Origin of the sequence: Streptomyces olivaceoviridis, from assembly GCF_014650115.1 — a bacterium.
Classification (GTDB): Bacteria; Actinomycetota; Actinomycetes; order Streptomycetales; family Streptomycetaceae; genus Streptomyces; species Streptomyces olivaceoviridis.
This window is the reverse complement of record NZ_BMUI01000007.1, coordinates 114,587-172,257: the sequence shown is the minus strand read 5'-3', so window position 1 is coordinate 172,257 and position 57,671 is coordinate 114,587. Positions and strand designations below refer to the sequence as shown.

At 69.8% G+C, this 57,671-nt stretch carries 49 protein-coding genes, 1 tRNA gene and 4 pseudogenes (2 of these 54 running past the window's edge); 31 read left to right on the top strand and 23 right to left on the bottom strand.

What is annotated here, in order from left to right; genetic code table 11:
* The 5 genes and pseudogenes from IE273_RS16035 to IE273_RS16015 form a co-directional block, all read right to left on the bottom strand.
* Positions 1-1,090 carry the 5' portion of an OFA family MFS transporter gene (locus tag IE273_RS16035; protein ID WP_189815849.1) on the bottom strand. The gene continues 308 nt to the left of window position 1, outside the view, so only the first 1,090 of its 1,398 coding nucleotides appear in the window; the start codon lies at positions 1,088-1,090; its stop codon lies beyond the left edge, outside the window.
* A 2-nt stretch (positions 1,091-1,092) separates the two neighbouring features.
* Positions 1,093-2,056 (bottom strand): annotated as a pseudogene (locus tag IE273_RS16030) (MFS transporter).
* 115 nt (positions 2,057-2,171) lie between these two features.
* Complete coding sequence (locus IE273_RS16025) at positions 2,172-4,316, bottom strand: acetate--CoA ligase family protein (RefSeq protein WP_189815848.1); 2,145 nt, start codon at positions 4,314-4,316, stop codon at positions 2,172-2,174.
* Between the two features lie 4 nt (positions 4,317-4,320).
* The gene (gene frc / locus IE273_RS16020) at positions 4,321-5,562 is read right to left on the bottom strand and encodes a formyl-CoA transferase (RefSeq protein WP_189815847.1); all 1,242 of its coding nucleotides are present in this window, start codon (positions 5,560-5,562) and stop codon (positions 4,321-4,323) included.
* 10 nt (positions 5,563-5,572) lie between these two features.
* Positions 5,573-7,255 (bottom strand): thiamine pyrophosphate-binding protein, encoded by a 1,683-nt coding sequence (locus IE273_RS16015; RefSeq protein ID WP_189815846.1) that lies wholly within the window; start codon positions 7,253-7,255, stop codon positions 5,573-5,575.
* A gap of 243 nt (positions 7,256-7,498) precedes the next feature.
* Here IE273_RS16015 and sucC point away from each other — a divergent pair, with 243 nt between their 5' ends.
* The 4 genes from sucC to IE273_RS15995 all read left to right on the top strand — a co-directional run bounded on the left by sucC (position 7,499) and on the right by IE273_RS15995 (position 11,440).
* Positions 7,499-8,629, top strand: coding sequence for an ADP-forming succinate--CoA ligase subunit beta (sucC, locus tag IE273_RS16010; protein ID WP_189815845.1), 1,131 nt, complete (start codon positions 7,499-7,501; stop codon positions 8,627-8,629).
* Positions 8,630-8,640: 11 nt separating this feature from the next.
* Positions 8,641-9,522 carry a succinate--CoA ligase subunit alpha gene (sucD, locus tag IE273_RS16005; protein ID WP_189815844.1) on the top strand — a complete coding sequence of 294 codons (882 nt, stop codon included), beginning with the start codon at positions 8,641-8,643 and terminating at the stop codon, positions 9,520-9,522.
* 95 nt (positions 9,523-9,617) lie between these two features.
* Positions 9,618-11,192 (top strand): aldehyde dehydrogenase family protein, encoded by a 1,575-nt coding sequence (locus IE273_RS16000; protein WP_189815843.1) that lies wholly within the window; start codon positions 9,618-9,620, stop codon positions 11,190-11,192.
* A gap of 163 nt (positions 11,193-11,355) precedes the next feature.
* A tRNA-Leu gene (locus IE273_RS15995) sits at positions 11,356-11,440 on the top strand.
* A gap of 79 nt (positions 11,441-11,519) precedes the next feature.
* Here the strand turns inward: IE273_RS15995 and IE273_RS15990 are convergent.
* Positions 11,520-12,755, bottom strand: coding sequence for a tyrosine-type recombinase/integrase (locus IE273_RS15990; protein ID WP_189815842.1), 1,236 nt, complete (start codon positions 12,753-12,755; stop codon positions 11,520-11,522).
* Between the two features lie 40 nt (positions 12,756-12,795).
* The gene (locus tag IE273_RS15985) at positions 12,796-13,362 is read right to left on the bottom strand and encodes a helix-turn-helix domain-containing protein (protein WP_189815841.1); all 567 of its coding nucleotides are present in this window, start codon (positions 13,360-13,362) and stop codon (positions 12,796-12,798) included.
* Positions 13,363-13,526: 164 nt separating this feature from the next.
* Here IE273_RS15985 and IE273_RS15980 point away from each other — a divergent pair, with 164 nt between their 5' ends.
* The 11 genes and pseudogenes from IE273_RS15980 to IE273_RS15935 all read left to right on the top strand — a co-directional run bounded on the left by IE273_RS15980 (position 13,527) and on the right by IE273_RS15935 (position 20,080).
* The gene (locus IE273_RS15980; protein ID WP_229887247.1) at positions 13,527-13,697 is read left to right on the top strand and encodes a helix-turn-helix domain-containing protein; all 171 of its coding nucleotides are present in this window, start codon (positions 13,527-13,529) and stop codon (positions 13,695-13,697) included.
* A 40-nt stretch (positions 13,698-13,737) separates the two neighbouring features.
* Entirely contained in the window at positions 13,738-14,247 is a 510-nt protein-coding gene (locus IE273_RS15975) for a hypothetical protein (RefSeq protein ID WP_189815840.1), read from the top strand.
* A gap of 420 nt (positions 14,248-14,667) precedes the next feature.
* Positions 14,668-14,934, top strand: coding sequence for a helix-turn-helix domain-containing protein (locus IE273_RS45140; RefSeq protein ID WP_189816025.1), 267 nt, complete (start codon positions 14,668-14,670; stop codon positions 14,932-14,934).
* Positions 14,931-15,101, top strand: a complete 171-nt coding sequence (locus IE273_RS15965) for a hypothetical protein (RefSeq protein WP_189815839.1) — start codon at positions 14,931-14,933, stop codon at positions 15,099-15,101. Before IE273_RS45140 ends, IE273_RS15965 begins: the two co-directional genes overlap by 4 nt.
* Before the next feature lie 18 nt (positions 15,102-15,119).
* Complete coding sequence (locus IE273_RS15960) at positions 15,120-15,830, top strand: hypothetical protein (protein ID WP_189815838.1); 711 nt, start codon at positions 15,120-15,122, stop codon at positions 15,828-15,830.
* Positions 15,831-15,896: 66 nt separating this feature from the next.
* Positions 15,897-16,241 (top strand): phage terminase small subunit, encoded by a 345-nt coding sequence (locus tag IE273_RS15955; protein ID WP_229887246.1) that lies wholly within the window; start codon positions 15,897-15,899, stop codon positions 16,239-16,241.
* 174 nt (positions 16,242-16,415) lie between these two features.
* Positions 16,416-16,712 (top strand): annotated as a pseudogene (locus IE273_RS45135) (HNH endonuclease); the annotation flags it as partial.
* Positions 16,713-16,733: 21 nt separating this feature from the next.
* Positions 16,734-17,180: a hypothetical protein gene (locus IE273_RS15950; protein ID WP_229887245.1), complete on the top strand. Its 447-nt coding sequence runs from the start codon at positions 16,734-16,736 to the stop codon at positions 17,178-17,180.
* Positions 17,181-17,460: 280 nt separating this feature from the next.
* Positions 17,461-18,240, top strand: coding sequence for an Lsr2 family DNA-binding protein (locus IE273_RS15945; RefSeq protein ID WP_189815836.1), 780 nt, complete (start codon positions 17,461-17,463; stop codon positions 18,238-18,240).
* Between the two features lie 62 nt (positions 18,241-18,302).
* Positions 18,303-18,644 (top strand): hypothetical protein, encoded by a 342-nt coding sequence (locus IE273_RS15940; RefSeq protein WP_229887244.1) that lies wholly within the window; start codon positions 18,303-18,305, stop codon positions 18,642-18,644.
* Positions 18,641-20,080, top strand: coding sequence for a DUF3987 domain-containing protein (locus IE273_RS15935; RefSeq protein ID WP_189815835.1), 1,440 nt, complete (start codon positions 18,641-18,643; stop codon positions 20,078-20,080). Before IE273_RS15940 ends, IE273_RS15935 begins: the two co-directional genes overlap by 4 nt.
* Before the next feature lie 336 nt (positions 20,081-20,416).
* On the opposite strand, the gene IE273_RS43515 is transcribed toward IE273_RS15935, so the two are convergent.
* The 4 genes from IE273_RS43515 to IE273_RS15915 form a co-directional block, all read right to left on the bottom strand.
* Positions 20,417-20,653 (bottom strand): hypothetical protein, encoded by a 237-nt coding sequence (locus IE273_RS43515; RefSeq protein WP_229887243.1) that lies wholly within the window; start codon positions 20,651-20,653, stop codon positions 20,417-20,419.
* A 268-nt stretch (positions 20,654-20,921) separates the two neighbouring features.
* Positions 20,922-21,359: a glycine-rich domain-containing protein gene (locus tag IE273_RS15925; RefSeq protein ID WP_189815833.1), complete on the bottom strand. Its 438-nt coding sequence runs from the start codon at positions 21,357-21,359 to the stop codon at positions 20,922-20,924.
* A 326-nt stretch (positions 21,360-21,685) separates the two neighbouring features.
* On the bottom strand, positions 21,686-21,925 hold the full coding sequence (locus IE273_RS15920; protein WP_189815832.1) for a DUF7848 domain-containing protein: 240 nt from the start codon (positions 21,923-21,925) through the stop codon (positions 21,686-21,688).
* Positions 21,922-22,284 carry a hypothetical protein gene (locus IE273_RS15915; RefSeq protein ID WP_189815831.1) on the bottom strand — a complete coding sequence of 121 codons (363 nt, stop codon included), beginning with the start codon at positions 22,282-22,284 and terminating at the stop codon, positions 21,922-21,924. The genes IE273_RS15920 and IE273_RS15915 overlap by 4 nt, the downstream gene beginning before the upstream one ends.
* A 182-nt stretch (positions 22,285-22,466) precedes the next feature.
* Between IE273_RS15915 and IE273_RS15910 the strand changes: the two genes are divergently transcribed.
* From IE273_RS15910 to IE273_RS15895, 4 genes are read left to right on the top strand one after another with little or no spacing between them, the layout of a single operon-like run.
* A complete protein-coding gene (locus IE273_RS15910; RefSeq protein ID WP_189815830.1) occupies positions 22,467-22,874 on the top strand; it encodes a hypothetical protein in 408 nt (135 codons plus the stop codon).
* Positions 22,846-23,370, top strand: coding sequence for a DUF6879 family protein (locus tag IE273_RS15905; RefSeq protein WP_189815829.1), 525 nt, complete (start codon positions 22,846-22,848; stop codon positions 23,368-23,370). The genes IE273_RS15910 and IE273_RS15905 overlap by 29 nt, the downstream gene beginning before the upstream one ends.
* Before the next feature lie 7 nt (positions 23,371-23,377).
* Positions 23,378-24,223: a helix-turn-helix domain-containing protein gene (locus tag IE273_RS15900; protein WP_189815828.1), complete on the top strand. Its 846-nt coding sequence runs from the start codon at positions 23,378-23,380 to the stop codon at positions 24,221-24,223.
* A 17-nt stretch (positions 24,224-24,240) separates the two neighbouring features.
* On the top strand, positions 24,241-24,420 hold the full coding sequence (locus IE273_RS15895; protein WP_189816022.1) for a DUF397 domain-containing protein: 180 nt from the start codon (positions 24,241-24,243) through the stop codon (positions 24,418-24,420).
* Between the two features lie 171 nt (positions 24,421-24,591).
* Here IE273_RS15895 and IE273_RS15890 read toward each other — a convergent pair whose 3' ends face one another.
* Both IE273_RS15890 and IE273_RS15885 read right to left on the bottom strand, forming a co-directional pair.
* Positions 24,592-24,930, bottom strand: a complete 339-nt coding sequence (locus IE273_RS15890) for a hypothetical protein (protein ID WP_189815827.1) — start codon at positions 24,928-24,930, stop codon at positions 24,592-24,594.
* Between the two features lie 314 nt (positions 24,931-25,244).
* Positions 25,245-26,438, bottom strand: a complete 1,194-nt coding sequence (locus tag IE273_RS15885) for a phospholipase D-like domain-containing protein (protein WP_229887242.1) — start codon at positions 26,436-26,438, stop codon at positions 25,245-25,247.
* Between the two features lie 332 nt (positions 26,439-26,770).
* Between IE273_RS15885 and IE273_RS15880 the strand changes: the two genes are divergently transcribed.
* The 5 genes from IE273_RS15880 to IE273_RS15860 all read left to right on the top strand — a co-directional run bounded on the left by IE273_RS15880 (position 26,771) and on the right by IE273_RS15860 (position 33,346).
* Positions 26,771-28,087: an ABC transporter substrate-binding protein gene (locus IE273_RS15880; protein ID WP_189815825.1), complete on the top strand. Its 1,317-nt coding sequence runs from the start codon at positions 26,771-26,773 to the stop codon at positions 28,085-28,087.
* A 5-nt stretch (positions 28,088-28,092) separates the two neighbouring features.
* A complete protein-coding gene (locus tag IE273_RS15875; protein WP_189815824.1) occupies positions 28,093-29,079 on the top strand; it encodes a carbohydrate ABC transporter permease in 987 nt (328 codons plus the stop codon).
* A gap of 31 nt (positions 29,080-29,110) precedes the next feature.
* The gene (locus IE273_RS15870) at positions 29,111-29,950 is read left to right on the top strand and encodes a carbohydrate ABC transporter permease (protein ID WP_189816021.1); all 840 of its coding nucleotides are present in this window, start codon (positions 29,111-29,113) and stop codon (positions 29,948-29,950) included.
* Between the two features lie 29 nt (positions 29,951-29,979).
* Positions 29,980-31,344, top strand: coding sequence for a GH1 family beta-glucosidase (locus IE273_RS15865; RefSeq protein ID WP_189815823.1), 1,365 nt, complete (start codon positions 29,980-29,982; stop codon positions 31,342-31,344).
* Between the two features lie 127 nt (positions 31,345-31,471).
* Positions 31,472-33,346: a discoidin domain-containing protein gene (locus tag IE273_RS15860; protein ID WP_189815822.1), complete on the top strand. Its 1,875-nt coding sequence runs from the start codon at positions 31,472-31,474 to the stop codon at positions 33,344-33,346.
* A gap of 57 nt (positions 33,347-33,403) precedes the next feature.
* Here the strand turns inward: IE273_RS15860 and IE273_RS15855 are convergent, their stop codons facing one another.
* From IE273_RS15855 to IE273_RS15815, 9 genes and pseudogenes are all read right to left on the bottom strand, one after another.
* On the bottom strand, positions 33,404-35,551 hold the full coding sequence (locus tag IE273_RS15855; protein WP_189815821.1) for a UvrD-helicase domain-containing protein: 2,148 nt from the start codon (positions 35,549-35,551) through the stop codon (positions 33,404-33,406).
* A gap of 48 nt (positions 35,552-35,599) precedes the next feature.
* A complete protein-coding gene (locus tag IE273_RS15850) occupies positions 35,600-37,201 on the bottom strand; it encodes a serine/threonine-protein kinase (RefSeq protein ID WP_189815820.1) in 1,602 nt (533 codons plus the stop codon).
* A gap of 90 nt (positions 37,202-37,291) precedes the next feature.
* Positions 37,292-40,473, bottom strand: a pseudogene (locus tag IE273_RS15845) (type I restriction endonuclease subunit R).
* Positions 40,470-41,783: a restriction endonuclease subunit S gene (locus IE273_RS15840; RefSeq protein ID WP_189815819.1), complete on the bottom strand. Its 1,314-nt coding sequence runs from the start codon at positions 41,781-41,783 to the stop codon at positions 40,470-40,472. The pseudogene IE273_RS15845 and the gene IE273_RS15840 overlap by 4 nt, the downstream one beginning before the upstream one ends.
* Positions 41,780-43,771 (bottom strand): type I restriction-modification system subunit M, encoded by a 1,992-nt coding sequence (locus IE273_RS15835; protein ID WP_189815818.1) that lies wholly within the window; start codon positions 43,769-43,771, stop codon positions 41,780-41,782. The genes IE273_RS15840 and IE273_RS15835 overlap by 4 nt, the downstream gene beginning before the upstream one ends.
* A gap of 112 nt (positions 43,772-43,883) precedes the next feature.
* On the bottom strand, positions 43,884-46,082 hold the full coding sequence (locus tag IE273_RS15830; RefSeq protein WP_189815817.1) for an N-6 DNA methylase: 2,199 nt from the start codon (positions 46,080-46,082) through the stop codon (positions 43,884-43,886).
* A gap of 93 nt (positions 46,083-46,175) precedes the next feature.
* Positions 46,176-46,799 carry an HD domain-containing protein gene (locus tag IE273_RS15825; RefSeq protein WP_189815816.1) on the bottom strand — a complete coding sequence of 208 codons (624 nt, stop codon included), beginning with the start codon at positions 46,797-46,799 and terminating at the stop codon, positions 46,176-46,178.
* A gap of 95 nt (positions 46,800-46,894) precedes the next feature.
* The gene (locus tag IE273_RS15820; protein WP_189815815.1) at positions 46,895-49,741 is read right to left on the bottom strand and encodes a type 1 periplasmic-binding domain-containing protein; all 2,847 of its coding nucleotides are present in this window, start codon (positions 49,739-49,741) and stop codon (positions 46,895-46,897) included.
* Between the two features lie 230 nt (positions 49,742-49,971).
* Complete coding sequence (locus tag IE273_RS15815) at positions 49,972-50,736, bottom strand: CDP-alcohol phosphatidyltransferase family protein (RefSeq protein ID WP_189815814.1); 765 nt, start codon at positions 50,734-50,736, stop codon at positions 49,972-49,974.
* 107 nt (positions 50,737-50,843) lie between these two features.
* On the opposite strand from IE273_RS15815, the gene IE273_RS15810 reads away from it, so the two are divergent.
* From IE273_RS15810 to IE273_RS43510, 5 genes and pseudogenes are all read left to right on the top strand, one after another.
* Entirely contained in the window at positions 50,844-51,833 is a 990-nt protein-coding gene (locus IE273_RS15810; protein WP_189815813.1) for a zinc-dependent alcohol dehydrogenase, read from the top strand.
* A gap of 109 nt (positions 51,834-51,942) precedes the next feature.
* The gene (locus IE273_RS15805) at positions 51,943-52,341 is read left to right on the top strand and encodes a 6-pyruvoyl trahydropterin synthase family protein (protein ID WP_189815812.1); all 399 of its coding nucleotides are present in this window, start codon (positions 51,943-51,945) and stop codon (positions 52,339-52,341) included.
* Positions 52,338-53,519 carry a glycosyltransferase family 4 protein gene (locus tag IE273_RS15800; protein ID WP_189815811.1) on the top strand — a complete coding sequence of 394 codons (1,182 nt, stop codon included), beginning with the start codon at positions 52,338-52,340 and terminating at the stop codon, positions 53,517-53,519. Before IE273_RS15805 ends, IE273_RS15800 begins: the two co-directional genes overlap by 4 nt.
* Positions 53,520-53,698: 179 nt before the next feature.
* Positions 53,699-54,703 carry a methyltransferase domain-containing protein gene (locus IE273_RS15795; RefSeq protein WP_189815810.1) on the top strand — a complete coding sequence of 335 codons (1,005 nt, stop codon included), beginning with the start codon at positions 53,699-53,701 and terminating at the stop codon, positions 54,701-54,703.
* Positions 54,700-55,749: pseudogene (locus IE273_RS43510) on the top strand (lysylphosphatidylglycerol synthase transmembrane domain-containing protein); the annotation flags it as partial. The gene IE273_RS15795 and the pseudogene IE273_RS43510, both read left to right, overlap by 4 nt.
* Before the next feature lie 200 nt (positions 55,750-55,949).
* Here the strand turns inward: IE273_RS43510 and IE273_RS15790 are convergent.
* A complete protein-coding gene (locus IE273_RS15790) occupies positions 55,950-56,723 on the bottom strand; it encodes a creatininase family protein (protein WP_189815809.1) in 774 nt (257 codons plus the stop codon).
* A 38-nt stretch (positions 56,724-56,761) separates the two neighbouring features.
* On the opposite strand from IE273_RS15790, the gene ribA reads away from it, so the two are divergent.
* On the top strand, positions 56,762-57,433 hold the full coding sequence (ribA, locus tag IE273_RS15785) for a GTP cyclohydrolase II (protein WP_189815808.1): 672 nt from the start codon (positions 56,762-56,764) through the stop codon (positions 57,431-57,433).
* Between the two features lie 78 nt (positions 57,434-57,511).
* Positions 57,512-57,671 carry the 5' portion of an NAD(P)/FAD-dependent oxidoreductase gene (locus IE273_RS15780; protein ID WP_189815807.1) on the top strand. The gene runs 986 nt beyond the window's last position, so 160 of the gene's 1,146 nt are visible here — the first part of the coding sequence; its start codon is at positions 57,512-57,514; its stop codon lies beyond the right edge, outside the window.

Sequence of the window (57,671 nt, the reverse complement as noted above, 5' to 3'; positions counted from 1 at the left end):
AGAACAGGAACAGCCACTCGCTGCGGACGTCACCGGCCCAGATGACTCCGAACTGGGCGAGTCCGAGGACCACGATGACGAAGACGAGGGTCGTCCTGCGCCCCCAGCGGTCCGACAGCCAGCCCACGACACCCCGGCCGATGCCGTTGATGACCGCCATCACGCCCATCGAGGACGCCGCCACCAGCGGGCCGAAGCCCACTTCCTTGGCGAAGTCGACCTGGAAGGAGATCCCGAAGATCGACACGCCCGCGGTCATCACGATGGAGATCCACATCAGGGGCAGCATCCCGGTGCGGATGGCCTCCTTGGGCGTGAACTGCCGTACGGCGGGCGGGTTCTTCGCCAGCGACCGGGCGTTCTTGCTGTCGCCGGCGAAGGTGAGCGGGTCGATGTCCGCCGGCCACCAGTTCTTCGGCGGGTCCTTGAAGAAGAACGCCGAGGCGAACACGACGATCATCACGTAGACGCCGATGAGGTCCAGGACCCGGTGGTAGTTCTCCGTGTCGAAGGCGTAGTTGAAGATGAAGATGAACGGCAGCGAGCCGTACGCGAAGCCGCCGTTGACGAAGCCCGTGCGGGCGCCGCGCCGTTCGGGGAACCATTTGCCGACCATGTTGATGCACGTCGCGTACACCAGTCCGGCGCCGATGCCGCCGACCACGCCGAAGCCTAGGATCGCCAGCCACACGTCGTCCAGGTGCGACAGGGCCAGGAACCCGACCAGGCACAGTCCGGACCCCGTGTACATCGCACGGCGGGCGGTCAGGACGCCCCTCTCGCGCAGCCAGCCCGCCGGGAAGGCGATGCCGGCCTGGAAGAACACCCAGACGCTGAGGATCCAGAAGGTGTTGGACTGGGTCCAGCCGTGCGCGTGCGAGAGGGTGTCCTCCGCGGAGCCGTACGCGTACTCGAAGACGCTGATCGCCATCATGGCGATCCACGGCAGGTAGACCATGAGCTTGCGGGAGTGGCCGAGGATGTCCCGGTCGGTCTCGCCCACGCGGTAGACGCGGCCGTGCGAGTCGGTCACCTCGCGATAGGGACGTGGTGCGGCGTGCAGGTCGGCCGAGAGTGGATCTGCCGTCATGCTTATGCCATCTCCTCACCAAGGGGATGCGGGTTGGGGACGATGCGCCGGGCCTTCGGCCTGCCCGGGGCCTTCAGGAAGAGCGCCGGCACCGCGGAGGCCGGCCCGATCGAGCCCGCGAGGACGAACGCGCCGTGGTAGTCCCACGCGTCGACGACGACCGCGCCCAGGCCCGAACCGACGAGCCCGGAGACGAGCTTGGAGCTGTGGACCATCCCGTGGTTGGAGGCGTTGTTGTTCTCGCCGAAGTAGTCCGCCGTCATGGCCGCGAACAGCGGGAAGATCGCCCCGCCGCCGAAACCGGAGACCATCGAGCACAGCAGGAAGAAGGGCATGCCGCCCATCCGGCCGGACACCAGCACACCGAACTGCGCCGAGCCGAGCACGACGCACACGACGATCAACGTGCGGCGGCGCCCGTACCGGTCGGATATCCAGCCGGCGGACGCCACCACCAGGCACAGTCCGACGCCGACCGTGACCAGCACGCCCCGGTATGCCGACCATGTTCACGCAGGTCGCGTAGACCAGGCCGGCGCCGATGCCGCTGCACATGCCGAAGCCGAGGTAGGCGACGGCGACATGCGGCGCGTACGCCAGCGACAGATAGCCCAGCAGCGTGCCGACCGCGCCGAGCAGCATCGCCGTACGGGCGGGCAGCCGGCCGCTCTCCCGCAGCCGCCCCGCCGGGAAGGCCACGGCCGCCTGGAAGAACACCCAGACGCCCATCAGCCAGAAGATGTGCCCGCTGCCCCACAGATGCGCCTCGTGGAGCGCGTCCTCCGCCGATGTGAACGCGTACTCGGCGGAGCTGATGCCCATCATGCCCACCCAGGGCAGGATGACCATCCAGGTACGCCTACGGCCCATGATGTCGATGTCGGACTCGCCGACCCGGTACACGCGTCCGCTCCGGTCCGTCACTTCCCGGTACGGCACGGACGTCGAGTAATCGGTCGTTCTCATCGCTCACCCCTTGCGTCGAAAGTTCTGGCCGGCGCCCCCGTCCCATGCCTTTCGTGCGCAGACGGGTCCCGGGGCCGGCCGGCGCGCACCGCCGGCCGGCCCCGCTTCGCTCAGCTCATGAACCGCCCCCCAGCAGGCCCGCCGCCCGTGCCCACCGGTACTTCGCGCCGAGCACCGCCACCGGCTTCTCGGTCGTGTACGGATACGCCACGACGCCCCGCTCGAACAGGTACTGGCACGCCTCCTCGACCTCGACGTCACCGGCGAGCGACGCCACGACCGGCTTCTGGACGCCCCGCTCGCGGAACTCCGCGACCACCCGCGCGGTGAGTTCGGCGAACACCATCGGCGGGGTGACGATCGTGTGCCAGTAGCCGAGCACCAGCGCGTGGACGCGCGGGTCCTCCAGGCCCAGCCGGATCGTCGCCTCGTACGTCGACGGCGGCTCGCCCCCCGTGATGTCGACCGGGTTGCCGGCCGCGCCGAACGGCGGGATGAACCGGCGGAACGCCTCGTCCAGGTCGGGCGGGATCTCCATCAGGGACAGCCCGTTGTCCGTCACCGCGTCCGACAGCAGCACACCGCTGCCGCCCGCGCCGGTGATGATCACGACGTTGTCCCCCCGCGGGGTGGGCAGCACCGGCAACGCGCGCGCGTACTCCAGCATGTCGTTCAGGCCCGGCGCCCGGATCACCCCGGCCTGCCGGAGGATGTCGTCGTACACCGCGTCGTCGCCCGCGAGCGCGCCGGTGTGCGAACCGGCCGCCTTCGCGCCCGCCGCCGTACGGCCCGCCTTCAGGACCACGACCGGCTTCTTCGGCACGGTCGCGCGGGCCGCCGCCACGAACGCCCGCCCGTCCTTGAGGTCTTCGAGGTGCATCGCGATGCAGTCGGTGTGCGGGTCCTCGCCGAACCAGGTCAGCAGGTCGTCCTCGTCCAGGTCCGACTTGTTGCCGAGGCCGACGATCGCCGACACGCCCGTCTTCGTGGTACGGGCGAAGCCGAGGATGGCCATGCCGATGCCACCGGACTGCGAGGTCAGCGCCACCCCGCCCTTGACGTCGTACGGTGTGCAGAACGTGGCGCACAGGTCCTGCCAGGTGGAGTAGTAGCCGTAGATGTTCGGTCCGAGCAGGCGGACGCCGTGCCGCTCGGCGATCTCCACGATCTCCGCCTGGAGCGCGTGCTCACCGGTCTCCGCGAAGCCGGAGGGGATCAGGACGGCGTTGGGGACGCCCTTGCGCCCCACCTCCTCCAGGGCCGCGGCCACGAAGCGGGCCGGAATGGCGAAGACGGCCACGTCCACCTCGCCGGGCACGTCCGTGACGCTCTTGTACGCCTTGCGGCCCAGGATGTCGTCGGCCTTGGGGTTCACCGGGTGGATGTCCCCGGCGAAACCGCCGTCGACCAGGTTGCGCATCACCGAGTTGCCGATCTTGCCGGGCTCGTTGGAGGCGCCGATCACGGCGACGGAGGAGGGCTGCATCAGCCGCCGCATGGACGCGAGGATCTCCTCGCGCGAGTACGTCCTGCGCGCTACCGGCTGCCGCTCGGCGAGGAGGATGCGGATGTCGGCGGCGACCGCTCCCGTCGCCGTCGCGATCACCGGGTTGAGGTCCACCTCGGCGATCTCGGGGAAGTCCGCGACGAGTCGGGAGACCCGCCGGATCTGCTCGGCCACCGCCCACCGGTCCACACCGGCCTGGCCGCGCACGCCCCGCAGGATCTCCGCCGACCGGATGGAGTCGAGCATCGACAGCGCCTCGTCGGCGGAGACCGGCGCGAGGCGGAACGTCACGTCCTTCAGCACCTCGACCAGCACCCCGCCGAGCCCGAACGCCACCACCTTCCCGAAGGTCGGATCGGTGACCGCGCCGACGATGACCTCCTGGCCCGCCGGCAGCAACTCCTGCACCAGCACGCCCTCGATGCGGGCCCCGGCGTCGTAGGCGCGCGCGTTGTCCACGATCCGGTGGAACGCGGCCCGTACGCCGGCCGCGCCCTCCACCCCCACGACGACCCCGCCGGCCTCGGTCTTGTGCAGGATGTCCGGCGAGACGATCTTCAGGACGACCGGCCCGCCGAGACGCGCCGCCGCGGCCACCGCCTCGTCCACGTCCGCCGCCAGTTCCTCGCCCGGTACGGCGATCCCGTACGCGTCGGCGACCACGCGGCCCTCGGGCGCGGTCAGCGCCGTACGGCCCTCGGCCCGCACCGACTCCAGCAGGGACCGCACCCGCAGTACCCGGTCCTCGGCCATCACGTCAGATCACCCCGTTCGACTTCAGCAGGCGCAGCTCCTCGTCGCCGAGGCCCAGTTCGCCGACGTAGACCTCTTCGTTGTGCTCGCCGAGCAGGGGTGAGCCGGTCACCTCCACGGGGGAGTCGGAGAGCTTGAGCGGGCTGCCGACGGTCACGAACTCGCCGCGCTCGGGGTGCGGGACGCGGACCACCATCTCGTTGGCGGCGAGCGAGGCGTCCTCGATGATCTCCTTCGTGGACAGGATCGGGCCGCACGGGATGTTGTGCGTGTTCAGCCGCTCCAGCACCTCCCACTTGGGGAGCGTCGCCGACCACTCCTCGATCAGCTGGAACATCTTGTTCAGCTTCGGCAGCCGGGCCTCCGGGGTCGCCCACTCGGGGTCCTCGGCGAGTTCGGGCCGGCCGATGAGCTCGGTGATCGGCTTCCAGCCGACGGGCTGGACGATGACGTACACGTAGTCGTTCGGACCGCCCGGCGCGCACCGCACCGCCCAGCCCGGCTGACCGCCGCCGGACGCGTTCCCCGAGCGGGGGACCTCCTCGCCGAAGTCCTCGTTGGGGTATTCGGCGAGCGGCCCGTGCGCCAGGCGCTGCTGGTCCCGCAGCTTCACCCGGCACAGGTTGAGGACCGCGTGCTGCATGGCCACGTTGACCCGCTGCCCGCGCCCGGTCCGCTCGCGCTGGAAGAGCGCCGCGAGAATGCCCGCCACGGCGTGCACACCCGTCCCCGAGTCCCCGATCTGGGCCCCCGTCGCCAGCGGCGGCCCGTCCTCGAAACCGGTGGTCGACATCGACCCGCCCATGGCCTGCGCGACGACCTCGTACGCCTTGAAGCCGGTGTACGGGCCGTCCCCGAACCCCTTGATGGAGGCGTAGACGATCCGGGGGTTGATCTCCTTGATGCGGTCCCAGGTGAACCCCATCCGGTCGACCGCGCCCGGCCCGAAGTTCTCGACCATGACGTCCGAGCGCCGGATCAGCTCGGTGAGGATCTCCTTGCCGCGCTCGGTCTTGGTGTTCAGCGTGATGCTCCGCTTGTTGCAGTTGAGCATCGTGAAGTACAGGGAGTCGACGTCCGGCAGGTCCCGCAGCTGCTTGCGGGTGATGTCGCCGGTCGGTGCCTCCAGCTTGACGACGTCGGCGCCGAGCCAGGCGAGCAACTGGGTGGCGGACGGCCCGGACTGGACGTGGGTCATGTCCAGGACGCGGATGCCGGCCAGGGCCTTGGTGGGCGTTCCAGTCATGCGGGCCACCTCACTTGTACATGGTCTGGTTCATGGTTCCGGGGGCGTACGCGTCCGGGTCGACCCAGACGTTGATCAGCGACGGCTTGCCGGACTCGCGGGCCCGGCGCAGGGCGGGGCCGATGTCGGCGGGGTCGCGGACCTCCTCGCCGTAGCCGCCGAGGATCTGCGCGAACTTGTCGTACGGGACGTCGCCGAGGGTGTTGCCGACCCGTTCGCGGTCCTTGCCGTACTTGGCGGCCTGGCCGTAACGGATCTGGTTCATCGAGGAGTTGTTGCCGACGATCCCGACGAACGGGAGGTCGTAGCGGACCAGGGTCTCGAAGTCCCAGCCGGTGAGGGAGAAGGCGCCGTCCCCGAACAGGGCGACCACCTCCTTGTCGGGGCGGGCCTGCTTGGCGGCGAGCACGAAGGGGATGCCGACGCCGAGGGTGCCGAGGGGGCCCGGGTCCATCCAGTGGCCGGGCGACTTGGGCTGGACGACCTGCCCGGAGAAGGTGACGATGTCGCCGCCGTCGCCGATGTAGACCGAGTCCTCGGTCAGGAAGTCGTTGATCTCGCTGACCAGCCGGTACGGGTGGATCGGGGAGGCGTCGGACCGCAGTTGCGGCAGCCGCTTCTCGATCGCCGACTGCTCGGCCGCGCGCAGTTCGTCCAGCCACTCCTTGCGCTTGGCCGCACCGCCGCCAGGCCGCCCGGACGCGGCCTCCGTCACCGACTTCAGGACCAGGCCCGCGTCGCCGACGATGCCCAGTCCGATGTCGCGGTTCTTGCCGACGGTGCGGTAGTCGAGGTCGATCTGCACGACCGTGGCGTCGGGGGAGAGGCGCTTGCCGTACCCCATGCGGAAGTCGAACGGGGTGCCGACGATGACGATGACGTCGGCGTTGGAGAAGGCGTACCGGCGGGAGAGCTGGAAGTGGTGGGGGTCGCCCGGCGGGAGCGTGCCGCGTCCGGCGCCGTTCATGTACGCCGGGACGTTCAGCGTGCGCACCAGCTCGACGGCGGCCTCGGTGCCCCGGGTCGTCCACACCTGGCTGCCCAGCAGGATCGCCGGTTTCTCGGCGTGGACGAGCAGGTCGGCGAGCTTCTCGACGGCCTCCGGGTCGCCGGCCGAGCGGGTCGAGGCCCGGTAGGCACCGGCCCGCGGGACACGGGCCTTGGCGACCGGCACCTTCGCGTCGAGGACGTCCCGGGGGATCTCCAGGAAGGAGGGGCCGGGTGCGCCGTGGTAGCACTCGCGGAAGGCCATCGACACCATGTCCGCCGCGCGTGCCGTGTCCGGCACCGCCGCCGCGAACTTGGTGATCGGCGCCATCATGTCGACGTGCGGCAGGTCCTGGAGGGACCCCATCTTGTGCTGGGTGAGCGCGCCCTGGCCGCCGATCAGCAGCATCGGGGACTCGGCGCGGAAGGCGTTGGCGACCCCGGTGACGGCGTCGGTCGTCCCGGGCCCCGCGGTGACCACCGCGCAGCCCGGCTTGCCGGTGATGCGGGCGTAGCCGTCGGCGGCGTGCGCGGCGACCTGCTCGTGGCGGACGTCGACGACTTCTATCCCCTCGTCCACGCAGCCGTCGTAGATGTCGATGATGTGGCCGCCGCACAGGGTGTAGATGCGGTCGACGCCTTCGGCCTTCAGCGCCTTGGCAACGAGATGGCCACCGGAGATCACGTCCTGGGTGTCGTCGGGCATGGCGAAGTCCCGTCCCTTTCATAGGAGTTTGCGCGGCTCGCGGGGCATGGGAGTGCAGGGGGTGCGTACAGTGGGAGGTGCTGTATGCAGTAGATTGCATACAGTCGACGAATACTGTATGAAGCTTGTTATCCCGCATCCCGTGGGTGGTGTCCAGGGGGCGTACACAGTTTTCGGTCATCGGTGTCCGGGCGATTCCAGTCACCGGAGCGCGCGCGATGATTCCCGCAGACAGGAGCCGGCATGGACCTGTACGAACACCAGGCACGACAGCTCTTCCAGGACCATGGCATCCCGGTGCCGCGGGCCGAGGTCACCCGGTCGCCCAAGGAGGCGCGGGAGATCGCCCGGCGGCTCGGCGGCCGGGCCGTGGTCAAGGCACAGGTGAAGACGGGCGGGCGCGGCAAGGCGGGCGGGGTCCGGCTCGTCGCCGACCCGGCCGCCGCCGAACTGACGGCCCGCCAGATGCTCGGCACGGCCATCAACGGCCATCGCGTCCGCACCCTGATGTTGGCCGAACCGGTCGACATCGCCGAGGAGTTCTACGTCTCCTACGTCCTGGACCGCGCGGCCGGCGGCTTCGTCGCCATCGCCTGTGCGCAGGGCGGGGTGGACATCGAGGAGGTGGCCGCGCACCACCCGGAGGCCGTGGCGCGCGTCCCGGTCGACCGGGCCGAGGGCGTCACCTCCGCCAAGGCCGGCGAGATCGCGAGCGCCGCCGGGCTGCCGCCGCGGACCGCCGACGTCCTCGTCCGGCTGTGGCAGGTGCTGGTCGCCGAGGACGCCCTGCTGGTCGAGGTCAACCCGCTGGTGCGCACCGCCCAGGGGCACGTCCTCGCCCTCGACGGCAAGGTCACCCTGGACGACAACGCCCGCTTCCGGCAGACCCGTTGGGGAGAGGAGGACACGGAGGAGCTCGATCCGCTGGAGGCCGAGGCCGCCGCCCGCGGGCTCCACTACGTCAAGCTCGACGGCGAGGTCGGGATCATCGGCAACGGTGCCGGCCTCGTCATGTCGACCCTGGACGTGGTCGCCGGCTGCGGCGCCCGCCCCGCCGACTTCCTCGACATCGGCGGCGGGGCCTCGGCGGAGGTCATGGCCGACGCGCTCTCCGTGGTGCTCGCCGACCCCGCCGTGCGGAGCGTCCTCGTCAACGTCTTCGGCGGGATCACCGCGTGCGACACCGTCGCCGACGGCATCCTGGCGGCGGTCGACCGGGTCCGGCCCACCAAGCCGCTCGTCGTGCGCCTCGACGGCAACAACGCCGCGCGCGGCCGGGCGATCCTCGACGCACGGGCGCATCCACTGGTCGAACAGGTCGCCACCATGGACGGCGCCGCCCGCCGGGCCGCCGAACTCGCCCACACCGCCTGAGGAGCCGGGACATGGCCATCCACCTCACCACGGAGAGCAGGATCCTCGTCCAGGGCATGACCGGCGCCGAGGGGATGAAGCACACCCGCCGGATGCTCGCGGCCGGCACGAACGTCGTCGGCGGGGTCAACCCGCGCAAGGCCGGCCGTACCGTCGACGTCGACGGGCACCCGCTGCCCGTCTTCGGCTCGGTCGCCGACGGCTTGCGCGCGACCGGCGCCGACGTCAGCGTCGTCTTCGTCCCGCCGGCCTTCGCCAAGGCGGCCGTCACCGAGGCCGCCGACGCCCGGATCCCGCTGGCCGTCGTCATCACCGAGGGCATCCCGGTCCACGACACCGTCGCCTTCACCGCGTACGCGCGGCAGCGGGGCACGCGGATCATCGGACCCAACTGCCCCGGCCTGATCTCCCCGGGCCGGTCGAACGCGGGCATCATCCCCGCCGACATCGCCAAGCCCGGCCGTATCGGCCTGGTCTCCAAATCGGGCACCCTCACCTACCAGCTCATGTACGAACTGCGCGACACCGGCTTCTCCACCTGCGTCGGCATCGGCGGTGACCCCGTCGTCGGCACCAGCCACATCGACTGCCTGGCCGCGTTCCAGGACGACCCCGACACCGAACTGATCGTCCTGATCGGGGAGATCGGCGGCGACGCGGAGGAACGGGCCGCCGCCTACGTCCGCGACCACGTCACCAAGCCCGTCGTCGGCTACATCGCCGGGTTCACCGCGCCCGAGGGCCGGACCATGGGCCACGCCGGCGCCATCGTCTCCGGCTCCACCGGCACCGCCCGCGCCAAGCGGGAGGCCCTGGAGGCGGCCGGGGTGCGGGTGGGCCGCACCCCCACGGAGACGGCCCGGGCGGTGCTGGAGACGCTGCGGCGGAGCTGAGCCGGGGCGCGTGCTCCCCGCGCCGCCGGCATCCGAGAAACGGCAGGTACCTCCCCGCACCCCCCATCCCCACGCAGCGAGAGCGGAGACCACGCATGTCACCCACCCTCACCCCGCAGCTCCCGACCCCTCCTCCCGTCGCACTCCTCAAACCCGGCACCTCCTACGCCGACGCCTGGCAGCGCTGTCTCACGGTCGCCCCCGAGGCCTTCCGGGAGCAGGGCGCCGGCAATCTGTGGGCCGGTGTCTGGCACCCCGACGGCCGGACACTGCCCGCGACCACCCCCGTCGACGGCACCCCCATCGCCGGCGCCCCCCGCCTGGACGGCGACACCGCCCACCAGGCCGTACGCGCCGCCCTCGATCAGCACCGCGCCTGGCGGCACGTCCCGCTGCCCGAACGGCGGGCCCGCGTCGCCGCCACCCTGGACGCGCTCGCCGAGCACCGCGAACTGCTCGCCCTGCTGCTCGTCTGGGAGATCGGCAAGCCCTGGCGGCTCGCGCTCGCGGACGTGGACCGGGCGATCGACGGCGTGCGCTGGTACGTCGACGGGATCGAACCGATGCTCGCGGGCCGGGCCCCACTGGACGGGCCCGTGTCGAACATCGCCAGCTGGAACTACCCGATGAGCGTGCTCGCGCACGCCGCGCTCGTGCAGGCGCTGGCCGGCAACGCGGTCATCGCCAAGACCCCGACCGACGGCGGCGTGGCGTGCCTCACCCTCGCCGCGGCGCTGGCCGCCCGCGAGGGGGTGCCCCTGACCCTGGTCGGCGGCAGCGGGCGCGAGCTGAACCAGGCGCTGGTGCGGGCGCCGGAGATCGGCTGCGTCTCCTTCGTCGGGGGCCGCGACACCGGCGCGGCCGTCGCCACAGCCGTCGCCGACCTGGGCAAACGGCACGTCCTGGAACAACAGGGCCTGAACACCTGGGGCATCTGGGACTTCTCCGACTGGGCGGCGCTCACCGCCGTCGTCCCCCGGCTCTTCGACTACGGCAAACAGCGCTGCACCGCCTATCCGCGCTTCGTCGTCCAGCGCTCCCTCTTCGACGCGTTCCTCGCCGCCTATCTGCCGGCGGTCCGGGCCGTCCGCGTGGGCCACCCGCTCGCCGTGGCGGACCCGGCCGATCCGCTCCCCGAGCTGGACTTCGGGCCCCTGATCAACGCGGCCAAGGCCAAGGAGCTGACCGACCAGGTGGCCGAGGCCGTGGACCGGGGTGCCGTACCGCTGTACCGGGGCCGGCCGGACGAGGCGCGCTTCCTGCCGGGCCAGGACACCTCCGCCTACGTCCACCCGGTCACCCTGCTCGGTCCGCCGCCGTCCTCCCCGCTGCACCACGCCGAGCCCTTCGGGCCGGTCGACACGATCGTCCTCGTCGACACCGAGGCCGAGCTGCTGGCCGCGATGAACGCGTCCAACGGCGCGCTGGTGGCCACGCTCGCCACGGACGACCGGGCCGCCTACGACCGGCTCGCCCCCCAGATCCGCGCCTTCAAGACCGGACACGGCGTCCCGCGCTCCCGCGGCGACCGGGACGAGCTGTTCGGCGGGTTCGGCGCGTCCTGGCGCGGCGCGTTCGTCGGCGGTGAGCTCCTGGTCCGGGCGGTGACGCGGGGCGCGGCGGGGGAGCGGCTGCCCGGGAACTTCCCGGAGTACCAGCTCATGCCCTGACTCTCACGCTCGGCACACAGGATCTCGCGGACTGTATACCGTCGGCAATCCGGCGTCCGCCTCGTCCCCGCGGACGGATACGCAGGTGAAACGCACTCCGAAACCTTGGTATTGTTGTCCATGTCGCCGGGCGGAACACACCCCGCAAGGCGGCAGACACCTGGTCCGGGTGGCGGAATGGCAGACGCGCTAGCTTGAGGTGCTAGTGCCCTTTATCGGGCGTGGGGGTTCAAGTCCCCCCTCGGACACTAGCTGAGACCCCTGTTCATCAGGGGTTTTCTGCTTTCCAGGACTGTGGCGTGACCAACAGCCTGGAGACTCCCCAGGTCAGACCAGGGATGACAGGCCGAGTCGGCCCGCACCGGAGGCGGCCAGTCGGCGCGCTCCGTCCTTACGAGAGTGGCCGTACCGGGCCATGGTGTAGCCCGGCGAGTGGTGCCGGACGTTGGCGGAGACCTCTACCGGGTTCTCTCCGGCCTCCAGATCGTTCGTGACCTTGCTGTGCCTCCAGTCGTGAATCCGGAAGTCCTCAGGCAGGTGCAGGCGGGTGCGCAGGGTGCGCCACCGCGCAGACACCTTCTCCGGGTCCTGCGGGCCCCCTGCCTCGCCCCGGTAGAGCTTGAAGCCGTCCCGGGCGAACACAAGGTCATGATCGACCCAGGCGGAGCCGAGACGTGCACGCTCGGCGTCCTGCCGCTCCTTCTGCCACTTCAGAACGTTCATGACGCTCTGGTCCACGTAGATCAGCGCGTTGTCGTCACCGTCCTTGGTCAGCTTCCGGAGGCGGTAGGTGTTGCCCTCTTCGACCACGACCCAGCCCAGTTCGATGGCTCCCTCTTCCCAGTGGATCAGAGACCACTTCATCCCCAGTGCCTCACTGCGCCGCACGCCGGTTGCGGCGTAGACGGTCCACAGCGGAGCATCACGAAGACAGTGATGGGTCAGGCCACCATCACAGGCACGGTTCCCGCACGGCTCCCATACGGCTGCCAGGAAGCGGGCCGTCTGACCGTCGTCCACGGTGGGGTACTTCTGTTCCTGCGCCCGTATCTCCCGCGCTGTGGGCGGGTGAGCCGATGCCGCCGGGTTGGCGGGAATCAGCTTGGGCACAGCAGCCCCGAGAGCGCCGGACAGGATGTTGTGAATGTGCCGGACGCTCTTCGCGCCGAGCGGCTTGTCCTTGTTGGTCGGGCACGGGGCCGTCTCCAGCAGCCGGTACAGATCATCAAGCGTGTCGTCGGTGACCTCACACAGCTTCACACAGCCGATGTGCGGCTTGATGTGCAGACGGATCTTCGTCTCGTACCCGGCCACGGTCGTCCCCTCCTTCCTGAGATTCGACAGCCACTTGTCGAGCCAGTCACCCAGCTTCATGTCAGAGCGGGCCGCGATCTTGCCCGCCTCGTAGTTGTTGTGCCACTCCCGCAGCGCCCTTTCTGCTGCGGTCTTGGTCGGGTAGTCCCGGCCGATCCAGTAACGGATCTTCTTGCCCTGCGCCTTGTCGAAGTGGAGCGGGGTGCGCACACCCCAGGTGTTCGGTCTGCCCTTGCGCGGGATCTCCACCGGAGTCCCCCCGAGACCGTTACCGCGCTTTGCCAAGGTGTCAGTCGCCTTCCTGGTCCTGGTGCCACTGGGTGAGGATCGAGGACGCCTTTTCGGTGAGCTTCTGGCCGTCCCACAGCCCGAGTTCTTTAGATCGTTTGATGCGCTCGGACATGGTGGCCTTGCCGATGCCCAGACGGCCGGCCAGCTCCCGCTGGGGCGCGGTCGTACCGGTCGCACGCATCCGGACCAGCTCCGCGACGAGAAGCGTGTAGTCCTCCTCGGTCCGGCAGCGAGCCGGAACGGGGTACGGGTCGTTCATCGCCCTGTCTTCCTGCTGGGCGAGCGCCGCACGGGCTCCAGCCTTGATCTCCGCCAGCGGGATCTGCCGCAGCAAGGTGGCGGGGATGCCGTCGGTCTCTAGAGCCTGATCCATGAGCCGGACGATCTCGTCTTCGTCCGGTCCGCCGATGTTGAGCCGGATCGTCAACTGGGACGGCCCGGTGAAGGGGGCGGCGACGGGACAGCGCGCTTCGACCAGCCAAGGCCCGTGGACCTCTCGCCAGAAGATCTCTGTTCCCTCGCGCTGCCACTGCGGGCTCGCGTCGTGTGGTTTCGGTGTGTTCACGGGAGCCACCATACCCGCTACCGAACTTGCTGCCATATGTTCGGCAGTGTGGTGATGGTCACCGACTCCGAACTTGACGCAACTGGTTCGGGGGAGGGCAATCTGAAAGTGCGCCGGACAGCAACGGGCGGAAGCGCCGCCCACCGGCCCGCAAGGGAGACGCATTGACCAAGCTCATGACCGTGGACGACGTGGCCGTGTACCTGAACAAGCCCCGGTCGTGGGTGTACGGGAACTGGAAGGCCGAACAGATCCCGTTCCGGAAGGTAGGGCAGTCGCTTCGATGCCGCCCCGCCGACCTGGATCGCTGGCTGGACGCCCAGGGGGCCGAGTGAGCTACCACTTTGCCAAGGTCTACCGGCCGGAGGGGGCCGCTTGATTCCGCCGTGGGATGAGGAGTACGACCCGACTCCTGCCGTACAGCCACCGGGCCGGGGCCCATGGTTCGGACTGAGCCAGTCAGCGGCATTCAAGGCAGCACAGGACACGGGCATCAGCACGGACCTGAGACTCCTCCTGTTCGCCGTCGCCAGAGCAGACAGGTACGGTCACGCGGAATTCGGTCCGGAGGAGCTGGAACGACTACTGAGCATCAAAGACAGCGGGGTGCGTAAGCAGATCGGGAAGCTGAAGAAGGCCGGAATCGCAGCACAGGAGGCCAACGCGCGGTGTGTCCTGCTCGGCTACGAAGTGCGCGGCGGCGGTCATCAACCCGACGACCCCAAGCGGTGCGGGGCGCATGGCGAAATGGGAGCGGCCACCTTGCGCAAGAAGCCGGTGCGTGTCCCCGCATCATCGGGACCGCAGTTCTGGTTGGACCTCTACACCGAGGACAGGCAGGCAGATGATCAAGCGTTCCTCACAGGACCGGCACCAACCCCCTGACCTGCGAAAACGCACTTTCTCCTATAAGCCTGGGCTGGGTGTATCGGTTACTTCAGTAAGTGGCCCCGGCCGAGGGGCCGGGTTCACAAGTGTTGAGAAGTTCAGCAGGCCGCCCCCCTCTGAAGGGGGCGGTTTTCTGTATGTGTGGGATTCATTTAGTTGAAGCAGGCGGGCGCTCCTGAAGGCGCCCGCTTCTTCTTGGGAGGTGAATACCGCTTCCTCGCTCCCGCTCGTCGCTGTTCGAATCTCCGGCTTGGGCCGTTGATACTGTCGAGTATTCCTCGGCCTTGCTCAGCCCCTGCGGCTTTTCCTCCCCGGGCAGGGTGTGGGAGGAAAACTCCTCGCGTCGGAGCGCGGCCAAGGCTGGCGCGCAGCCACCTCACTTTTTCGCTTGTCTGCCAATGATCAACAGGAGTCCCCATATTCAATCGCCATTACTTCACTACCCGTCGTCTCGCTCTCGGCCTGTCTGTCGAGGAACTGGCGGGTGAAATCATGGTCGCCCCCTCCACCGTGTACCGGTGGGAGTCTGGGGAGACCTCCCCGAATCTGCGAACGCTCATCCGCGTTAGCCGCAGCCTGTGTGTGCCGCTGCTTGCCCTGGTGGAACAGGCCGGAGGGGATGAGAACTCTGCCCGAGCGATTCAGCTTGCCGAGATGCACCGAAGCCAAGGAGAAGAACGATGACCGATGACCCGATGCGGGCAATGATCCGTGACGAGATTCTTCGGGCCATGCGAGAGACCCAACCGGCGCAGTACACCCGGGCTGATCTCGCCCACATGTCGCCGGAGCAGATCGCCCAGGCTCGGCGTGCGGGCCACCTCGACGACCTTCTGTCCGGCCGGAACTGATATCCAGGAGCACCACCTATGAACATCATGTACAAGGGGTTTGACCTGTCTGCGTTTCAGCTCTCTGACGAGACTCTGGAATTGATTCGCAAGCGTGATGAGCTGGAGGAACGCCATCGCAAGTACAGAACGGAGAATGCGGACTGTGCTCGCCAGTACATCGGCGACAGTCACGGACGCGTGTCGCGTGATTACTACGTTCCCGCATTGCGCAGGGCGGATAGGGAACTCAGGGAGCAGGAGATGCAGGCCGTAGCCGGCGGCCGACCGCTTCCCGATCGGGATGAGTATCTGGCCGAGGCCCGTTCCAGGGTCAAGGAGTATGAGCGGGTAGAGCCTGCCCTGGCCCGTGCTCTCGATCAGGCCGAATCCGCAGTAACAGAGGCCATCGTGAAGGAACTGCCGGAGCTGGCCCGCCAGGGGTTCGAGCATTCTGAGCGTGCACTGAAGCAGTACCGGGCAGCAATCGCCAAGGCGGAAGCGGCGCGCGCTCAATTGGCAGGCGGCGTCAGCCGCTTCCTGTGGGCTACAACCGGGGGAGAGCTGATCCGGCCCAAGTGGCGCGGATTCTCTGGCGCCCTGGGCGAAGAGGTGAACGCCTGGCGGACCACTTCGGATGGCCGACTCACTTTCGACAGCGCCAAGGATCTGGGCCTCATCGACCAGTACCGAGGCAACCGGGCTGAGTTCGGAGACTTCGTCGCACCGCCTGAGGAAGATGCCGCCTGACAATTGTTGCTGAACCGGCCCTCTGTATGTAGCAGGGGGCCTTTGTTTTGTTTGAGAGGTGATGAGATGCCGAAGTTCAGAAACCCGAACAGTCCTCATTCTCGATACAAGAGTGTGGTGGAGCTTCCTTCCGACCACGGACTGCCCGTGCCCAACATGCCGGCCGTCAGAGACTGGACGGAGGCTGAACGGGAGCAGTGGCAACAGTGGTGGGAGTCCCCACAAGCCGCCATGTGGGACGAGTCGTTCATCCCGACCGTAGCCGTGATGCTCACCTACTTCGGCAAGATCCTCGATGGCACGGCCACCAGTACGCATCAGATGGAGTTCCGACACCTTGCCGGGTCGCTGGGGCTCACCGCAGAAGGCATGAAGCGCCTTGGCTGGACCTTCGAGGGGGACGCCAAGTGAGCGCCCGACGGGCAGTGAAGGCGGGCGCCACAGGTGCTCACGACGGCCATCACACAGCCGGTGTCGAGTGCCCGTCGGCTGAGGACCAATGCCCCGACTGCCTAGTGGAGTTCGCCGTGCACATCGGCTGGCAACTGACCAGCACGGTGCAGGTTTGGCCTGGCCGCTACCGACATGACCTTGCAGGCTGCTTCGAGTGCGGCAAGACCACTGCAAGACAGTCGGGGACCGGACGGAGTGTCAGTCCCCGCAGCTAGCATCGATGCTATGGGTGCAAAGCGAGATGCCGTGCCTCGTGACCTGAGGCGACGCGTGCTGGTCGAAGCTGGACACCGATGCGCGATTCCCACGTGCCGCACCACTCCAGTGGAGATCGCTCACATTGAGCCATGGCGCAAGGTAAAGCGGCACGAGTTTGAGAACTTGATCGCCTTGTGTCCGACGTGCCACACCCGCTTTGATTCTCCACACTCGGCTATTGACCGAAAGGCTATGCGGCAGTACAAGGCCAACCTGAGTCCCTTGTCGAACGGCTACATGACCGAACATCTGGAGCACGTCAAGCTAATTGCCGGATACCAGGTGTTTTGGGCTCACTTAAAGGCCGCAATCCGAGCCACGTCGGAGTTCGAGGCCGAGATTCTACGCGGCGACCAAGACGCGGACCCTTACGACGGTCCATTGAGCTATCAGTCCGTAGCCACCCGTGAAGAGCTAAATATTGCGGCCATGGACTTCGAAATGGTTGCCCATGATCCCATCCGTTCACTTTCCGTGGAAATATTCAAAAAGTTCGACAGGTGGTACGACCGGGTCTGGAGTGAGGACTTCCCATTGCCCGGATCAATCCAGACCGACATGCTCCAGGAACTCCGCGATGACCTGTTAGCCCTAACCGAGTCGATTCATGTCGCAGTCAACCAGGGTGATGCAGCCTGATCGACCAACTCTGACGCCCGGTCATTGACCGGCAGGCGGCGCAGAGAGGGCGATATTTTGATTGGCGAACGCGATAGAAGGAAGGCACCCCCGGTGGGTCCTTTCTCAATGAATTTACGCATTACCCCCGGGGTTATAAACAATTTAGTAATGCGCCAGTTGTATGTCAGTTACCGTTCCGTGATAGGGGTGGAGGAGAATAGAAGCAAGCGGGAAGGCCGTCAGAGCAACGCTCCGGACACTCGCTAAGACTTCCGCCTCAGAAAAGGAATGCAGCGCCATGCGTCGTACCATCCTGGTTCCCGTCGAAAAGAGCTACTGCGACGCCCACATAGCCCGTGACGGGTCGGAGGTGGAAGCGACCGGAACCCTGACACTGGGACGGCATTCCTGGGACCTTTGCTTGGAACACGACATCACGTTCGGCAGATATCTGATGGACACTCTTGGGGTGCCTGAAACTGTCAAGGGTGTACCGACTGAGTCTGAGCCTGCACCGGGTGTTGAGCCTGTCTCGGAGCCGGAAGCGGCGCCCGTGGTGGAGTCTGACCCTGCACCTGCCATTGATGGAGATAGCGTCAGTGCAACTGACGCTGTGGCCTGTGAGCCTGAGCCTGTTCGGTCCGTGATGATCGCTGGTGAGGTTCCCGGTTACGACTGGACGGACGCTCGTGAAGCCGTTCGCCGCATGGGCTATGAGGTGGTCGGTCGTGCCGATGACAGCACGGTCCTGCTGATCCTGGGTGAGGGTGGCGACCGGAATGCCACCAAACTGCGGGACGCGTCCGAGCGTGGCATCCCTGTGATGGATGTGCGGGAACCGGGACGTTTCAAGTCGGCTGTTCGCTCGGGTGAGTTGGATGGTGGTGACCCGCTTCCGGAGCCTGCCAAGGTCGACCGTTCCGGGATGAGTGAGCGTGAACGTAACCGTGCCGTGCGGACGTGGGCACGAGAGAACGGCTACTCCATCCCCACCAAGGGACGCATCCCTATGCATGTGCGGCACGCCTACGAACTGACGCACCGGGACGCGTCGGAGGGAAAAGTGGCAGCGGCCTAACCGCCGCGCCCACAGTGACGGCCGCTGACTGCGGCCGTCACCCCCGGCCCACTGATCTGAGTGTGTGGAAGAACGCCACCGGATACGGAGCGGGAAGCAAACCGAGCAAGCGCGACTACGCACCCGGTAGCTGGGTGATCTGGACAACCCCGAACGGCAGGCGCCGGATGGGAATCGTCAGCGATGACCCGTTCACCCTGGCCGCTGTGAAGCGGTCGGCTCAGGTCGGGCAGACCAGGGAAACGCAGTGCAAGGCCGTGGTGATCCCGGCCGACGGGGGCGACGTGCTACCGCTCTGCCCCAAGAACAAGAAGCACCCCCAGGCAGTCATCAAGGACGGGGGCCGGTGGCGACCCGTCCGCGCCCACCACCAAATCAACTCCCAGAAAGCGCAGGCAGCATGAGCGCCCCTGTTTTGTACGGTCCGATCGGTCGCGCGGTTCGCAAGATCACGCCGTTCCTGGAAACGGATGCGCTGGGGGTGTACGTGGCCGCCCTGTCGATGTGGTCGGCCGCTATCGGCGGCACGGTCAAGGTGTCATCCCGTGGCAACGCTCGCCCCGTGCTGCTGTGGTCCGCCCTCGTAGCCGGTACAGGCAGGGGGAAGGGAACCGCGCTGCGGGCCGCGCATCACGTGCTGGACGCTTCCCTGGGCCGCTTCCTGGCCACGCACACCACGTCCGGGATCACTTCCGGGGCCAGCATGGTCAACCATTTGTGGGACCAGCAGGAAGCCACGGCCGAGACCGAACACGGTCGGGATGTGCGGACGGTCGTGATCGAGGAGGAATGGACCGAGGTACTGAAGCGGGTCAAGCGTGACCCGTCGTTCACCACCAAGCTCCGTGCTGCCTGGGACGGCGCAACTCTCCGCAACACCACCAAGGATGAAGCCCAGGAAGTCCGCGATCCCGCTATGGTCCTGCACGCGCACATCACCCCGTCCGACTGGACCAAATACGTGGGCGAGTCGGAAGCAGCGGGAGGCTCGTACAACCGCATCCTGCCGTTTCTGCTCGGCTCCGTGCCGATGCTCGATGACGACCGGGTGACCCTGCCGAAGGTGGACGGGTGGGAGCTGTCCGACGCCTACGGCTGGGCCACTGCCCGGCCCCGTGTGATCACGCTCGGGGAGGACGCCCGGCCCTTGTGGCGGATCGTACGGCGCTATGCGCGCGTCCTCGGTGAGGCACTGCCGGAAGCTCAGGCCGTATTCATCGAACGGACGGCAGAACAGACGCTGAGGGTTGCGGCCTGTCTCGCCGCTTCTGAGTGCTCCGAGACGATTAAGGGAGAGATGCTGTCTGCCGCGTTCACTCTGGTTCGGCGGTCGGTGCAGGACGCCGTACGCATCACCGGGAGGGCTACCTCTCCGAAGGTGAAGCGACAGCCACTCAGTCTCGCTGACAAGGTCCGGGCCCGGATCGAGATGCACGGCGGTCGGGCCATGTCCTCTCAGGTTCTCCCGTTCGTCGGGGCGACGGCCGCTGAGGTTCGCGCCCTGCCGGGAATCGTCGTGACTGTGGAGCGGTCGGGGAAGACGGGCCGACCGGCCACCGTTTTCTCAATCCGCGGTGACAGTTCCGGTGACTCTGCGGCACAGCCGGCCAGCACGGACAGCAACAGGAACCGGGACACTTCCCGTCACGCTGAGCCGCAGCCGGCCAGCGCGGAGCGTGAACAGAACCGCGCAAGGGTTGTCCGTCTGGACGCCTATCGTCCGGAACCGACGCAGGCCCCGGAGCCAGCGCCAGAACCGAAGAGGTTGGTTCGCACGCCGGTTTCCGTGACCGAGCGGCCCAAACCGCTCGAAGAGAACCCGTTCCGCGCACTGCTCTAGCAAGCAAAGCGTTCCTGACTTCTGGCAGGCGTCACAATGGAGAAACCCCCCGCATCCGAACTGCGGGGGGTTTCTGGCCTCCGGGACACGGCGGCGTCCCATTGGCAGTCATGGAGCCTAATTCACTCCTTCCGAGGCTGATGCCCAGAGGGCGGCTCAGCGGGGCTTGTGCTGGGTACCTTGCGGCCGGGCCGGTGGAGGACCGCCCGGCGGATCAGGCCCCGGTGTTGTCGCCGGAAGGTCTACCCTCATAGGCGAGTTCCCTTCATCTGATGGTGGTGGGGAGCCAGGCGCCTCGGCCACTCGACCTTTGCGAGAGCGAGAGTGGTCGGGGCGTCATCCCGCGTACTGCGGGTAGTAGGTGAACTTCGGGGCGATCTGCTCGGCGGTGAGGTCCGGCACTGTGAGGTTGCCGGTGACCAAAACGTCCTGGTTGCACCAGGGGGCGCCGAGTTCCACGAGTCGACCACCAGGCTCCATCTCCCAATCGGAGTCGGAGAGCTTCACGACGACGTCACTGCCGCAGATGAACGCGCGGTTCGCCTGGGTGATGATCCACCGGGCGTGTGCCACTTCCCCTTCTCCCGCCCGACAGCACCTCTCTGCCACTCGCCAGAGCAGGCGCCACTCGATTCCGGGGGTCAGAGGACCGACGTAGGCAACCTGTTGGTCATCTACAAGAGTGCTCGCGTAGCCGAAGACGGGTCCGAACATGGAGAAGGCCGTGAAACGGCCCCGACCCTTCGCTCCTTCGGCAGTTGCCATGAAATTCCCCTTTTATACCTAGAGTTCCGGATCGTGAGGGCCGGACTCTAGCGGCTGGCACTGACAGCGGCCGGCCTCAGCAGCACGGGCCGTCGCCGCAGCACGTCGGTTCGTTGCAGTCGGCCTTGGTGCCCCACAGGGACTCGTCCACCTCGTAGCCGTGGGCGCGGATCTTGGCCACAACGTCGACCATCGTTGCCTTGTCCCGGTAGCGGCTCTTCGGGGCGTGGTGGATGAACCGGCCGTACTGCTCCGTGCAGAAGGCGGCGTACTCCTCGGTGTGGAGCATGAAGGTGTGCCAGCCGGGGTCAACGATCTGAGAGGGGGACATGCCCTCACCGGTCTTGCCCATGACGTCGATGAACGCCAGGGCCTCGTTCATGATGCGGTCGGCCATCGACCGTTCGTGTCCGTACTCCTCGGCGCAGAAGTCCACCAGGCGCGCGAACAGCTCGGGCGACACCAGGTCCCTGCCCTGGAGCAGGGAGACGGGCCTTTCGGGTGCCACAGTCATTCGGAAGTCCCTTCTTCCTCTGATCTGATGTGCACTTGCTGACCCACCCCCGGCCCCGACCGTGACGTCCCAGGCCGGGGGTGGGCGTTGAACCCCGCCCATCCGTCGGGGGAGGCAGATGGGCGGGAGCTTTTAGGCCGGTTGCCTGTCTCGATGCCTGTTGTAGTTGCGTACGAAGTTCCGCATGTATGCGCAGCAGCCTTCACAGGCGTGTACGGGGGCTTGCATGCCGTCCGACTCGACCGGGCCTATGAAAACGACCATCGCCCAGTGCCGGCCGAGGACGCACCAGCCCCAACTCATCGGCCTGCTCGGTCGGCTTGCCACTACTCCACCTTCTCCACCAGGGCGTAATCCTTGTAGGTGCGCTCGAAGCGTGTGTGGCCCGTTTCCTTGGCGTGCTCGGCCATCCAGTCGGTAGGGTCCTCGTCGCCGCCGAACACCATGGACTCGGCTCCACACTCCTCTTCGTCCCCCGAGACGCAGCGGGCCCGCCAGGTCCTCTCTCCGTCGGGGTCTCGGGTGATCTTGTACTTCACGAAGCGGAGTACGGCTTTGACGCTCACTGGTCCTGGCCCTCGTTCTTCGTCACGTAGACCTTCAGCAGTTCGAAGGTGACAGTCGCCGTGTCTCGCATATAGGCAAATGCGTCGTAGGCGGGGGTGGCCGGCGTCGGACGGCTGGACAAGTCGAGGTGCCTGTACGCCCGGCGGAACAGCTCCATCACCTCGTCGTCCTGGTCCGCGCCCAGGTCTACGACCAACAGTTCTTCCAGGTGCCTGATGCACTCGGCCGTCCTGGCGTCGATGTCCGCTCGGGTCGACCGGGAGAGGTCCATGAGCTGAATCACGGTGATGGTGTCCCTGAACCAGTCAACTTCGAGGTGTTCTCTGGTCGTCTCAGGCTCTCGGATCACGCTGGCCACCACGATTCTCCCCTCGGTGCTGCCTCAGCAGGCTGGGTCCGAAGACGAACGTAGAGGCGCTGTCGCCCAAGTCCCAAGGAGATTGCGCCAGTTTGCAGCAAGCCGATTGACGGGCTCGAACGACCTCGCGACCATCGTCTTGTCGCGCAATCCGGCGCAAGGAAGCGGACGGGAGAGCAACCATGCAGCTACGGTTCCTTGGGAAGAACTCCACCCCGGGAGACAGCCCCACCCTGTACGCCAGCGACCAGGACACCTACGTCATCCAAGGTTGGAAGGTGTATGCGAACGAACTCCTCATGCGTCTCGACGTGCCGGACGGTCAGACCGTCATCGAGGTGCCGACTGAGCTGTTCGAGCACCTGACCAAGGACGGGCTCCCCACTGGCGAGATCAAGAAGTACAACGACCCGATCAAGATCGTCACTGAACAGGGGACCTGCGTCCTTCAAGGCCCGGAAATGCACGACGCTGAAGCCCTGAGCCAGATGCGCATGCCCGACTATGAGACCTGCATCGAGGTCCCCAAGTCCTCGATCACGGCCCTGCTGGAGGAAGACAGTGGACCTGATCAGCCCCGCACAGCGTGACGAGCTGTTCAACCAGTTCGAGCGTGATGCCTTCCATCTGGAGCTGCGAGACGACTACGGGTCTCCCATCGAGGACACGCCGTACGCCCGATGGAAGCGTGGCGAACCCGACGACTACTCGTGGCTCGATGACTGGACGACGCTGATGAAGCGCGTCACGGGTGAGGGCAAGACGGTCCGTCGCGTTCGCGTGGTCACCGAGCCCCACAGCCAGTACGTCACTTGGGAGCACTCGCTCACGCACCTCAACATCGAGATCGGCGAGGACATCCGATGGCTTCCGAGGCACCGGCTGCCGGAAGGGGTTGCCTTCCCCGTGGGAGGGAACGACTGGTGGCTGTACGACGACCGCCTTCTTGCCGTGGGGCACTTCGATCCTGAAGGCCGAGTTCTCGGGTCAGAGATCGTGGAAGACCCTCACACCGTGGCCGAGTGCATCCGGCTGCGAGACCTGCTCTGGGCCGTCGCCATCCCTCACGCCGAGTACAAGCCCTGACCCATCAGTGAGCAACCAAGCACGAGAGGCGTTGGGTGCCCGGCTTCGCGGGTTCCGCAAGGATGCGGGCTTCGCGAGCGGCCGGGCATTCGCGCTGGCCACAGGATGGCAGGAGTCCAAGGTCTCTCGGATCGAGAACGGGAAGCAGAATGCCAGCGAGGACGACATCCGCGTCTGGTGCACAACGACCAACAGATCCGAGCAGATCGAAGACTTGATTGCCACGGTCCGGCACATTGACGAGCTCTGGCTTGAGTGGCGCCGGCAGTTGGCGACTGGGGCAGAGAAGAGACAGCAGGCCGCGATACCGGTCTACTCAAAAACTAAGGTATTTCGAATCTGGCATCCGACGCTCGTATGGGGGACGCTCCAAACGTCCGAGTACGCCGCAGAGACCTTCAAGCAGGTCGTCAACTATTACGAGATTCCTGACGACACCGAAGCCGCCACGGCTAAGCGGCTTGAACGTCAGCAGTACCTGTACCGAGGAGATCGAATCTTTAACGTCTTGCTCGGCGAGCAGGCGCTGTACAGCAACTTTGGAGGAAAGGAGGTGATGAAGGGGCAACTGGACCGCTTGTTGTCGGTCATGGGGCTGGCCAGGCTGAGCCTGGGCATCGTCCCTAAGTCTGCACCCCTGCGTATCTGGCCTGGTAACTCATTCTCGATGTTCGATGACAAACTCGTCCTAGTTGAGACCTTCTCGGCAGAGTTTTCCGTCACGCAGCCACGCGAAATCGAGCTGTACGCTAAAGCGTTCGCCCTGTTGAAACAGTCAGCGGTCTACGGAGCCGCTGTACGAGACCTCATTTTCGCTGCAATCCATCACTACGACAGGATGCCGACCGATTAGGAGGCGGGACCTTGGCCATGAACCCGAATTGGCGCACGAGTTCCTACACGAAATCCGATAGCTGCGTCGAAGTCGCAGACAACGACCCCTCTCGGGTCATGGTGCGAGACACCAAGCATCGGGAATTTGGTCACCTGAGTCTCAATCCGGCTTCCTGGAGCCGGTTCATCGAGGCTGCGAAGCAGGTCTCTCAGTAGCACTACATCATCACCTGTGGGATCCGGCTCCCGTGCAGGGAGGGGGCCGGATCACCTGAGCTACTGGTCTCTGCCGAAACTCTCGAAGCGGTCCCCCGGAGCGGGGGCCTACAGCCCCCTGGCGCAGGGCGGGAGTTTTCATGCGCCCCCGGCCAGGGAGGACGGGAAGTTTCAAAGCCGGGCAGTATCCCCGAGACGATCAAGGACCGTGGAGGGCAGCGGTCCCGGCCTCCACTCCCCGCTTCCGCCGTCCTCACGGCTGGCATAGTGGCTGACCGCGCCGTCCGCGTCATGGCGCTCGCTCAAGAAGTGTCGGTTGCCCTTGATAGTCCACGGCTCGATGAGTGCCGTGCCGACACCCGGCCACGATAGTGCGAGGGTTGCGAATGCCCGTGCCTGCTCCAAGGTGCCGCCAACGAACTGGCCGCCCGGTGAGTCAAGAGCACCAACGTGGCTTCGCGGTACGACCTGGAAGTAGATCGCGTAGTCATCAATCGTCTGTCCACTCATGGCGCAAGACTACGTGTGGGACTGTGGCGCACGGCGGGGCTTTCCGCTGCTCAGAGCGGGTTGGCCACGTGACCAACGCATGACCAACAGCGGCCAGGAACAGGCAGAAACGGCAGGTGAGCATGACCAACCTCCACAGCCTCGAAGGCGGCTCGTGGGGCGTGTTCCCGCAGGTCAGCTAGCTAATGGGCTGGTGCCCGAGTGGAGAGTTCAAGTCCCCCCTCGGACACTCACCGTAGCGGTACGGATGCGAGGACCTCGACCTGACGGTCGCGGTCCTCGCTGTGTTTCCGGTGGAGGCCGGCTGGACCGGTTCAGCTCCCGGCGCAGTAGCTCATCAGCGTGTCGTGGTTGGCCTTGAACTGGTCGTAGATCGCCGGGTTGTCGATCTTCAGCAGCGCCTCGTCGTTGGCCCGCAGCGCGGAGTAGGTGTAGTTGTGGCTTCCGGTCCACACCAGCTTGCGGTTGGCGACCCCGTCGTACGTTCCCTGGATCAGCAGGTACTTGGAGTGCACCCCGATCTTGTAGGTGCCGTCGGGGCTGTTCTCGTAGCACTCCACCCGCTTGGTCAGCTTGCCGTAGAGGGTGTCCGTCACCGCCTGGCTCATGGAACCCGGTGCGCCGTCGGCCGCCAGGTAGACCGAGCACCCCGAGTTCACCAGGCTGACCAGCTTCTGGGCGACCTCGTCACGGCTGAAGAGGTTCATGCCCACGCGGATCTGGGTGCCTGAGGAACAACTGACGTTGTCGAGGATCAGCTTGACGGTGTCGGTGCTCGCGTCGTTGTTCCACGACGTGCCGGACGCCTCGTGACGGGGGAAGAAGTACGCCTTGTACGGGCCGGTGGCGCTGGTGGGGGTCTTGTAGTAGGTGTCGGAGCCCGACGAGGAGGATCCGTAGGACAGCAGGTCCGAGAAGTACGACTGGTAGATGCCGTACAGGCCGGAATCCGGGATCGTCACGGCGTTGTTGAAGTAGGTGGTGCGCTGTGAGGTGGTCATGTTGTGCGAGGTCTGCACCACCACGTTGCTCGCGCCGCCCACGTTGGAGAACAGCCAGAACTTGTTGTGGTTGATCGCCGGGTCGCCGGAGGTGAGCTCCCGGTCCCCGATGCAGCCGCGCGCGCTGGGGCAGGCCATCACCCACGACGACTGGGTGCGGTCGGTGCCCAGGCCGTTGGCCAGGGTGGTGTACTCGCCCCCGGTCATGGTGACGGTGGTGTGGTCCACGATGACGCGGACCTTGACGCCCCGCGCCTTCGCGTTGACCAGCGCCTGGGCGGCCGTGCCGTCGGTGAACGTGTAGGCCGCCGCCGTGATCGACTCCCCGGCCGGGGTGGCGTCGACCAGGCTGACGATGTAATCGCGGATCCGGTTCTGGTCGGCGGTGGTGCCTGACGGGTCGTTGAAGACGGCCGAGGTGGTGACCGTGACGGCGGCGTGGGCCGGGCTGGAGAGAATCAGAACGGTTGCGGGGAGGAGGACGCCCGCGAGGACTGCCCTCCACATCTTCGTCAGTCGACGCACAACGATCCCTTCGCCTGGGCGGGTTGGGTGTGAGCGTATGCCAGCAGCGCGCGCCGGGAAGCCCGTTCGTGGATCCTGCCGCGTCGGGCGCGCTCGCCCCCGGGCGCCCGATGACCGGCCCGCGCGTCACGCTCGCCGGCGGCTCGGAGAACCGGGGTGGGCGGCCGTACCGACCGCGACAGCGCCGCCGGTCCAACGTTTCGGTCACGCCACTCGGTCGCGCTTGTCGAATCCCTTGACGATCGCCTCTTCGGCGGATTAACTCACGTCCTAAATTAAGTCATGAGTGCAATCCCTGAAGGGACCCGGGAGCCATGCGCAGGATCCGAGCCGCGGCCGTAGGCGCCGTCACCCTGTCTCTCGCCCTCGCGGCCACGGCCTGCGGAGGCGGATCGTCCACCGGCGGCGGGTCGAACGACTCACCCAAGACGCTGACGTACTGGGCCTCAAACCAGGGCGCCAGTGTCGCCGTGGACAAGCAGGTGCTCCAGCCCGAGCTCGACAAGTTCGAGAAGCAGACCGGCATCAAGGTGAAGCTGGAGGTCGTGCCCTGGTCGGATCTGCTCAACCGGATCCTGACCGCGACCACCTCCGGCCAGGGCCCGGACGTGCTGAACATCGGCAACACCTGGAGCGCCTCCCTCCAGGCGACCGGCGGGCTGCTGTCGTGGGACGAGAAGAACTTCGCCAAGATAGGCGGCAAGGAGCGGTTCTCCGACACGGCTCTCGGCTCGACCGGCGTCCAGGGCAAGGACCCGGCCGCCGTGCCCCTGTACTCGATGGCGTACGCCCTCTACTACAACAAGAAGATCTTCGCCGACGCCGGGATCAGCAAGCCCCCGGCCACCTGGGACGAGCTCATCGCCGACGGCAAGAAGATCAAGGCCAAGGGCAAGTCCGTGCTCGGCGCCGAGGGCGCGAACCTGTCGGAGAACATCCACCACGTCTTCGTCTTCGCCAAGCAGCACGGCGCCGACTTCTTCACCGCCGACGGCAAGCCCGACTTCACCAACCCCAAGGTCGTCGAGGCGGTGAAGAGCTACGTCGACCTGATGGCCAAGGACCAGGTCATCCCGGCCGGCGACGCCGAGTACGCGCAGAACCAGTCCGTCAGCGACTTCGCCAAGGGCAAGCAGGCGATGCTGCTGTGGCAGTCCGCCGCCTCCAACCTCAAGTCCCAGGGCATGAGCCAGGACGCCTACGGCGTCGCGCCGGTGCCGGTGATCTCCGGGACGCCCGGTGCCGGCACCCAGGTCAACTCGGCGGTCATGGGCATCAACATCGCCGTCTTCAAGAACACGCACAACCTCGACGGCGCCACGAAGTTCGTGAAGTTCATGACCTCCGACGCCGAGCAGAAGATCCTGAACACGGCCTACACCTCCATCCCGCCGGTCAAGGCCGCCCAGGGCGATCAGGCGTTCAACGCGCCGGACACCGCCGTGCTGCGGGACACCCTCGCCAAGAGCGCCGCCGCGCTGCCGCAGGTGCCGGCCGAGTCGCAGTTCGAGACGGCGGTCGGTACGGCCGTCAAGGAGCTGTTCGCCGACGCCGCCGCCGGACGCGCCGTGACCACCGACTCGGTCAAGGCCAAGCTGGAGAAGGCCCAGCAGCAGATGCCGGCGGCCTGACCACCATGACGACCACCGCACTGAAGCAACCGGTGCGCGAGACCTCCCCCGGCGCGGCGCGCGAACCCCGCCGCCGCCCCGGGCGGATCAGACGCGTCACCCTGCCGTACCTGCTCCTGCTGCCCGCCCTGCTCCTCGAACTCCTCGTCCACCTGGTGCCGATGGCGATCGGCATCGTGATGAGCTTCAAGCAGCTGACCCAGTTCTACATCCGCGACTGGGGCACCGCCCCCTGGAACGGCTTCGACAACTACAAGGTGTCGGTGGACTTCGACGCCCCCGTCGGCAAGGCGCTGCTCCAGTCCTTCGGCATCACCGTCGGCTTCACCCTGCTGTCGGTCGGCCTGTGCTGGCTGATCGGCACGGCCGCCGCCGTGTACATGCAGGACACCTTCCGGGGGCGCGGCCTGCTGCGCGCCCTGTTCCTGGTGCCGTACGCGCTGCCCGTCTACGCGGCCGTCATCACCTGGGTGTTCATGTTCCAGCACGACAACGGCCTGGTGAACCACGTGCTGCACGACCAGCTGCACCTCACCGACAAGCCGTCCTTCTGGCTCATCGGCGACAACAGCTTCTACGCCCTGCTCACCGTGTCCGTGTGGAAGGGCTGGCCGTTCGCGTTCCTCATCGTGACGGCCGGACTCCAGAACATCCCCCGGGAGCTGTACGAGGCCGCGGCGCTGGACGGCGCCGGGATGTGGCAGCAGATCCGCCGCATCACCCTGCCGTCGCTGCGCCCGGTCAACCAGGTGCTGGTCCTGGTGCTGTTCCTGTGGACGTTCAACGACTTCAACACGCCGTACGTGCTGTTCGGCAAGGCCGCTCCCGAGGCCGCCGACCTCATCTCGGTGCACATCTACCAGTCCTCCTTCGTCTCCTGGAACTTCGGCACCGGCTCGGCCATGTCCGTCCTGCTGCTGCTGTTCCTGCTCGTCGTGACGGGCGGGTACCTGCTGCTGACCTCGCGCGGACGGAGGGCTTCCGATGCGTGACACGTCGCTCACGGCGCAGCGCGACTCGCCGATGGCGCCCCCGCGTTCGTTCCTGTGGTCGCGCCGGGTGTTCCTCACCCTGCTCGCCGGGTTCGTGCTGGTCCCGGTGTACGTGATGATCTCCAGCTCGCTGAAGCCGCTCGCCGACGTCACCGGCAGATTCCGCTGGCTGCCCAGCGAGCTGACCATCCGGCCGTACATCGACATCTGGTCGACCGTGCCGCTCGCGAAGTACTTCGTGAACTCGCTGATCGTGGCGGGCGCGGCGACCGTCTGCTCGGTGGTCATCGCCGTGTTCGCGGCCTACGCCGTCAGCCGCTACGACTTCCGCGGCAAGCGCGTCTTCACGGTCACCGTGCTGTCCACGCAGATGCTCCCGGGCATCCTGTTCCTGCTCCCGCTCTTCCTGATCTACGTCAACATCGGCAACGCCACCGGCATCGCCCTGTTCGGCTCCCGCGGCGGGCTGATCCTGACCTACCTCACCTTCTCGCTCCCGTTCTCCATCTGGATGCTGATCGGCTACTTCGACTCGGTGCCGCGCGACCTGGACGAGGCGGCGCTCGTGGACGGCTGCGGCCCGTTCGGCGCGTTGTTCCGGATCGTGGTGCCGGCCGCGATCCCGGGCATCGTCGCGGTCGCCGTCTACGCCTTCATGACCGCCTGGGGAGAGGTGCTCTTCGCCTCGGTCATGACCAACGACACCACCCGCACCCTCGCCGTCGGCCTCCAGGGCTACTCCACGCTCTACGACGTCTACTGGAACCAGATCATGGCCGCCTCGCTGGTCGTCAGCGTGCCCGTGGTGGCCGGCTTCCTGCTGTTGCAGCGCTATCTCGTCGCGGGTCTGACGGCGGGAGCCGTCAAGTGACCCACACCCCTGATCCCGAAGGGACTTCCGTGTCCGAACCCATCGACCTCGCCGCCCTCCCGCACGACTTCCTGTGGGGCACGGCCACAGCGGCGTACCAGATCGAGGGGGCCGTCGCCGAGGACGGCCGCTCGCCCTCGATCTGGGACACCTTCTCCCACACCCCGGGGAAGATCGTGAACGGGGACAACGGCGACGTCGCCTGTGACCACTACCACCGCTGGCGCGAGGACATCGGCCTGATGCGGCAACTCGGCGTCGACGCCTACCGGTTGTCCGTGGCCTGGCCGCGGGTGGTCCCGGGGGGCACCGGCCCGGCGAACCCCAAGGGACTGGCCTTCTACGACGAGTTGGTGGACGCGCTGCTGGAGGCGGGCATCACCCCGTCCGTCACGCTCTACCACTGGGACCTGCCGCAGGTGCTCCAGGACCGCGGCGGCTGGCCGGAGCGGGACACCGCCCTGGCGTTCGCCGAGTACGCCTCCGTCGTCGCCGAACGCCTCGGCGACCGCGTCAAGCTCTGGGCCACTCTCAACGAGCCGTCCTGCTCGGCCTGGATCGGCCACCTCGAAGGCACGATGGCGCCGGGCTGGACCGACCTCACCGCCGCCGTCCGCGCCTCCTGCCACCTGCTCCTCGGCCACGGTCTCGCCACCCAGGCGATCCGCGCCGCCGCCCCCGGCGCGCAGGTCGGCATCGTCAACAACCTCTCCACCGTGCACCCGGTCACCGACCGCCCCGAGGACCTGGCGGCGGCCCGCCGGCACGACGGCCATGTCAACCGCTGGTGGCTCGACCCGGTGCACGGCCGCGGCTTCCCCGCCGACATGGTGGAGACCTACGGCGTCGAACTCCCGGTGGACGACGCCGACCTGGCCACCATCGCCGCCCCGCTCGACTGGCTCGGCCTGAACTACTACTTCCCGGCGTACGTCGCCGACGACCCCGAGGGGCCCGCTCCGTACGTCCGTTCCGTCCGTCGCGAGGGCGTCCCGCGCACCGGCATGGACTGGGAGATCGACGCGTCCGGCATCGAGACGCTGCTGCTGAGGCTCACCGAGGAGTACGGCGCCCGGAAGATCTACGTCACCGAGAACGGCTCCGCCTACCCGGACGTGGTCCGCCCCGACGGCAGCGTCGACGACCCCGAGCGCCAGGACTACCTGGAGCGCCACCTCGCCGCCTGCGCCTCCGCCGTCCGCAAGGGCGCCCCGCTGGCCGGCTACTTCGCCTGGTCGCTGCTGGACAACTTCGAGTGGGCGTACGGCTACGACAAGCGGTTCGGCCTGGTCCACGTCGACTACCGCACCCAGGTCCGCACGATCAAGGGCAGCGGTCGCCGGTACGCGGACATCGTCCGCGTCCACCGCGGCCAGACACGCCGGGCCGCCTGAGCCCGGCCCGGACGGCCGGTGGACACGACCGGGGAGTTCGTGTCCACCGGCCCGCCCCGCACCCCTATGGCTGTCATGTACTTGACATAGATCAGGAAGCGCACCTCCACCCCACAAGGAGAGCCGCATGCCCAGCCGCATCCCCCGCACCCTGCTCGCCGCCCTGGCCGCCACGGCCCTGCTCTGCTCCGGTCCGCTCCTGGCCGGCCCCGCCGCCGCGGCCCCCCTCGCCGCCGGCTGGGACACCGACCGCGCGGCCACCGCCTACGCGGTGAACCCCGCGGCCGTCACCGCCTCCGGCAGCGAGAACGCCGGCACCGCGCCCGGCCTCGCCTTCGACGGCAACGGCGCCACCCGCTGGTCCAGCGACTTCACCGACGACGCCTGGATCCGCGTCGACCTCGGCTCGGTGATCCGCGTCGACCGCGTCGTCCTCGACTGGGAGGCCGCCTACGGCAAGCGCTACGTGCTGGAGGTGTCCCGGAACGGCACCGACTGGACACCCTTCTACACCGAGACCGCGGGCACCGGCGGCTCGGTCACCGCGCACACCTACCCCCAGGAGGTCACCGGCCGCTACGTCCGACTGCGCGGCCTCGAACGCGCCACGCCGTACGGCTACTCCCTGTGGAACTTCAAGGTCTACGGCGGCGAGCCCGCACCCGCGTCGACCACCCGCACCAACCTCGCCCTGAACCACCCGGCGTACTCGAACCACTACCAGCACGCCGGGAACTCGCCCGCGTTCGTCACCGACGGCGGCTGGCCCGCCAACCTCAAGGACGACGCGACGCGCTGGTCCAGCGACTGGAACGCGGACCGCTGGGTCTCGGTGGACCTGGGCGCCCCGTCGGTCGTCTCCTCCGTCGACCTCTACTGGGAGGCGGCCTACGCCGTCGACTACCAGCTCCAGGTCTCCGACGACAACCGCACCTGGCGCACGGTGTACCAGCCCTCCGCCGCCGACGTGGCCGCCCGCCGCGCGAACGTGAAGTCCCCGTCCGAGGCCGTGGGCCTGCACGACACCATCACCCTCCCCGCACCGGTCACCGGCCGCTACGTCCGCATGCTCGGCACGGAGCGCCGCTCCTTCTACAACCCGGCCCCCGCCACGGCCCAGTTCGGCTACTCGCTGTACGAGTTCCAGGTCTGGGGCACCGGCGGCAGCGCCTCCGCCGCCTACCCGGCCCTGCCCGCCGACCAGCCGGGCACGTACCGCACCACCTTCTTCGACGACTTCACGAGCGCCTCTCTCGACCGCTCGAAGTGGCGGGTGGTGCGCACCGGCACCGAGATGGGCCCGGTCAACGGAGAGTCCCAGGCGTACGTCGACTCCCCGGACACCATCCGCACCGAGAACGGGGAGCTGATCCTGCGGGCGAAGTACTGCAAGGGATGCACCCGGGCGGGCGGCGGCACCTACGACTTCACCTCCGGCCGCGTCGACACCCACACCCACGTCGACTTCACCTACGGCAAGGTCAGCGCCCGGATGAAACTGCCCGTCGGCGACGGGTTCTGGCCCGCGTTCTGGCTGCTCGGCAGCAACGTCGACGACCCCTCCGTCTCCTGGCCGGCCTCCGGCGAGACCGACATCATGGAGAACATCGGCTACCCCGACTGGACCAGCACGGCCCTGCACGGCCCCGGCTACTCGGCCGACGGCAACATCGGCGCCCGCCAGACGTACCCGGGCGGCGGCACGGCCGACCAGTGGCACACCTACGCGGTCGAGTGGACCCCGACGGCACTGCGGTTCTCCGTCGACGACCGCCTGGTCCAGGAGACGACCCGCGACAAGCTGGAGTCCACCCGGGGCCAGTGGGTCTACGACCACAACCAGTACGTCATCCTGAACCTCGCCCTCGGCGGCGCCTACCCGGCCGGCTGGAACAAGGTCACCACCCCCTACTGGGGCCTGCCGCAGTCCAGCGTCGACAGGATCGCGGGCGGGGGAGTGCAGGCCGAGATCGACTGGGTGCGGGTGGAGCAGAAGGGCTGACCGGACACACCCAGGACGCGGTCGCGCCGATCCCGCCGGGCAGGACGCGGCCCAGGGTCAGCTGCGCACGCCCGCCTCCGTCAGGAACCGGCTGGACTTGCCCGACCAGGACACGTACAGGCTGTCGCGGGCCCGGGTGCAGGCGACGAAGAGCAGACAGCGTTCGGACATCAGGTCCGTCTCGTGCTGCTGGGCGTCCACCTCCGGCGGGGTGACCGCCCTCGGGAACGGCAGCGCGTCGTCGTGGGCGCCGATGACCGCGACACAGCGGAACTCCAGGCCCTTGAACGAGTGCATGGTGCCGACCCGCACGGTCGGCGCGTCCCCGGTGGCGGTGCGCAGGGTGGCGGCCGGGACACCGGCGTCCCTCAGGCGCGCCACCGCTTTCGCGCACGTCTTGTTGAAGCGGGCACTGATCCCGATCTCCCCGGCGCCGACACCCGCGTCCAGCCACGCCCGCACCCGGGCGACGAGCGCGTCCAGTTCGGCCTCCTCCGACTCCGCCGCGTGCACGGTGGGCCCCTCGCCGTGGAGGGCGGAACGGTAGCCGAGCAGGGTCTCGTTGCGGTTCTCGTCCTCCAGCTGGGCGATCGGGCGGCCGATCAGCAGTGCCGTGGACCAGCGCAGGATCTCCTGCGTGCTGCGGTAGTTCTTGCGCAGCTTCACCGACCGCCCGGTCACCTTGATCCCGAGCGACTTGAGGGACACCTTGGAGTCGTAGATGCGCTGGTGCGGGTCGCCCGCGATGAACAGGTCGTCCGGACGGGCGGGGACGGCGGCGCGCAGCAGCCGCCACTGCACCGGGTGCAGGTCCTGCGCCTCGTCCACCACGACGTGCCGGTACCGCGGCCCCTTCTCCGCCAGCAGCCGCGCCGCCTCCGCGCACGTCTGGAGCCAGGTGCGGCACCCGTCCGCCGCGAGGCCGGCGGTGAAACGCTCGACCGTCCGCCAGACCAACGGCCGCTCGGCCGCCGCGAGCCGGCTCCCGCGGCCCCGCCGGTCCGCCGCCTGGTACGCGGCCAGGGTCCTGATGTCCTGGGCCAGGACGACGTGCCGGTACTCCTGGGCGAGGAACCGCGCGCTGCCGGTGAAGCCGGTCGCCTCGGCGGCCTCGCCCCAGCGGCTCTCCTCCTCGTTGTCCGGCAGTGGCCGCAGCGTCACCGCGCCCGGCGCCTCGGCCACGACACGGCCGGCGAGGCCGTCCACCGTCGAGATGTCCACACGCTCCCGCAGCCCCGGGTCGTCCACCAGGGAGTCCAGGCCCGAACGGAGCGCGTTGACGAGGGCGTTGGTGTAGGTGGTGAGCAGGATGCGGTCGCCGTCGCGCAGGTACCCGAGCAGGTGCTTGACCCGGTGCAGCGCGACGACGGTCTTGCCGGTGCCCGGCCCGCCGGTGACCTGGGCGGGCCCCGCGTAGGACGCCCGGTAGGCCACCTTCCGCTGGGAGGGGTGCAGGAAGACCCGCCAGGCCGCGAACGGCTTCTCCAGGATGTCCCGCAGCTCCTCGGACGCCGTGACCAGCGCGATGCGGGTCCGGCTGTGCCGGATCGCCGTCTCGAAGTCCCGGGTGTCCACCGGCCGTGCCGACGCCTGGAGCGCGGGCGCCACGATGTCCTGCCAGACCTCCTCCACCGTGCAGCCCGCGGCGAGGTACTGGAGCACCTCGCGCTGGTCCTGCGGCAGCAGCGGCGCGAAGACCTCAAGCTGCTCCTGGTCGACGAGCGACCGGGCCTGCCGCAGCGTCTCGTCGTCGATGCCGAGCGCCTTCAGGTCCCCGTCGGAGAACTTCCCGAACAGCCGCTCCTTCGGCGAGGTCTCGGCCACCCGCTCGTACGCCGGCGTGAGCTCGTCCAGGGTCGCCGCGTCCCGGATCTCGACGGCCCGCGTCACCTCGTTGATGCTGGACCTCTGCTTCTTCGCCCAGGCGATGGCCTTGTCGTGCTGCATGACCCGCAGCAGGACGAAGGTGTCCCCGGAGGCCGGGGCGAGGACCACACCGCGCCAGAACTGGTCGATGCGGATGGTCCGGATCTGCCTGTCCCGCGCGTTCGTCAGGCTCTCCAGCTTCAGCCCCGGGTCCTTGAAGAGCTGGTCGAGGGTGAGCCGGCCGAACTTCTCCCAGGCGTCCAGCACGCCCTTCCTGACCGGGGGCTGAAGCTTGGGGAGCTCGGCGAAGAAGCCGATGTCGAAGGCGAGCTGCGGCATGCGGGAATCTTAGAGGCCGCGCGGGCTGTCGTGCGGGAGAAGGCCAGGTCAAAGGGTTGAACGGGAACCGCCATCGAGATCCAGACGGATCACGGCCAGGGTCTCGGCCACTTCGGTGGTCAGTTCGTCGTCCGGGCCGAACACCAGGCACAGGTCCGCGTGCAGGGGGTCCAGGACGTCGAAGGCGTCCCGCGTCCGGCCCTGCGCGAGCAGCAGCATGCCGATGTCGCGGCGCAGTTCCACCGCGTCCTCGCTCACGTCGCCGTCGACGGCGCGGACGACGTCGAGGACATCGTTCAGTCCGGCCAGCGCCTCGGTCACCTGGCCGAGTTCGCCGCGGCAGCGGGCCGCCTGGGCGCGGCTGTTCAGCGCGTCCTCGCTGCTCGGTCCGCTGACCCGGGCGAAGGCGTCGGCGAGCGCCTCGAACTCGGGCAGCGCGGCCCGGTGGTCCCCCGCCAGCTGACGGCTGACCGCCCGCCACGAGCGCAGCCGCAGCACCGCCTTGTTGTCCGAGCCGAGGGCGCGGGCGGCCGGCCCGATCAGCTCGTCCACCACCTCGGCGGCCTGTGCGTACCGCTCCTCCTCCATCAGGGCGAGGTAGTGCTCGTGGACTTCGCGGATCTGCTCCCGCAGCGCCTCCCGCTCGGCCGCGGGTACGACCGGCGGCGCGTCGGGCGCGGCGGCGGCACCGGGCCGCACGCTCCCGGTGCCGGCGCGGGAACGGGGGGCGTAGGGGCGGCGGAAGATCCCGGTCGGATCGGGCGCCCCGGCGGGCCCCGCCTCCTCGGACGCCGGCTCCTCTCCCGGCGCGGGCAGGAAGGGTCGCAGCCGCTCGTACACTTCCTGCACATCCGCCGGACGCGCCTCGGGCGCCTTGCGGAGCAGGTCCAGGACCAGCTCCTCCAAGGCTTCCGGTACGTCGACACGGAGCTGCCGCAGGGGCGTGGGCGCCGCGTTGACGTGCTGCGTCATCAGCTGGAACTCGCTGTTCCCGGCGAACAGCGGCCGTCCGCAGAGCAGTTCGTGCAGCACACAGCCCAGTGCGTACAGGTCGGTGCGGGGCGTGACCCGTCCGCCGCGCACCTGTTCCGGGGCCATGTACTGGTGCGTCCCGAGGGGGCTGCCCGTCGAGGTCAGCTTGGTGACGTCCGTCCGCAGGATCGCCGCGATGCCGAAGTCCAGCACCTTCACCGTGCCGTCCCGGGCGACGAGGACGTTGCCCGGCTTGAGGTCGCGGTGCACCACCGGCACGTCGTGCGCGTACGACAGCACGGTCGCCACCTGCGCCGCCACGGCCACCGCCCAGCTGACCGGGAGCGGCCGGTCCGGGTGCACGTACGCGGTCAGCGGCACGCCGTCGACCAGTTCCATCACCAGGAACAGCTGCTCGTACGACTCCCCGAGCACCGCGTCGTACACCTGTGGCACGCCCGGGTGCCGGATCCGCGCGGTGATCCTCGCCTCCCGGCGGAACCGCTTCTCCAGCTCCTGAGCCATGTGCGGCGACGTCACGGCCTGCGGCCGGATCAGCTTCACGGCGACCGGCCGGTCCAGCACGGCGTCGTAGCCGCGCCAGACGTCCCCCATCCCGCCGTGGCTGAAGCGCTCCAGCAGCTCGTACCGTTCCGCGATCCGCCGTACGTCCGGCACCTGGCCCCCGCCCCCGTCGAGTGTCCGAAGTGATCTTTCGATGTGGTTGGTGATCAGTTTCGCGGGCGGGGATCCGTCCGTCCAGCGCCGTCAGATGTCCTCCAGACCCGCTTCCCGGCGGATCATCCGCCAGGCCGCCCGGCGGGCGCTGCGGTCGAGGCCGGACTTGAAGTCCCGGTCGGTACCGAAGTACCGCTTGCCGAGCGTGTCGATCGTGGAGACGTGGTCCATCATGTTCTCCTCGAACTTCTTGTCGAAGACGATGCCGAAGTTCTCCTCGTCGTTGACGAGGGCGGCGGCCCGCACCTTCGGGTCCTCCTTGGTGGCGTTGAACGCCGGGAGGACGTCCTGCGCGGTGAACTCCGTACCGAACCTGGCGTTGAACCTCTCGATCAGCTCGGACAGCAGGGACGTCTCCGGGTCCCTGGCGCCGCCCGCCCCGTCGCCGAAGCCCTTGAGCTCGGCGGGCCCGTCGGCGGAGAGCGACACGTCGACCTCGCCGGTCTTCTCGACCCGCAGGTGACTGAGGTCCACCTCGCCTATGTCGACCCCGCCGTCCGCGCGGCGCGGCAGGCGGTTGAGCAGGTGCCGTCCGTACAGGTACAGCCGCTCCAACTCGGGGTCGTGGTACGGGACGATCTGCGCGAGGAAGCCGTACTTGCGGACGTAGTCGTGGAGATGGGCCCGGAACTCCTCGGCCGTCTCGACGTCGTCCTCCTCCTGGCTGTCCAGCAGCGCGGTGAACCGGGTGACCGCGGGGAGAGGAGCCGGTACAGCTCGGCGTGCAGCTTCTCCCACGTGGACTGGGAGCCGCCGGCCTTCTCCAGCGCCTCGAAGTACGCGGCGACGAACGCGTCCATGTCCTGCTCGGAGACGACCGGGGCGGACATGACGCGGCTCTGGGCCGTGTAGAGCAGGTTCGGATCGGAGGGCAGGGTGTGCGCCTGTTCGAAGTACGGGCGGAAGGCGTCCCGGATGTCCTCGGCCTCGTTGACGAAGTCCAGGACGGCGAGGTCGGCCTGCGACTTGCGCTCGGCGGTGCGGTTGAGGCGGGAGAGGGTCTGCACGGCGGCGATGCCGGTCAGAGTCTTGTTCACGTACATCGTCGTCAGCAGCGGCTGGTCGAAGCCGGTCTGGTACTTCTCGGCGACGACGAGGATCCGGTACTCCCGCTGCCCCTTGCCGCCGGCCTTCGCGGCCTTGTCGTCGGCGCGGGTGTAGCCGAACGCCTTCGGCAGCGCGCTCTCGGGGAGACCGCCGTTCTCCTTGCTCTCGGTGGTCTCCTCGCCGTCGATGGTGAGGGACCCGGAGAAGGCGACCAGGACACCCAGGTCCGGATACGCGGAGTCGTACCCGCGGTCGGCGATGTAGCTGCGGATGGCGCGGGCCGTCCGTACGGCGGAGTGGCGGGACGCCGTGACCACCATGGCCTTGGCGCGCCCGCCGAGCCGGCCGCGGGTGTGGGCGACGAAGTGCTCGACGATCACCTGGGCGTGCTGGGACACCGTGTGCTCGTGCATGAGCGCGAACCGGGCGAGCAGGCTGTTCGCCCGGGAGGGGTCGACCTCCTTCTCGTCGTGGTTGAGGTTCGCGAGCTTCCAGTAGGTGGTGTACGTGACGTAGTTGCGCAGCGGGTCGAGGATGAAGCCCTCCTCGACTGCCTGGCGCATGGAGTAGGTGTGGAAGGGGCGGTAGACCGCCTTGCCGTCCTGCACGTCCCGCGTGCCGAAGAGTTCGAGCGTCTTCGCCTTGGGCGTGGCGGTGAAGGCGAAGTAGGAGAGGTTGGCGGCGCGGGAGCGTGCGACCGCCTTCGCCTTCAGCTTGTCGTCCACGGTGAGTGTGGTCGCGCCCTCGTCGTCCGAGTCGGCGTCCAGGCCGAGGTCGCGCAGGGCGGACTTCACGGCGGTGGCCGCGTCGCCCGACTGGGAGGAGTGCGCCTCGTCCACGACGATCGCGAAGCGGGTGCCCTTGATCTCGGTGGGGTTGCGCTTGATGTAGTCCAGCAGCGCCGGGAACGAGTGCAGGGTGACGGTGACGATCTTGCCGGTGTCCCGGGACAGGGCGCGGGCGAGCTGTTCGCTCTTCGCCCCGTGCTTCTCGTCGACCTTCACGACCAGGCCGTCGGTCTGCGAGAAGCTGCCGACGGTCTCCCGGAGCTGGGCGTCCAGGTTGCGGCGGTCGGTGATGACGATGACCTTGTCGAAGACGGGCTCGCCCGGCGTGATGCGCCGGTCGGCGACGGCCTCGGGGTCGAGGGCGGCCGGGTCGGTGCCGGCGTGCAGGTCGCTGAGCCGGTGGGACAGCCAGCCGATGGTGTTCGACTTGCCGGAGCCGGCGGAGGCCATGATCAGGTAGTTCCGGCCGGCGCCGTGGGTGGCCGCGTGCGCGGTGAGCTCCCGGACGACGTCCCACTGGTGGAAGCGGGGGAAGACCGTCGTCCTGGTGGTGCCGCCACCGGGCGTCCTGTGCTTCTGCTGGTGCACGAAGCGCTGGAGGAGGTCGAGCCAGTTGTCACGCTCCCAGACCCGCTCCCACAGGTAGGACGTGGCGTACGTGCCGTGGGCCGTGGGCGCCGGATTCCCGGCCCCGCCGGGCCGGCCCGGACCGTTCGAGCCGGTGTTGAAGGGCAGGAACCGGGTGCCCCTGCCGCGCAGCCGGGTGGCGACGAAGACCAGGTCCGGGTCGACGGCGAAGTTCGCGACGACCCGCCGCGTGAAGATCGGCTCGGTCGGGTCGCGGTCGGTCCGGTACTGCTCCTTGGCCTGCTCGACGCCCTGACCGGTGAGCGGGTTCTTCAGCTCGGCCGTGGCCACCGGGATGCCGTTGAGGAACAGGGCCAGGTCGAGACGGCGGCCCCGGTCGGTCTGCTTGGTGGCGTAGGGGAGTTCCCGGACGACGGTGAGGCGGTTGGCGCGGTAGCCGTCGAGGACGGAGTCGGCGGAGATGAGGTTGGGCTTGAAGTGGGCGACGCGGAACCGCACCCCGCGGTCCTTGACGCCGTTGCGGAGGACGTGGAGGAGGCCGTCGTCGGCGATGGCCCGGTCCAGACGCTGCGCGAAGCCGCGCCGGGCCTCGTGGGAGTCACCCCCGTAGACGGTGAGCAGCTCGCTCCACTCGTCGGGTTGCGTCTCGTCGACGAAGGCGAACAACTCGTCGATGTCGAGCCCGAGGTCGGCCCGGTAGTCCTCGGGTCTCGCCTCCCGCCAGCCGCGCTCGCACAGGGCGGCGACGATGGCCGACCCGAAGGAGGACTCGTCGTGCACGGGGCTCATGCGGCCGCTCCTGCGGTCGAGGTGCGGCCGGCGGCGGACACGTCGAACTGGCCGGTCACGGCGGCGGTGACGAGGGACTGGCGGCGCTCCCTGAGGAACTCCTGCTGGCGTCGCACCCGGTCGGTGAGCGCGTCGAACCGGGTGTTCCGCCGGCGGATCTCCCGGACGATCCGCTCCTGTTCCTCGACGGGCGGCAACGGGACGCGCAGCATCTGGAGGTCGGGAACGTAGATCGTCTTGTGGGTGGACCCCATGGCCAGGCGCCCCAGAAGATCAGGCCGCATGGCCCGGAGGCACCACAACAGGTAGTGCGGGACCAGCCGGGGTCCACAGGTCCACGTCACGAAGTCCTGACTCGTGGCCATGTCCAGGCCCATGACCCCCGAATAGCCGGCCGAGGCCGTGCGGCACAGGAACACGGTCCCCTTCGGGTGCAACTCGGCCGCCGAATGGGCGAGTCCGAGTTCACTGATCTTCTCCCGGGTCTCGTACACATCCTCGACGCGGTCGTCCCGTACCTGCTTGACCTCGCCCGTGGTGATCCACGGGATGGTGCAGTCGGTCCACCATTCCGGATGGGAGCGGCTGGGGGTGTGGCCACTGCCCATACGAGCCAGCAGCCCCAGGCGCACCTCCTGCCAGGCCGCGGGGACGGTGTCGAGCCAGGGCAGCGTCGACGTCCGGCGGTGATCGTGCGCACTGCCGGACACGGCCGCCACCACACCCGCCGAACGGCGCTCCGCGAGAAGGTCCAGCTCGCGCCGCAGGACGCGTTCGAGGGTGTCGATGCGACCGGTCTCGGCATCGAGGTAATCGGCGATGCGGATCTGCGCTTCCCTGGGCGGGACCGGGATCGGAACGCCGGCCAGGTCCTCCTTCGTGACGTGCACCATGCCGATCATGCCGCTGGTGAGCCTGCGCTCGATCCAGTGCGTGGCCGCCTTCAGGGCCCAGTAGAGCCATCGCGGGTCACAGCCGTGGACGCCGACCTTGAAGATGTGCTGGTTCAGGTAGTGCTTCCCGGGTGCGGCCCACAGGTACGGGCCGAACGAGGTCCCGGGGTTCCCGGACCAGGAGAACAGCAGGTCTCCCGCCTCCACGCGGTACTTGTCGGGCAGGGACAGGGCGGAGCGGTTGAAGTGGGGCGACCCGTTCAGGTTCTCGATCCGGACGATGGGGGTGCCCTCGTCGGAGCGGTCCGCGGAGTTGAACACGTAGCCGTTCGTGAGCGTGGCCAGGTACCTCAGCGGGACGACGTCCCAGGTGTCCGGCGTGGCACCACCACCGTACGGAAGCCGGGCGTGCGTCATTCCGTGACCTCCCCCAGCAGTTCCTGGATCTCGGCCTCCAGCGCCTTGAGATCCGCGTCGATCTCGGCCAGCGACCGCGGCGGCTCGTACACGTAGAAGTGCCGCGTGAACGGGATCTCGTACCCGACCTTCGTCTTGTCGTGGTCGATCCACGCGTCCGGCACGTGCGGGTGCACCTCGCGGGCCAGGTACTCCTCGACGTCCTCGCCCAGCGGTACGTTCTCGTAGTCCCGCAGCTCCGGGTCCGGCTCCGGCGCGCCCTTGACGAGCTGTACCTCGCCCTCCGGGTCCCGCACCCCGATCAGGTCCCGCAGCGCCTTGTTGAACGGCGCCCCCGTCGGCCACGTCCCGCCGGCCCGCACCACCGCGTCCTTCAGCGCGAGCCAGGCCTCCTGCTTCGTGTCCCAGCCCGTGCCCGTCAGGGACTTGAGGGCGTCGGTCAGCGCCGGAGCCTGAGGCAGCCGCTGGATCGCCCTGGACGTCTCCAGCGCCGCCGGCGTCTCCTCCGTCACCTCGAACCGCAGCCTCAGCGGGCGCTCCACGGTGATCCGCCGGTAGCCGAAGTCCTCGTTGGAGAAGACCCGCACCTTGCCGTGCAGCGGGTGCCCCGGGTCGTCCACCACGGCCAGGGCCTCTCCGTACAGCCTGACCACCGTGGCGATGTGGTCCCTGCCCAGCTCCTTGCGCTTGTCGCCCAGCGACTTGCGCATCTTCTGCCACTGGTCGCGGGCGTCCAGCAGCACGACCCTGCCCTTGTGGTCCGGGTTCTTGCGGTTGGTCAGGATCCAGAAGTACGTCGCGATGCCCGTGTTGTAGAAGAGCTGGTCCGGCAGGGCGACGATGCCCTCCAGCCAGTCGTTCTCCAGGATCCAGCGGCGGATCTCCGACTCACCCGATCCCGCCGCGCCCGTGAAGAGCGGGGAGCCGTTGAAGACGATCGCCAGGCGCGAGCCGCCCCCGCCGTTCACGTCCACCGGCTTCATCTTCGAGACCATGTGCTGGAGGAACAGCAGCGAGCCGTCGTTGATGCGCGGCAGCCCCGCACCGAAGCGGCCGGCCTCGCCCAGCGCCTTGTGCTCGTGCTCCACCTCCTCCTTGACCTTCTTCCACTCCACCCCGAACGGCGGGTTGGCGAGCATGTAGTCGAAGGTCTTGCGGGCGTGACCGTCGTCGGAGAAGGAGTTGCCGAAGGCGATGTTCTCCGGGTCCTGGCCCTTGATCATGAGGTCGGACCGGCAGATGGCCCAGGACTCGGGGTTGAGCTCCTGCCCGTACACCTCCACCGTGGCGTCCGGGTTGAGCTCCTTGATGAGGTCGTCCATCGCGGAGAGCATGCCGCCCGTACCGCAGGCCGGGTCGAGCACCGTGCGCACCGCACCCGGCAGCTGCAACGCGTCGCCGTCCGGGGCGACCAGCAGCCGCACCATGAGCTGGATGACCTCACGCGGGGTGAAGTGCTCACCGGCCGTCTCGTTGGACTGCTCGGCGAAGCGGCGGATCAGCTCCTCGAAGATGTAGCCCATGTTGTGGTTGGTCACGACCTCGGGCCGCAGGTCCAGGTCCGTGAACTTGCCGATGACCTGGTAGAGCAGCCCGGCGCCGTCCAGCCGCTTGATCTGCTGGGCGAACTCGAAGCGGTCCAGCACGCCCCGCGCGTTGTCCGAGAAGGCCCCCACGTACACCTGGAGGTTCCCCGCCGCGTTCTGCGGGTCCGCCGCGATCTTCCTCAGCGTCAGACGGGAGGTGTTGTAGAAGGAGTGGCCCGAGGCACGGCGCAGGAAGCGGTCCGGGTCGATCCCGCTGTCCCTGTGCTGCTCCGCCAGCTCCGCGACCTTCTCACGGGTCGGGTCCAGCACGCACTCAAGGCGCCGCAGCACCGTGAACGGCAGGATGACCTTGCCGTAGTCCGACTGCCTGTAGTCCCCCCGCAGGAGATCGGCGACGGACCACGCGTGGTTCGCCAACTCCGTGTGCTTACCGATGTTCAACTGGATCCCCGGATTCCTTCCGCGATGTCCCGACCCCACCGCCCGCGGGCGGGCCGAGTCGATCGGCCTGCCGGGACGGTCCGACAAGTGTGGTCCCTGTGTGAGGGCGCGCCTAGCGGGGCGAATCGCCACCCCGGCCGCCCGCCTCCGCCGCCTCCCGCGACGGCAGCAACTGCCCGCCCGTGAGCCCGCCCGCGAGCAGCCGTGCGGTCTCCTCCGCCAGCCGCGTCGCCCGCCGCGCCTGCGCCCGCAGCTCGTGCACGTGCCGGAACGCCTCCCCGTACCGCCGCTGCTCCTCCAGCGGCAGCAGGGGCACGCGCAGTCGGCCGGGGCTGACCGTCAGGATCGTGCTGCCCGTCGACGCGCCCGCGATGTTCTCCTCGGCGCCCAGGAACCCCGCGAGGAACCAGGCGTCCAGACGTGCCGGGTCGGGCCGGAAGAGGTGGACGTGGTGGCCGAGCAGTGCCCCGGCGTCCGCCCCGCCCGCAACCCGGACCATCGGGCCCTCCGCGCTCGCGACCGCCCGGACGAGGACGTCCCCGACGGCGACCACGGGTGCCGTGTCGTCGTACGGCCCCACCGGGTCCCCCGTCGGCCCTGAACCGGTCGCGATGTCCGAGCTGGTCAGCACCGACCGGGTCGCGGTCCCCCCGCCCCCGCCGGTCCCGCCGTCCGTGGCCCGCGCCCGGGTGCGGGCACTGTCGGGCTGGGTCCGCAGCAGGGTGAGCGCCCCACCGCGCGCGAGGTCGGAGGCCGTCGCCGTCCGCCACTCGCGGGCCGTGGCGCCCGCGGCGCTCCAGCTCTCGTCGCCCGCCGTCCGTGCGAGGGACTTCGCGGCCCGCACGAGGTCCTGTCGTGCGGCGTCGACCCCGGCGGACAGTTCCGCCGGGTCCACCCCGGCCCGTGACGCCCGCACCAGCCGCGCCGGGGTCAGGTCCACCACGTCGTCCAGCAGGTCCACCACGCCGACCGCGCGCGCCACGCCGGGTTCGCCCTCGAACGTGTCGGGGCTCTTGGCGAACGCCCGCCAGGCGTCCAGAGCGCGCGCCGTGATCCGTTCCCAGTCCAGGGAGGCGGACCGGCTCCCGCCCCGCGTCCACGCGGTCACCGCCGTTCCGTCGCGTCCGGCGGCCGTCGCCGGGTCCGCCGCGGTGTCCACGAACAGCACCGACCTGCGCTCGGGGCCGCCCGGTTCGGGCCGCCGGAGCACCCAGACCTGAAGACCGATGTGCAGCGGCACCGACGCACCCACCGGCAGCGCGAAGACCGCGCGCAGCGCCCCGCTGCGGACCAGCTCGGCCCGTACGCGGCGCCCCGACGCGCGGCCGGCCGTGGCGGGCGGCAGGAGCAGGACCGCGTGACCGCCCGGTGCCAGGTGGGCGAGCGCGTGCTGGACCCACGCCAGCTCCGACTCCGCGCGGGCCGGGACGCCGTACGCCCAGCGCGGGTCGTACGCCAGCTCGTCGTGGCCCCAGTCGCGGACGCCGTACGGCGGGTTGCACAGCACCGCGTCGGCGGCCAGGCCGGGGAAGGCGTCCGCGCGGAGGCTGTCGGCGGCGCGCACGGTGACCGCGGCGTCCGGAGCCGTCAGCATCAGGCTCACGGCGCTGCGCCGGGCCTGCACGTCGAGCGCGTCCTGTCCGTACAGTTCGCGCGCCCCCCGGCGGGCGGCGGCCGTCAGCAGCGTGCCGCTGCCGCAGGCCGGGTCCAGGACGCGGGCCGGGGAGCCGGGAACCAGACGGACGAGCAGGTCCGCCAGCGGCGCGGGGGTCCGGTACGTGCCGGACGCGGCACTGTCCTCCAGCTCCCGTTCCGCGAGCACGCCGAGCGCGGCCTGTCCGCCCTCGTCGCGTACACACGTGTACAGGGCGCGCAGCACCGCGGCGTCGTCCGCCTCGAAGCGGACCGCCTCCGCGGCCGGCACGGCGCCGGAAGCGGACGCCGTGTCCCGCTGCGCGAGGGCGGCGAGGTCCGCGTCCGGCGACCGTGTGGCCACCGTCAGCTCCTCCGCCGAGCGCCCCGCCGCGGCGAGGACGAGGAGCAGCAGGCCCTCGGGCGTGCCGCCGCCGCTCTGCGCGCGCAGGCGCAGGGCGGTGCGCAGCTCCTCCGACGGGGTCGCCGCCGAGGCGTGCCCGCGCGAGGCCAGCCAGGCACGCACGGTCTCCAGGTCGTACAGCGGGCTGCTCTCCGTGCCGCCGGACGGATCGGGGAAGTCCTCGTACCGGCGGCGCCAGTTGCTCACCGTCGCCCGGGTGACTCCCGCGATGCGGGAGATCTCGGCGGCGGTGACCTGGGCGGACGACGGTGGCATGGCGGCCTCTCGGTTGCGGACGGTCCACAACCTACAGCACTCGTCAAATCCGTCAACGTGTTTGACGGTGCTTTCAAGCTCCTGGTGCGGCTGCTACTCGGAGCGGCCGAGGACGCCGACGGCGGGTCCGGTGTCGCCGCACGGCACCGGCCCCGACAGGTCCGGGTCGCCGAACTCCGCACGCAGGGCCTGGAACGCCGTGACCTTGTCCTCGCCGAAACGGCGGACGTGGGCGGCGTACTCGTCGGCGGTGAGGAACGCCGACGGGCGGGACTTGGTGTGGAACTTGTCCGCGTACATCACCAACCGCTCCTCCTCCGTCACCGCCAGGTAGTCGGCGGGAGGCAGCGGGAGGCCCTGGCTCAGGACGTCGTGCCGGGTGAGACCGACTCCGGTGTGGTGGGAGCAGAACCGGCGCAGCGGCTCCGGGAAGCCCTCCTGCTCCAGGATCTCGTGGCCGAGCAGTCCGTGCCGGATGTACCGCGCGTGGTCCAGCCGTCCGTCGGCGTCGTAGAGGCGGTAGACGCCGATGTCGTGGAGGAGGCAGCCGGCCCGCACGAGGCCGGCGTCGAGGTGCCGCAGACGCGGGGCGGACAGAAGCTGCCGGGCGATGCCCCAGACGATCTCGCAGTGCGTGTGGACGAGGGCGAACGCCTCGGCGGTGGGCGCGTACTTCTCGTGCAGCGCACGGATCTCGTCGGGTCCCGGAATGCTCATCCGGCGAGCCTAACAACCGCCGTGGAGCGGTCCGTACGGCCCTCCCGTCCGGGTCCGGGCCGGGCCGGTGCGGCCTTGGCCCGGACCCCGTCCGGTCATCCGATCGAGCACTCCTTCACACTGAGCGGCTTGGCGCTGCCGGCCGGTCTGCTGCACAGCACCTCCGTCTCCGAGACGCCCCTGGGCGTCCTGCGCACCCGCTTGATCACGATGCTGTGGCCGCGCCGTTCGCCGTACAGCGGCGCGTCGGTGAAGTCGATCGTCCCGGTGGCCATCCCGTCGAGCTTCACGCCCCTGAGGTTCACCCAGGTCGCCGCGCGGCTCTGGCGCACATCGCCGAGGCTGGCCGCCCAGTACAGCGCACGCGTGGCGTCGTGGGCGAGGGCCGTCTGGCCGCTGGCGAGGTCGGTGGAGTCGTACGCGACCTCCTTGCCGTCCAGCCAGGGGAGGTACTTGGCTGCGTCCTCGTAGAAGGCGGTCGTGGACGCGGCCTCCCTCAGCTCGGCCAGGGCGGTGTGGTAGAGCGTGATCCGCGGGGCCACGCCGTCCCGGCCGCCCGTGCCGGAGAACCTGGCCTTGCTCAGGTCGTCGCCGGTGAGGATGGAGATCTCCCGGTCCGCGCAGCCCGGTTCGGTGCCCAGCTGGGTCATCAGCGGACCGATGTCCTCGACCCGTCCGGCGAAGTAGATCACCGAGGGAACGCTCTCCGCCCGGCAGATGCTCCCCGCGAGCAGCCGCAGTTCGGGCTTGCCGTTCGCCACCCGGTAGCGCTCCTCGGGCAGCAGCCGGAACCGTTCCCGGAGCAGCATCTTCCCGCCGTAGGCGGCCTGTTCGCTGGTGTAGCGGTCCTGCGAATCCTTGGTGTCGCGGGCCAGCACCAGCGCGTACGGGTCCTTCTCCCGGGCGCGCAGTTGCCGGGCGACGAAGCCGAGCGCCTCCGCCTGGTGCTCGTCGGGAGCCGCGAGGCTGAACCAGTTGGAGAACCGCTTCGGCAGGTAGGTCGCCGAGTTGGTGCCGGAGACGATGGGCAGTCCCACCTCGTGGAGCCGGCGCGTGACGTAGGTGCTGCTTTGCAGGTCACGTCCGAAGCCGACCACGCCGACGACGGTCGGGTCGCGGTCGGCGTACCGGGCGATCGCGTCCGCCGCCACGCGCTGCTGCCCCATGTCCACACCCGCGTTGGCGAGCAGCACCCGGAGTTTCACCGTGTAGTTCGCATTGACCACGCGCTGGGCGAGGTACACGCCGGCCAGCTCCTCGGCGCCCTTGACGAGGGAGGAGTCCGTCGCGGAGGAGCTCAGCGGGCCCGCGTACACCACGGTGACGTACGTGCCGGGGTGCTGGTGCAGCACGTCGGCGTTCTCGGCGCGCACCAGGTCCTCCAGCTCACGCATCCGCTTGCCCTCCCCGCGGGCTCCGCCCGCGAGGTACGCGCCGAACCGGACGTCTCCGGTGGCTATGCCGACGCACTCCGTGCCGCCGCCGGGCACGGGACGCCGTACGGTGTCGCGATCGGCGCTCACCAGGCCCGCCGAGCAGTACGCGCGGTGCAGTTCGAGGGAGTGGACGACACCCGCGGTGCCGGCGAGGACGAGGACCAGGACGAGGCTGTACGCCGACCACACCACACGGGCGAGGGGCGGCCGGTGCCTGGCCCGCACGCACCGCCAGTCCGTCTGCCGCAACTGCACCAGCTCGTCGCGGGGCAGCGGCGCCCTGAGCACCCAGGGCAGGGCGTTCGTCCGGCTCGGCGACTGGTCGGCCCGGAGGTTCCCCGCCCACTCGTCGTACCAGTGCCGCAACCGCTGCTGGAGGCGCCAGGGCGCGGGCTGCGGCCGGCCGGCCGGTGGTTCCGCGTCCGTGCCGCGGTCGAGCAGCGCCGCGTCGCCCGCCGCCACGCCCGCCACGATCAGCAGCGGATCGAGCTCACTGCGCCGGCTGCGGACGTCGCTCACCGCCCTGATCAGTTCGACGCCGCCGTTCTCCCGGCTGATCCGGCGCAGGAACAGCACGGGGGGACGCGTCCGCTTCAGGCCCCGCAGGTCCCAGCTGCCGCGCCGGTGGTTGTCCCGCAGGTCCTCGAACAGCGCCAGCACGTACAGCTGGAGCGGGAACGGGCCGCCCTCCCGCATCGCCTCGGCCACGTCGTAGGCGCGGGCCGCTATGGCCCTCCAGGAGTGGACGGGCCGCAGCAGCCGCACGCTGGTCGACCGGCGGCGGGCGGCGGACTGGAGGAACGTCGTGGTCAGGAACCACCGGCTCTCGGTGCGCAGCCACAGGAAGAGGGGAGCGCGCCCGGGGACGTGGTTGAGGCCGGCGAGCAGGATCATCAGTCCGATGCCCGCCAGAGCGGCGACGTACCACTCGGGGCGGGTGAGCAGCGCGGTGAACGCGCCCAGGATGCCCATGGGCAGGAACTGCTGCACGTCGTTGAGGAGTAACTGCCGGTGCCAGCGCGAGGGCCTGCGGGGCCGCCAGCGCTGCCGGGCGAGGATGCGCAGCAGGTGCGTCTGGGCCTGCTCCCGCTGCGCGTTGCCGTCCGGTGTGCCGGCGGGAGCGGTCGGCCAGTGTTCGCGCATCTCCGGGGCGTCGGTGGCCTCCTGGAGGGCGCGGACGAGGTTGAGGCGCGGAAAGGCGTAGGGCCGGTAGGCGGCGGACCGGCCGCCCCATTTCCGCCAGTCGCCGAGGTCCCACAGCAGCCGCGTGGCCCTGGCCAGGGGGTCGACGTCCCCCGGCTGCGGCTCGGTCGGGGCGACGGCCAGGCGCGTCCCGTGGCGCTGCTGTCCTTCGCGCAGTTCGTCGACGAGTTCGATGACGCGGTCGTCGTCCGCCGCGTCCTCGGCGTGCAGCACGATGACCGGCATCGGGCGATCGCTCGTCCGGAAGTCCTGGATCAGGGACTCCAGCTGCCGCTGGACGTCGATTCCGGCCTCGGTCGACATGCCCGGGTGATCACCCGGGCAGTCCTGAAGGAAGCCGTGGTCACGGCCGTGCATGGACACCCCCCGTGGTCTGAAGACACATGTGTCACAAGCGCCTTCGAGCATATCGCTCACCAGTGACAACCGCTCCGGGCGGAACGCCGCGCGGGCGGTGGCACGGTGGGGGGCTGTGCCTCTTCACCGAGGGGCGGTCCCCGCCGGCGTCGGCCGGCAGGCGGTGCCGGGTGCCGTCAGCGGCCCGACGGCACCAGTTCCCGTACCGGCCGCGCCGGCGCCGGGCGCACCGCCCGCGCGTTCCGCCACAGCCACAGCACGTCCCGTCCGAAGGACCACACCAGCGAACCCAGCGCCAGCAGGACGACGGCGAGGCCGGCAGCGGCCGGCAGCAGCTCCGAGCCCGCGAGGAGCAGGCAGATCCCCTGGATCGCCGCCACGGTCTTACGGGCGAACGACGGCGGCAGCGGGGCCGTCAGCCAGGGAGCGAACCGGGCCGCGGCGACGAACGCGTAGCGCATGCCGCCGATCAGGAGGACCCACGGCCCCAACCGCGTCGAGACGTACACGCTCAGCACCAGGATCAGGAACGCGTCGACCTCCATGTCGAAGCGCGCGCCGAGCGCGGAGGAGGTGCCGGTGCGGCGGGCGACCTTGCCGTCCACGCCGTCCAGCAGCAGCGCCACGGCGGTCAGCGCGACCAGCAGCGTCACCGGCGGCGTGCTCTCGAAGGAGTCCGCGACCAGCGCGGTCACCCCTCCGACCAGGGTGGTCCGGCCCAGCGTGACCCGGTTCGCGGGGCCGAAGGAGCGCAACCGGGAGCGGTGCACGGCACGGGAGAGGACCGCCCAGGTGGCGAACGCGAAGGCGAGCCCCGTCAGCCAGCCGGCCGGCCCCATGCCGACCGCCGGGCCGAGCAGGGCCAGCAGCAGGATCTGCACGCCCGCTCCCGCGGCGGTCTCCTGCTGGAGCCTCGCGTCATACGTGTTGTTCAGGGCCACCGCACACCCTCCGGCCGAGTGACAGAGTCGATCAACGCCGCGTACTGTGCGCGGCCTGTGCACAACTCGGTACGTGAACAACTTCCCGATCGTTCAGGAGGATGCCGATGAACCACTCGGCCCGCGCGTTCTGGCTCCGCTCGCCCGGCCACGGGGAGCTGCGCGACGTCACCCTCGCGGCCCCCGCCGAGGACGAGGTCCTGGTACGGGCCCTGTACTCCGGAGTCAGCCGGGGCACGGAGACCCTCGTCTTCCGGGGCGGCGTGCCGGAGAGCCAGCACACCGTGATGCGGGCACCGTTCCAGGAGGGCGACTTCCCGGCGCCGGTGAAGTACGGCTACCTCAGCGTCGGCGTGGTCGAGGAGGGCCCGGCCGCGCTGGTCGGCCGTACCGTCTTCTGCCTCTACCCGCACCAGAGCCGTTACGTCGTTCCGGCGAGCGCCGTCACCGTCGTGCCCGAGCGGGTGCCGGCCGGGCGGGCCGTGCTCGCCGGGACCGTCGAGACCGCCGTCAACGCCGTGTGGGACGCGACACCGCTGCTCGGCGACCGGATCGCGGTCGTCGGCGGCGGCATGGTCGGCTGCTCGGTCGCCGCGCTGCTCGCCCGCTTCCCGGGCGTACGCCTCCAGTTGGTGGACGCCGACCCGGCCCGCGCCAAGACCGCCGAGGCGCTCGGCGTCGACTTCGCCACGCCGGCCGACGCCCTCGGCGACTGCGACCTCGTCGTCCACGCCAGCGCCACCGAGGCCGGCCTCACCCGGGCCCTGCAACTCCTCGCCCCCGAGGGCACGGTCGTGGAACTGAGCTGGTACGGCGACCGGCAGGTGACCCTGCCGCTCGGCGAGGCCTTCCACTCCCGCCGGCTCACCGTGCGCGGCAGCCAGGTCGGCACCGTCTCCCCGGCCGCCCGGTCCGGCCGTACCTACGCCGACCGGATGGCGCTCGCCCTGGACCTGCTCGCCGACCCGGCGCTGGACGCGCTCATCACCGGGGAGAGCGCCTTCGAGGAACTCCCGCACGTCATGCCCCGGCTGGCGTCCGGTGGGATCCCCGCCCTGTGCCACCGGATCCGCTACACGGAGACCGGCCTGACCTGAGAAAAGGGTGAGGGGCGGCTGAACACGGGGAAGCGAGGAGCCGTACTACACGGCATCCCCCGGCGGGCAGGGCGGGGGACCAGACGCGCCGCACCTGGAGGGTCGTCCGTTGTTCAGCATCACCGTCCGCGATCACATCATGATCGCCCACAGCTTCCACGGCGAGGTCTTCGGCCCCGCGCAGCGCCTGCACGGTGCCACGTTCCTCGTGGACGCGACGTTCCGCCGCGAGCAGCTGGACGAGGACGACATCGTGGTCGACATCGGCCTGGCCACGCGGGAACTGCGCACCGTCACCGCGGAGCTGAACTACCGGAACCTGGACGACGAGCCCGAGTTCGCCGGCGTCAACACCTCCACGGAGTTCCTGGCCAAGGTCGTCGCCGACCGGCTCGCCGAGCGGATCGCGAAGGGCGCGCTCGGCGAGGGCGCCAAGGGCCTCGCCGGGATCACCGTCACGCTCCACGAGTCGCACATCGCCTGGGCGAGTTACGAGCGTGGCCTGTGACCGACCTGACCGTGGAGCGGGCCCGCCTCGCGTACGTGCCCGCGCAGCCCGGCGCCGCCCCGAACACCGGAATCGTCCCCATGTCCCTGCGCAGTGTGCACTTCGTGATGCCGGGCGGCGTCGACGACCCGGCCGCGCCCAGCGGCGGCAACGCCTACGACCGCAGGGTCTGCCTGGACCTGCCCGGCTTCGGCTGGCAGGTCACCCGGCACGCCGTACCCGGCACCTGGCCGCGCCCGGACGCCGCCGCCCGCGAAGCGCTCGCCCGCACGCTCCGGAGCCTCCCGGACGACTCCGTCGTCCTCCTCGACGGCCTCGTCGCGTGCGGAGTCCCGGAGACCGTCGTCCCCGAGGGGCGGCGCCTGCGCCTCGCGGTCCTCGTCCACCTCCCCCTCGGTGACGAGACCGGCCTGGACCCGGCCGTCGCCGCCGACCTGGACGCGCGCGAGCGGACGGTGCTGCGGGCGGTGCCCGCGGTGATCGCCACCAGCGACTGGGCGGTCCGCCGGCTCGTCTCCCACCACGGACTCGCCCCCGACCGGGTGCACGTGGCCGCGCCCGGCGCCGACATCGCGCCCCTCGCCCCCGGCACCGACGGCGTCTCCCGGCTGCTGTGCGTGGCCGCCGTGACCCCGCGCAAGGGCCAGCACCGGCTGGTGGAGGCGCTCGCGGCGGTCCGGGACCTGCCGTGGACCTGCGAGTGCGTCGGCGGCCTCGGCCACGACCCCGGGTACGTGGCCCGCCTGCGGGAGCTGATCGCCCGGTACGGTCTCACCGACCGCCTGCACCTCACCGGCCCCCGCTCCGGCGCCGTCCTCGACGCCTCGTACGCCGCCGCCGACCTGATGGTCCTCACCTCCTACGCCGAGACCTACGGCATGGCGGTCACCGAGGCTCTCGCCCGGGGCATCCCCGTCCTCGCGACCGACGTCGGCGGACTGCCCGAGGCGGTCGGCCGCGCCCCGGACGGCGGGGTGCCCGGCATCCTCGTCCCGCCGGAGGACCCCGCCGCGCTCGCCGCCGAACTGCGCGGCTGGTTCGGCGAACCCGACGTGCGCCGCCGCCTCAAGGCCGCGGCCCGTGGCCGCCGCGCCGCCCTCGACGGCTGGGCGACCACCGCCCGCAGCCTGGCGGCGGTCCTCGGCCGCCTCCCGGAACCACCGCGGAGGACGGCGTGAGCGGGCACCGGGACAGGGGCGGGGAGACGGTGCCGGTCCGGGGGGAGACAGGCGGGCCGCGGGACGGTGAAGCGGCCGTCCGACCGGGTGCGGACGGACTGATCCCGGCTCAGCCCGGACCCCGGGCGGGCGAGTCCGTACGGAGTGCCGCGCGTGCGCGGAGCGAGGAGGTACCACGCGTGGAGACCGTAGGTGCGGAGACGGACGCGGACGCGCGCGCCGGGGGCTCCCCCGGGGCGGGGGAGCCGAGCGCCGGCGACCGTGGTGCCGGACCGGTCATCGCCGGTGCCGGGCCCGTGGCCCGTCCCGCCGAGCGGGCCACCGTACGGCTGCGGGACGGCGACCCGGAGGAACCCCCGCGCTACGCGCCCGAGTGGCTGCGACTGCGCGAAGGCGCCGACGCGGCGGCCCGCGCGCAGGAACTGCTCGACCCGCTGCGGATCCGGCCGGCCGCGCTGCCGGGCCGGTCCGGCGGACTGGTCGTGCACGACCTGGGCTGCGGCACCGGCTCGATGGGCCGCTGGCTCGCACCACGCCTCGACGGCGCCCAGCACTGGATCCTGCACGACCGCGATCCCTACCTGCTGCACTTCGCCGCCGCGGCCTCCCCGCGCTCCGCCGCCGACGGCAGCCGGGTCACGGTCGAGACCCGGCGCGGTGACGTCGCCCGGCTCACCCCGGACGCGCTGACCGGGGCCTCGCTGGTGACGGCGTCCGCGTTGCTCGACGTGCTCACCCGGGAGGAGATCGAGGCCCTGGCGGACGCCTGCGCGGGCGCCGGCTGCCCGGCGCTGCTCACCCTCTCCGTCGCGGGACGCGTCGAACTCGCCCCCCAGGACCGGCTGGACGCCGAGATCGCCGAGGCGTTCAACGCCCACCAGCGGCGCGCCGGGCTGCTCGGCCCGGACGCGGTCACCGCGGCCTGCGAGGCGTTCGCCGAGCGCGGGGCGACGGTCCGGGTGCACGCGAGCCCGTGGCGGCTCGGCGCCGCGGAGGCCGCGCTGACCGAGCAGTGGCTGCGCGGCTGGGTGGGCGCCGCCGTCGAACAACGGCCGGAACTGGGCGACCGGGCCGCGGCGTACCTGAGCGCCCGGCTCGCCGCCTGCGCGGCCGGCGCGCTACGGGTCACCGTCCACCACACCGACCTGCTGGCGCTGCCCCGGCCGAGGGGAGCGGCGGCGTGAGCGGGAGGACGACGGAGGCGGGCACGAGGGTGGCGGCGGGGGAGGACCCGGGCACGTACGCGCGTACGGGACCGGCGGGCGAGGACACCGGCACGTACGCGCGTACGGGACCGGCGGAACCGGGATGCCCGGCACCCGACCCGGCTCCCGCGCGCACGCGCGTGACGCAGGCGCAGGCGCGCCGCGGGGACGTGACGCCCCCGCAGGCGCCCCCCGCCCCCCGGCGCCGCACCTCCCGGACCCTCCGCACCCACCTCGGCACCCTCGTCGGGGCCGGCATCCTCGCCGCGCTCCTGTGGCGGCTCGGTACCGGCGCCCTGCTGGACGGGCTGCGGCGGATCGACGCCGTGACGGTGCTGGCGACGCTGGGCATCGGCGTGGTCACCACCGTGTGCAGCGCGTGGCGTTGGCAACTGGTGGCCCGGGGCCTCAGGCTGCGGCTGCCGCTGGGAGCGGCCGTGGCCGACTACTACCGGGCGCTCTTCCTGAACGCGGCCCTGCCCGGCGGCATCCTGGGCGATGTGCACCGGGCGGTCCGGCACGGACAGAGCGCGGGGGATGTCCGGCGCGGGGTGAAGGCGGTCGTGCTGGAGCGGGTCGCGGGGCAGATCGCGCTGGCCGTGGCGGGCGCGGCGGTGCTGCTGACCCTGCCGTCGCCGGTGCGCGCCGGCATCCGTGGCTTCGCCCCGCTCGCGGTGCCGGCCGCGGTCGGCGCGCTGGCCGTCGTCCTCGCCCTGCGGATGAACCGTCAGCCGGCCCGCCGGCCCGGCGCGCTGCGCCGGACGCTCGGCGAGGCCCGCCGGGGACTGGCGTCCCGGCGGAGCGGGCCGGGTGTCGCGCTGTCCTCCGCGGTCGTCCTGGCCGGGCACCTGGTCATGTTCGTCGTCGCGGCCCGGGTGGCCGGCTCGGCCGCACCGGTCACGGTGCTGCTGCCGCTCGCGGTACTGGCGCTGCTGGCCATGGGGCTGCCGCTGAACGTCGGCGGTTTCGGCCCCCGCGAGGGCGTCACCGCGTGGGCGTTCGGCGCGGCGGGGCTCGGGGCGGACACCGGTGTCGTGGTCGCCGTCGTCTACGGCGTGCTGAGCTTCGTGGCGAGCCTGCCCGGCGTCGTGGTCCTGCTCCGGCGCTGGTACGAGACCCCGCGCACCGAGCCCGCCGCACCGCTCGTCACCCCCGCCCCCGACGACCGCCCGCCGACCGGGGCCGCCCCCGTGGGCCCCGGTCGGCAGGGGGCCGCCGGCCGGGGTCAGTCCCGGTCCGGCGCCGAGGTGAGCAGTCGGAAATACGGGTCGAAGGATTCCGCCAGGCTCACCAGCAGTTCCTTTCCCTTTTCCGCCGAACCCAGGGAAGGACGGCCGATGACGCCCGATTCGGTATAGGCGGACATTCCCGCGGTGAGCAGATGACGACGGTCGTCGGCGACGAAATCGGCGGACTCGTGACCAGGGCGGACGAATTCGGGGTGAGCGTGCAGCAGAATCGAGGTCTCGATTTCTCCCGCGTGCATGTCGGTGAGCAGCGAGGTGACCACCCCGGCCCGCTCCCGCGCCGCCTCCCAGTCCTCGGCGGCCGGGAACAGCGCCGTCCGCTCACCGCGCGCGGAGGCCTCCTGGACGACGTTGCCCAGCACGTAGTTGCCGCCGTGCCCGTTGACGACGACCAGCGCGTCGACGCCCGAACGGCGCAGCGACGCCGCGATGTCCGAGACCACCGCGTGGAGGGTCACGGCGGAGATGCTGACGGTCCCCGGCCAGGCCGCGTGCTCGTGCGAGCAGGAGACCGTCACCGGAGGGAGGAGGTGCACCGGGTACGCGGCGGCGATCTCCCGCGCCACCGTGCAGGCGACCAGCGTGTCCGTCGCCAGCGGAAGGAACGGACCGTGCTGTTCGAAACTCCCGACGGGAAGGACGGCGACCTGTGCTGACACGCCCGCCCCCCGGGTCCGTACGTCCTCGGTGGTGTCCGTCGGCACCACGCCGCTCACCCCGTACGCCGCCGTTCGCGCGCCCGAACCACTCATCTTTCCACGGCCTTTCGTCTCTGCTTAGGAATCAGATCATGACAGAAGACACCGGCGTCGACATCGGCGTACTCGGCAAGAAATCCCCGCTGCGTTCCGGTGCGGAACGCGTCGTGAATGCACCGCTGCCCACCGTGTACGGGAAATTCCAGGCGATCGGCTACCTGGACCACGACCGCGGTGACGAGCAAGTGGCCCTGGTGTACGGCGAGATCGGCGGCGAGAACGTGCTGACCCGGCTGCACTCGGAGTGCCTGACCGGGGACGCGTTCGGCTCCCGGCACTGCGAGTGCGGGGACCAGCTGGAGGCCGCCATGCGCGCCGTGGTCGCCGAAGGCAGCGGCATCGTCGTCTACTTGAGGGGACACGAGGGCCGCGGCATCGGTCTGCTCGCCAAGCTGCGCGCGATGGCGCTCCAGGCGGAGGGCCTGGACACGGTGGAGGCGAACCTCGCGCTGGGCCTGCCGGTCGACGCCCGCGACTACGGCGTGGCCGCCGAGATCCTGCGCGACCTCGGCGTGCGCTCCGTCCGGCTGATGTCCAACAACCCGCGCAAGCGGGAGGCGCTGGTCCGGCACGGCGTCCAGGTCGCCGAGCAGGTGCCGCTGCTGATCGAGCCGTGCGAGAGCAACATCACGTACCTGCGGACCAAGCGGGAGCGGATGGACCACCACCTGCCCCATCTGGACGCCGTCGCCCACGGCTCCTGAACGCCCGGTCGCCGGTTCGGCGGGCCGGGTTCCGGAAAGGATCAGGCGACAGGCGTGCGGCGCGGTGAAGGAGGCGGCGTGGACCTTCGGGCCGAGGTGGTCGTCGTCGGCGGCGGAGTGATGGGCACGAGCATCGCCTGGCACCTGGCGCGGGCCGGAGTACGGGACGTCGTCCTCGTCGAACGGGACGAACTCGCCGCCGGCTCCACCTCGAAGGCCGCGGGCGGAGTGCGGGCGC

Coding starts and splice junctions, on each gene's coding strand:
- IE273_RS16025 (WP_189815848.1), bottom strand. CDS start 4,316: ATGGCCGAGGACCGGGTACTGCGGGTGCGGTCCCTGCTGGAGTCGGTG.
- frc (WP_189815847.1), bottom strand. CDS start 5,562: ATGACTGGAACGCCCACCAAGGCCCTGGCCGGCATCCGCGTCCTGGAC.
- IE273_RS16015 (WP_189815846.1), bottom strand. CDS start 7,255: ATGCCCGACGACACCCAGGACGTGATCTCCGGTGGCCATCTCGTTGCC.
- sucC (WP_189815845.1), top strand. CDS start 7,499: ATGGACCTGTACGAACACCAGGCACGACAGCTCTTCCAGGACCATGGC.
- sucD (WP_189815844.1), top strand. CDS start 8,641: ATGGCCATCCACCTCACCACGGAGAGCAGGATCCTCGTCCAGGGCATG.
- IE273_RS16000 (WP_189815843.1), top strand. CDS start 9,618: ATGTCACCCACCCTCACCCCGCAGCTCCCGACCCCTCCTCCCGTCGCA.
- IE273_RS15965 (WP_189815839.1), top strand. CDS start 14,931: ATGACCGATGACCCGATGCGGGCAATGATCCGTGACGAGATTCTTCGG.
- IE273_RS15960 (WP_189815838.1), top strand. CDS start 15,120: ATGAACATCATGTACAAGGGGTTTGACCTGTCTGCGTTTCAGCTCTCT.
- IE273_RS15955 (WP_229887246.1), top strand. CDS start 15,897: ATGCCGAAGTTCAGAAACCCGAACAGTCCTCATTCTCGATACAAGAGT.
- IE273_RS15950 (WP_229887245.1), top strand. CDS start 16,734: ATGCGGCAGTACAAGGCCAACCTGAGTCCCTTGTCGAACGGCTACATG.
- IE273_RS15945 (WP_189815836.1), top strand. CDS start 17,461: ATGCGTCGTACCATCCTGGTTCCCGTCGAAAAGAGCTACTGCGACGCC.
- IE273_RS15935 (WP_189815835.1), top strand. CDS start 18,641: ATGAGCGCCCCTGTTTTGTACGGTCCGATCGGTCGCGCGGTTCGCAAG.
- IE273_RS15925 (WP_189815833.1), bottom strand. CDS start 21,359: ATGACTGTGGCACCCGAAAGGCCCGTCTCCCTGCTCCAGGGCAGGGAC.
- IE273_RS15910 (WP_189815830.1), top strand. CDS start 22,467: ATGCAGCTACGGTTCCTTGGGAAGAACTCCACCCCGGGAGACAGCCCC.
- IE273_RS15895 (WP_189816022.1), top strand. CDS start 24,241: ATGAACCCGAATTGGCGCACGAGTTCCTACACGAAATCCGATAGCTGC.
- IE273_RS15890 (WP_189815827.1), bottom strand. CDS start 24,930: ATGAGTGGACAGACGATTGATGACTACGCGATCTACTTCCAGGTCGTA.
- IE273_RS15885 (WP_229887242.1), bottom strand. CDS start 26,438: ATGTGGAGGGCAGTCCTCGCGGGCGTCCTCCTCCCCGCAACCGTTCTG.
- IE273_RS15880 (WP_189815825.1), top strand. CDS start 26,771: ATGCGCAGGATCCGAGCCGCGGCCGTAGGCGCCGTCACCCTGTCTCTC.
- IE273_RS15875 (WP_189815824.1), top strand. CDS start 28,093: ATGACGACCACCGCACTGAAGCAACCGGTGCGCGAGACCTCCCCCGGC.
- IE273_RS15870 (WP_189816021.1), top strand. CDS start 29,111: ATGGCGCCCCCGCGTTCGTTCCTGTGGTCGCGCCGGGTGTTCCTCACC.
- IE273_RS15860 (WP_189815822.1), top strand. CDS start 31,472: ATGCCCAGCCGCATCCCCCGCACCCTGCTCGCCGCCCTGGCCGCCACG.
- IE273_RS15855 (WP_189815821.1), bottom strand. CDS start 35,551: ATGCCGCAGCTCGCCTTCGACATCGGCTTCTTCGCCGAGCTCCCCAAG.
- IE273_RS15840 (WP_189815819.1), bottom strand. CDS start 41,783: ATGACGCACGCCCGGCTTCCGTACGGTGGTGGTGCCACGCCGGACACC.
- IE273_RS15830 (WP_189815817.1), bottom strand. CDS start 46,082: ATGCCACCGTCGTCCGCCCAGGTCACCGCCGCCGAGATCTCCCGCATC.
- IE273_RS15825 (WP_189815816.1), bottom strand. CDS start 46,799: ATGAGCATTCCGGGACCCGACGAGATCCGTGCGCTGCACGAGAAGTAC.
- IE273_RS15820 (WP_189815815.1), bottom strand. CDS start 49,741: ATGTCGACCGAGGCCGGAATCGACGTCCAGCGGCAGCTGGAGTCCCTG.
- IE273_RS15810 (WP_189815813.1), top strand. CDS start 50,844: ATGAACCACTCGGCCCGCGCGTTCTGGCTCCGCTCGCCCGGCCACGGG.
- IE273_RS15790 (WP_189815809.1), bottom strand. CDS start 56,723: ATGAGTGGTTCGGGCGCGCGAACGGCGGCGTACGGGGTGAGCGGCGTG.
- ribA (WP_189815808.1), top strand. CDS start 56,762: ATGACAGAAGACACCGGCGTCGACATCGGCGTACTCGGCAAGAAATCC.